The 57,671-nt window shown below is 63.9% G+C and carries 43 protein-coding genes and 2 tRNA genes (1 of these 45 running past the window's edge); 32 read left to right on the forward strand and 13 right to left on the reverse strand.

The window, feature by feature from the left end; genetic code table 11:
• Positions 1 to 379: 379 nt before the first annotated feature.
• Both M5G11_RS14475 and sstT read right to left on the reverse strand, forming a co-directional pair.
• A complete protein-coding gene (locus tag M5G11_RS14475) occupies positions 380 to 1,021 on the reverse strand; it encodes a YceH family protein (RefSeq protein ID WP_273910249.1) in 642 nt (213 codons plus the stop codon).
• Positions 1,022 to 1,119: 98 nt separating this feature from the next.
• Positions 1,120 to 2,331 carry a serine/threonine transporter SstT gene (gene sstT, locus M5G11_RS14480; RefSeq protein WP_273910251.1) on the reverse strand — a complete coding sequence of 404 codons (1,212 nt, stop codon included), beginning with the start codon at positions 2,329 to 2,331 and terminating at the stop codon, positions 1,120 to 1,122.
• A 225-nt stretch (positions 2,332 to 2,556) separates the two neighbouring features.
• On the opposite strand from sstT, the gene M5G11_RS14485 reads away from it, so the two are divergent.
• Complete coding sequence (locus M5G11_RS14485) at positions 2,557 to 3,705, forward strand: MFS transporter (protein WP_273910252.1); 1,149 nt, start codon at positions 2,557 to 2,559, stop codon at positions 3,703 to 3,705.
• On the opposite strand, the gene nhaR is transcribed toward M5G11_RS14485, so the two are convergent.
• Positions 3,692 to 4,591, reverse strand: coding sequence for a transcriptional activator NhaR (gene nhaR, locus M5G11_RS14490; protein ID WP_273910253.1), 900 nt, complete (start codon positions 4,589 to 4,591; stop codon positions 3,692 to 3,694). The two genes, M5G11_RS14485 and nhaR, sit on opposite strands and share 14 nt — an antisense overlap.
• Before the next feature lie 147 nt (positions 4,592 to 4,738).
• Between nhaR and M5G11_RS14495 the strand changes: the two genes are divergently transcribed.
• A complete protein-coding gene (locus M5G11_RS14495) occupies positions 4,739 to 4,993 on the forward strand; it encodes a hypothetical protein (protein WP_273910254.1) in 255 nt (84 codons plus the stop codon).
• A 35-nt stretch (positions 4,994 to 5,028) separates the two neighbouring features.
• Entirely contained in the window at positions 5,029 to 5,778 is a 750-nt protein-coding gene (locus M5G11_RS14500) for a TerC family protein (RefSeq protein WP_273910255.1), read from the forward strand.
• A gap of 133 nt (positions 5,779 to 5,911) precedes the next feature.
• Here M5G11_RS14500 and M5G11_RS14505 read toward each other — a convergent pair whose 3' ends face one another.
• Entirely contained in the window at positions 5,912 to 6,076 is a 165-nt protein-coding gene (locus M5G11_RS14505) for a hypothetical protein (protein WP_273910256.1), read from the reverse strand.
• Positions 6,077 to 6,232: 156 nt separating this feature from the next.
• On the opposite strand from M5G11_RS14505, the gene M5G11_RS14510 reads away from it, so the two are divergent.
• On the forward strand, positions 6,233 to 6,946 hold the full coding sequence (locus M5G11_RS14510; RefSeq protein ID WP_273910258.1) for a peptidase C39 family protein: 714 nt from the start codon (positions 6,233 to 6,235) through the stop codon (positions 6,944 to 6,946).
• 19 nt (positions 6,947 to 6,965) lie between these two features.
• On the opposite strand, the gene M5G11_RS14515 is transcribed toward M5G11_RS14510, so the two are convergent.
• Positions 6,966 to 8,249, reverse strand: a complete 1,284-nt coding sequence (locus M5G11_RS14515; protein ID WP_273910260.1) for an NAD(P)/FAD-dependent oxidoreductase — start codon at positions 8,247 to 8,249, stop codon at positions 6,966 to 6,968.
• 203 nt (positions 8,250 to 8,452) lie between these two features.
• Here M5G11_RS14515 and M5G11_RS14520 point away from each other — a divergent pair.
• Positions 8,453 to 8,529, forward strand: a tRNA-Val gene (locus M5G11_RS14520).
• Between the two features lie 169 nt (positions 8,530 to 8,698).
• Positions 8,699 to 8,775, forward strand: a tRNA-Val gene (locus tag M5G11_RS14525).
• Positions 8,776 to 8,883: 108 nt separating this feature from the next.
• Here the strand turns inward: M5G11_RS14525 and M5G11_RS14530 are convergent.
• Positions 8,884 to 9,102, reverse strand: a complete 219-nt coding sequence (locus M5G11_RS14530; protein ID WP_273910261.1) for a hypothetical protein — start codon at positions 9,100 to 9,102, stop codon at positions 8,884 to 8,886.
• A gap of 148 nt (positions 9,103 to 9,250) precedes the next feature.
• On the opposite strand from M5G11_RS14530, the gene M5G11_RS14535 reads away from it, so the two are divergent.
• The gene (locus M5G11_RS14535; RefSeq protein WP_273910262.1) at positions 9,251 to 9,805 is read left to right on the forward strand and encodes an NADPH-dependent FMN reductase; all 555 of its coding nucleotides are present in this window, start codon (positions 9,251 to 9,253) and stop codon (positions 9,803 to 9,805) included.
• Positions 9,806 to 9,906: 101 nt separating this feature from the next.
• Here the strand turns inward: M5G11_RS14535 and phnX are convergent, their stop codons facing one another.
• Both phnX and M5G11_RS14545 read right to left on the reverse strand, forming a co-directional pair.
• A complete protein-coding gene (phnX, locus tag M5G11_RS14540; protein ID WP_273910264.1) occupies positions 9,907 to 10,737 on the reverse strand; it encodes a phosphonoacetaldehyde hydrolase in 831 nt (276 codons plus the stop codon).
• A 36-nt stretch (positions 10,738 to 10,773) separates the two neighbouring features.
• Positions 10,774 to 11,880 (reverse strand): 2-aminoethylphosphonate--pyruvate transaminase, encoded by a 1,107-nt coding sequence (locus M5G11_RS14545; protein ID WP_273910266.1) that lies wholly within the window; start codon positions 11,878 to 11,880, stop codon positions 10,774 to 10,776.
• A gap of 112 nt (positions 11,881 to 11,992) precedes the next feature.
• Here M5G11_RS14545 and M5G11_RS14550 point away from each other — a divergent pair, with 112 nt between their 5' ends.
• The 17 genes from M5G11_RS14550 to M5G11_RS14630 all read left to right on the forward strand — a co-directional run bounded on the left by M5G11_RS14550 (position 11,993) and on the right by M5G11_RS14630 (position 45,150).
• Positions 11,993 to 12,856 carry a LysR substrate-binding domain-containing protein gene (locus M5G11_RS14550; protein WP_273910267.1) on the forward strand — a complete coding sequence of 288 codons (864 nt, stop codon included), beginning with the start codon at positions 11,993 to 11,995 and terminating at the stop codon, positions 12,854 to 12,856.
• A gap of 73 nt (positions 12,857 to 12,929) precedes the next feature.
• The gene (locus tag M5G11_RS14555; RefSeq protein WP_273910268.1) at positions 12,930 to 13,943 is read left to right on the forward strand and encodes an AraC family transcriptional regulator; all 1,014 of its coding nucleotides are present in this window, start codon (positions 12,930 to 12,932) and stop codon (positions 13,941 to 13,943) included.
• A gap of 73 nt (positions 13,944 to 14,016) precedes the next feature.
• A complete protein-coding gene (locus tag M5G11_RS14560) occupies positions 14,017 to 18,393 on the forward strand; it encodes an NEL-type E3 ubiquitin ligase domain-containing protein (RefSeq protein ID WP_273910270.1) in 4,377 nt (1,458 codons plus the stop codon).
• A 59-nt stretch (positions 18,394 to 18,452) separates the two neighbouring features.
• Positions 18,453 to 23,021, forward strand: a complete 4,569-nt coding sequence (locus tag M5G11_RS14565) for an NEL-type E3 ubiquitin ligase domain-containing protein (protein WP_273910271.1) — start codon at positions 18,453 to 18,455, stop codon at positions 23,019 to 23,021.
• 90 nt (positions 23,022 to 23,111) lie between these two features.
• Positions 23,112 to 27,644, forward strand: coding sequence for an NEL-type E3 ubiquitin ligase domain-containing protein (locus M5G11_RS14570; protein WP_273910272.1), 4,533 nt, complete (start codon positions 23,112 to 23,114; stop codon positions 27,642 to 27,644).
• Between the two features lie 128 nt (positions 27,645 to 27,772).
• Positions 27,773 to 29,428 (forward strand): AMP-binding protein, encoded by a 1,656-nt coding sequence (locus tag M5G11_RS14575; RefSeq protein ID WP_273910273.1) that lies wholly within the window; start codon positions 27,773 to 27,775, stop codon positions 29,426 to 29,428.
• Positions 29,429 to 29,438: 10 nt separating this feature from the next.
• Positions 29,439 to 30,206, forward strand: coding sequence for an SDR family NAD(P)-dependent oxidoreductase (locus M5G11_RS14580; protein ID WP_273910274.1), 768 nt, complete (start codon positions 29,439 to 29,441; stop codon positions 30,204 to 30,206).
• Positions 30,207 to 30,223: 17 nt separating this feature from the next.
• Entirely contained in the window at positions 30,224 to 31,417 is a 1,194-nt protein-coding gene (locus M5G11_RS14585) for an acetyl-CoA C-acyltransferase (RefSeq protein WP_273910275.1), read from the forward strand.
• Positions 31,418 to 31,425: 8 nt separating this feature from the next.
• Positions 31,426 to 32,553, forward strand: coding sequence for an acyl-CoA dehydrogenase (locus M5G11_RS14590; protein ID WP_273910277.1), 1,128 nt, complete (start codon positions 31,426 to 31,428; stop codon positions 32,551 to 32,553).
• 14 nt (positions 32,554 to 32,567) lie between these two features.
• Positions 32,568 to 33,341 (forward strand): enoyl-CoA hydratase, encoded by a 774-nt coding sequence (locus M5G11_RS14595; protein WP_273910279.1) that lies wholly within the window; start codon positions 32,568 to 32,570, stop codon positions 33,339 to 33,341.
• A gap of 76 nt (positions 33,342 to 33,417) precedes the next feature.
• Positions 33,418 to 38,019, forward strand: coding sequence for a hypothetical protein (locus tag M5G11_RS14600; RefSeq protein WP_273910280.1), 4,602 nt, complete (start codon positions 33,418 to 33,420; stop codon positions 38,017 to 38,019).
• A 247-nt stretch (positions 38,020 to 38,266) separates the two neighbouring features.
• Positions 38,267 to 39,787 carry an acetaldehyde dehydrogenase ExaC gene (gene exaC, locus M5G11_RS14605; protein WP_273910281.1) on the forward strand — a complete coding sequence of 507 codons (1,521 nt, stop codon included), beginning with the start codon at positions 38,267 to 38,269 and terminating at the stop codon, positions 39,785 to 39,787.
• Positions 39,788 to 39,874: 87 nt separating this feature from the next.
• Positions 39,875 to 39,946, forward strand: coding sequence for a pyrroloquinoline quinone precursor peptide PqqA (gene pqqA / locus M5G11_RS14610; RefSeq protein ID WP_273910392.1), 72 nt, complete (start codon positions 39,875 to 39,877; stop codon positions 39,944 to 39,946).
• Between the two features lie 140 nt (positions 39,947 to 40,086).
• Complete coding sequence (ercA, locus tag M5G11_RS14615) at positions 40,087 to 41,250, forward strand: alcohol dehydrogenase-like regulatory protein ErcA (protein WP_273910282.1); 1,164 nt, start codon at positions 40,087 to 40,089, stop codon at positions 41,248 to 41,250.
• Positions 41,234 to 42,922 (forward strand): PAS domain-containing hybrid sensor histidine kinase/response regulator, encoded by a 1,689-nt coding sequence (locus M5G11_RS14620; RefSeq protein ID WP_273910284.1) that lies wholly within the window; start codon positions 41,234 to 41,236, stop codon positions 42,920 to 42,922. Before ercA ends, M5G11_RS14620 begins: the two co-directional genes overlap by 17 nt.
• 75 nt (positions 42,923 to 42,997) lie before the next feature.
• Entirely contained in the window at positions 42,998 to 44,680 is a 1,683-nt protein-coding gene (locus tag M5G11_RS14625) for a nitrite/sulfite reductase (RefSeq protein ID WP_273910285.1), read from the forward strand.
• On the forward strand, positions 44,668 to 45,150 hold the full coding sequence (locus M5G11_RS14630) for a DUF934 domain-containing protein (RefSeq protein WP_273910286.1): 483 nt from the start codon (positions 44,668 to 44,670) through the stop codon (positions 45,148 to 45,150). The genes M5G11_RS14625 and M5G11_RS14630 overlap by 13 nt, the downstream gene beginning before the upstream one ends.
• A gap of 3 nt (positions 45,151 to 45,153) precedes the next feature.
• Here M5G11_RS14630 and M5G11_RS14635 read toward each other — a convergent pair whose 3' ends face one another.
• Entirely contained in the window at positions 45,154 to 45,465 is a 312-nt protein-coding gene (locus M5G11_RS14635) for a cupin domain-containing protein (RefSeq protein WP_273910287.1), read from the reverse strand.
• 156 nt (positions 45,466 to 45,621) lie between these two features.
• On the opposite strand from M5G11_RS14635, the gene M5G11_RS14640 reads away from it, so the two are divergent.
• The 5 genes from M5G11_RS14640 to M5G11_RS14660 all read left to right on the forward strand — a co-directional run bounded on the left by M5G11_RS14640 (position 45,622) and on the right by M5G11_RS14660 (position 49,542).
• A complete protein-coding gene (locus M5G11_RS14640) occupies positions 45,622 to 46,317 on the forward strand; it encodes a glutathione S-transferase N-terminal domain-containing protein (protein ID WP_273910288.1) in 696 nt (231 codons plus the stop codon).
• 96 nt (positions 46,318 to 46,413) lie between these two features.
• Positions 46,414 to 46,911, forward strand: a complete 498-nt coding sequence (locus M5G11_RS14645) for a PaaI family thioesterase (RefSeq protein ID WP_273910289.1) — start codon at positions 46,414 to 46,416, stop codon at positions 46,909 to 46,911.
• Positions 46,912 to 47,071: 160 nt separating this feature from the next.
• Complete coding sequence (locus M5G11_RS14650) at positions 47,072 to 48,295, forward strand: Bcr/CflA family efflux MFS transporter (RefSeq protein WP_273910290.1); 1,224 nt, start codon at positions 47,072 to 47,074, stop codon at positions 48,293 to 48,295.
• Positions 48,296 to 48,321: 26 nt separating this feature from the next.
• On the forward strand, positions 48,322 to 48,903 hold the full coding sequence (locus M5G11_RS14655) for a TetR/AcrR family transcriptional regulator (RefSeq protein ID WP_273910292.1): 582 nt from the start codon (positions 48,322 to 48,324) through the stop codon (positions 48,901 to 48,903).
• 234 nt (positions 48,904 to 49,137) lie between these two features.
• Positions 49,138 to 49,542: a TraR/DksA family transcriptional regulator gene (locus tag M5G11_RS14660; protein WP_273910293.1), complete on the forward strand. Its 405-nt coding sequence runs from the start codon at positions 49,138 to 49,140 to the stop codon at positions 49,540 to 49,542.
• Between the two features lie 101 nt (positions 49,543 to 49,643).
• Here M5G11_RS14660 and M5G11_RS14665 read toward each other — a convergent pair whose 3' ends face one another.
• Positions 49,644 to 50,252 (reverse strand): LuxR C-terminal-related transcriptional regulator, encoded by a 609-nt coding sequence (locus M5G11_RS14665; RefSeq protein WP_273910295.1) that lies wholly within the window; start codon positions 50,250 to 50,252, stop codon positions 49,644 to 49,646.
• Between the two features lie 113 nt (positions 50,253 to 50,365).
• Here M5G11_RS14665 and M5G11_RS14670 point away from each other — a divergent pair, with 113 nt between their 5' ends.
• Positions 50,366 to 52,003 carry an ATP-binding response regulator gene (locus tag M5G11_RS14670; RefSeq protein WP_273910297.1) on the forward strand — a complete coding sequence of 546 codons (1,638 nt, stop codon included), beginning with the start codon at positions 50,366 to 50,368 and terminating at the stop codon, positions 52,001 to 52,003.
• On the opposite strand, the gene M5G11_RS14675 is transcribed toward M5G11_RS14670, so the two are convergent.
• The 3 genes from M5G11_RS14675 to M5G11_RS14685 all read right to left on the reverse strand — a co-directional run bounded on the left by M5G11_RS14675 (position 51,993) and on the right by M5G11_RS14685 (position 55,190).
• Positions 51,993 to 52,319 carry a hypothetical protein gene (locus tag M5G11_RS14675; RefSeq protein ID WP_273910299.1) on the reverse strand — a complete coding sequence of 109 codons (327 nt, stop codon included), beginning with the start codon at positions 52,317 to 52,319 and terminating at the stop codon, positions 51,993 to 51,995. The genes M5G11_RS14670 and M5G11_RS14675 overlap by 11 nt on opposite strands.
• 320 nt (positions 52,320 to 52,639) lie before the next feature.
• On the reverse strand, positions 52,640 to 54,007 hold the full coding sequence (locus tag M5G11_RS14680; RefSeq protein ID WP_273910300.1) for an OprD family porin: 1,368 nt from the start codon (positions 54,005 to 54,007) through the stop codon (positions 52,640 to 52,642).
• 19 nt (positions 54,008 to 54,026) lie between these two features.
• Positions 54,027 to 55,190, reverse strand: a complete 1,164-nt coding sequence (locus M5G11_RS14685; RefSeq protein WP_273910301.1) for an acetyltransferase domain-containing protein — start codon at positions 55,188 to 55,190, stop codon at positions 54,027 to 54,029.
• A gap of 296 nt (positions 55,191 to 55,486) precedes the next feature.
• Between M5G11_RS14685 and M5G11_RS14690 the strand changes: the two genes are divergently transcribed.
• Together M5G11_RS14690 and M5G11_RS14695 are read left to right on the forward strand one after the other, a co-directional pair.
• Positions 55,487 to 57,637, forward strand: coding sequence for a type I secretion system permease/ATPase (locus tag M5G11_RS14690; RefSeq protein ID WP_273910302.1), 2,151 nt, complete (start codon positions 55,487 to 55,489; stop codon positions 57,635 to 57,637).
• A protein-coding gene (locus tag M5G11_RS14695; RefSeq protein ID WP_273910303.1) for an HlyD family type I secretion periplasmic adaptor subunit crosses the window boundary here: on the forward strand, positions 57,634 to 57,671 show its 5' end (the start). Its footprint extends 1,387 nt past the window's final position; the window shows 38 of its 1,425 coding nt (coding positions 1-38); the start codon lies at positions 57,634 to 57,636; its stop codon lies off the right edge, out of view. Before M5G11_RS14690 ends, M5G11_RS14695 begins: the two co-directional genes overlap by 4 nt.

Raw genomic sequence — 57,671 nt, forward strand, 5'->3', positions numbered from 1 at the left:
CTCTTAGACATTGCGAAAACTTGACCACGTGAGCCTAGGGTATTTCGTTTCAAGTCAAAAACAGATCAAGATCAACGGCACAATTCGCTTCGCTCTTGCTTTGCACTTCGTGCACGGCAGTGTGGAGCAATACCTTGCACTGTTCTCTGTGGGAGCCGGCCTTGCCGGCGACTGGCCGATAGCAGCTATCGCTGTCGAACGTATCCGCCTTTGGGAGCCCTCACGGGCTCCAGCGCAGCCTGTCGGCAGCGGCTACAAAAACAAAGAAAGACAGTTGCGGCCACAGTATGCAGAGCAAGAGCGAAGCGAATTGTGCCGTTGATCCTGATCTACCTGCCCCGTTACCAGAGGCTGAACGGAGGTGTCGTTAAAACAATCCCTATTCCAACAACGCCAACCGCTCCTCCAGCGCCGCAATCCTAGCTTCCAATGCCTCAATCCGCTCAGAAGAAACCCCCGCGGCCACCCGCTCAGGCCCCTGCTGCCGCGCTTCAAGAATCGCCTCCATATCCGCCGGGTCCCCCAGCGCATGGGTATAACGATCCTCCCGCTGCCCCACCTGACGAGGCAAATGCAACGCAAACCCCCGCGCAATCAAACGCTCCAGCTGATGCACCACCTGCTCATTGTCCTCAAACGCATGCATGCGATTGCTGCGCGTCAGCAGCTCATTCACCGTCTGCGGCCCACGCAGGAACATCAACCCCAGCAGAATCAGTTGCGCCGGCACCAGCTCCAGCCCTTTGTCCACCCGCTGCTCCCAGCGGTCCGCCCGGCTACCCATCTGCAACCGTGCCATGCCTTGGCCTTCAAGCGCCCGCAGCGCCTGCCCGACCTGGCCCTGGCTGAGGTTCATCACCGGCTCACGGCTGGTCTTCTGGTTGCAGGCCAGCACCAGTGCATTCAACGTAAGAGGGTAGGTTTCCGGATTGCTCGCCTGCTTTTCGATCAAGGCACCCATCACGCGGATTTCGGTGCTGTTGAACCGGGCAGTTTCGGGGGTATCGTGTTCGGCGGACATGGCCCTGTCTCTATTAAGAGGAAAGGCCCTAGCCTAGGTGCGCAACAGGGTAAAACACAAGCAGCGGCCGGCGCATTGCACGCCGGCCACCCAGATCATCAGCTCGCGCGACGCGCTTCGGCTTCGCAAGCCGCTGCGGTAAACAACACGTCAGTCGAGGAGTTCAGCGCGGTTTCCGCCGAATCCTGCAACACGCCAATGATGAAACCAACCGCCACCACCTGCATGGCGATCTCGCTCGGAATGCCGAACAGGCTGCACGCCAACGGAATCAGCAGCAACGAACCACCCGCCACACCCGAGGCGCCACAGGCACACACCGCCGCCACCAGGCTCAGGAGGATGGCCGTCGGCACGTCTACTGCAATACCCAGGGTATGCACGGCCGCCAGGGTCAGCACGGTAATGGTGATCGCCGCACCGGCCATGTTGATGGTCGCGCCCAGCGGGATCGATACCGAGTAGGTGTCTTCATGCAGGCCCAGCTTCTCGCTCAAGGCCATGTTGACCGGTATGTTGGCGGCCGAGCTGCGGGTGAAGAAGGCCGTGATGCCGCTCTCACGCAGGCACATCAGGGTCAGCGGGAACGGGTTGCGACGGATCTTCCAGAACACGATCAACGGGTTCATCACCAGCGCCACGAACAGCATGCAGCCAATCAGCACGAACAACAGGTGCAGGTAGCCGAGCAGGGCGCTCAGGCCCGACTGGGCCAGGGTCGAAGCAACCAGGCCAAAGATGCCCAGCGGTGCAAAGCGGATCACCACGCGCACGATCACGGTCACGCCGTTGGAGAGGTCTTCGAGCACGGTACGGGTGGTTGGGCCAGCATGGCGGATCGCTACGCCCAGGCCAATCGCCCAGGCCAGGATGCCGATGAAGTTGCCATTCATCAGGGCCTTGACCGGGTTGTCGACCACGCTCAGGGCCAGGCCCTGCAACACTTCGCCGATACCGCCCGGGGCGCTCATCGGGGCGTCGTGGGTAACCAGTACCAGCGTCGACGGGAACGCGATGCTCGCACCGACCGCCACAGCAGCGGCAGCAAAGGTACCGAACAGGTAGAGCACGAGGATCGGACGGATGTGGGTCTGCTGGCCGATCTTGTGGTTGGCAATCGACGCCATGACCAGGATGAACACCAGAATCGGTGCCACCGCCTTCAACGCGCTGACAAACAGCGTGCCGACAAAGCCAAGGCTGGCAGCGGCTTGAGGGGCGATCAGGGCCAGGGCAATACCGGCCACCAGGCCGATCAAAATTTGCAGTACCAGACTGGTACGGTTCAACAGGTTCAGAACAGGGGTCATGGCAGCTGTTTCTCTGTCTTGTTCAAGGGCCAGGGGCGTACCCCAGGCGGCGAAACGGTGACGATACGGGCAGAGCCGGTCGCGAAAGGGGCGCGACTTTATCACAGTGCACGCTCGCCGACCCCTGCCAGGCGCCTATCGGTAGGTGAGACGGGTTGTCGCTGGTAGTATGCGCGCCCTCTGATAAACGGCTGAGGCCGTGGGTTGTTTAACGCTGGAGTGTGGATGTTATTGCCGATTCTGTTGCTGGCTGCGGCCGGCTTCACCGTATTGACCACCGAGTTCGTGATTGTCGGGCTGCTGCCAGGGATCGCTCGCGATCTGGACGTGAGCATCCCGCAGGCGGGCCTGCTGGTGACCTTGTTTGCCTTTACCGTGGCCTGCTGCGGGCCGTTTCTCACCGCCTGGGCGGCACGTTTCGACCGCAAACGGCTGTTTGTCGGGATCCTGCTGCTGTTCGCCGCCTCCAATGCCGTGGCGGCCATGGCCTCGAACATCTATGTGATGGGCATCGCCCGGTTGATCCCGGCCCTGGGCCTGCCGGTGTTCTGGTCGCTGGCCAGCGAAACCGCAGTGGACATCGTCGGGCCGGCCTATGCCGGGCGGGCGATCTCCAAGATCAGCTTCGGCGTGGTTTGCGCCACGGTGTTCGGCATTCCGGTCGGCACCCTGGTCGGTGACGCGCTCGGCTGGCGCGCAGCGTTCTGGATGCTCGCCGCACTGGCGCTGGCCAAGGCGCTCCTGCTGGTGTGCTACCTGCCGCATACGCCCCGGCAAACCCAGGCGACCTCGCTGCTCGGGCAGTTCGGTATCCTGCGCAGCCGCCTGCTGCAAGGCCATGTGCTGCTCTCGGTACTGGTGTTCAGCGGTATGTTCACCGCTTATACCTACCTGGCCGACATGCTCGAACGCCTGGCCGGCTTTGATGGCGCCACGGTGGGCTGGTACCTGATGGGCTTCGGCGCGGTCGGGCTGATCGGCAACAGCCTCGGCGGCCGCGCGGTGGACCGCCACCCGCTGCTGGCGTCGGCAAGCTTCTGCGCGCTGATGGTCATCGGCCTGGTGGCGGTGGTGCCAAGCATGCAGTCGCCCATCGGCCTGCCGCTGGCGCTGGCGATCTGGGGTTCGACCCAGGCCGCGCTGTTCCTGGTCAGCCATGTCCGCCTGATCAAGGCCGCTCCGCAAGCACCGGCGTTTGCCGCGTCGCTGAACATCGCCGGGGCCAACCTGGGGATCGGCCTGGGGGCCGTGATTGGTGGGCGGGTGATTGACAACCTGGGCCTGGCCAACCTCGGTTATGCCGCAGGCCTGCTGATCGGCGCTTCGGTGCTGCTGGCCCTGTGGCTGACCAGCAAGCGCTTCACGGCCAGTTGAACAACTCCCGCCGCGCCCCCTCGGTAATCGCCACGATGCCGGGGTGCTTGACCTTGCGCTCCACCGAGATGGCATAGAACGACTCGGTGACCGCGTTGGTCTGGCCGATCAGGGTCACGCCGTATTGCCGGCAGATTTCTTCGGCAATCACGCTGGGGGCAATGAAAATGCCGCTGCCGGACTTGCCGAAGGCCTGCATCAAGGCACTGTCGTCGAACTCGCCGACAATCCGCGGCTGCAACTGCTGATCGGCAAACCAGCGCATCAGCCGGCTGCGCACCACGGTTTCCTGGCCGGGAATCAGCAAGGGCGCGTGTTGCAGGCCAAGCGGGAAGGGCGCCGAGTGCAGCGCGGCCAGCTCCGGGGTGGCGAGGAAGCTGATGCCGCATTCCCCCAGTTTCTGGCTGTAGCCCTTGATGTCGAGGTGGCTGGGCATGGGGCTGTCGGAAATCACCAGGTCCAGGCGCTGGATGGCCAGGTCGGCCAGCAGGCGCTCGAGCTTGTCTTCCCGGCAGCTGATGCGCAGCGGCTCGGCCAGCTCCATGGTCGGCGCAATCAGGCGATAGACAATCGATTTGGGCACCACGTCGGCCACGCCAACGCGGAACAGGATCTGTTGTTCGTCGGGCTGCGCGCGCAGCATGGCCTCCAGTTCGCCGCCGATCTGGAACATCTGCTCGGCAAAGGACAGCGCCTGGCGCCCGGTCTCGGTCAGCTCAAGTTGCCGCCCGACCCGCCGAAACAACTCAATGCCATAGGTCTGTTCAAGCAGGCTAAGCTGGCCACTGATGGTTTGCGGGGTGAGGTTCAGCTGCTCGCAGGCGCGCACGATGCTGCCGGTTTTCGCCACCACCCAGAAGTAGTGCAGTTGCCGATAGTTGAGCATGGGAGGGTCCAATCAGGTAACAGTTCGTAAAAACCGAAGTATAGCTGCAAAAAATACGAGTTTTCCTGATGTTTCAGCCTCACTAGAATGCCTCGCTATCACGTAGCCAGCTGTATTGAGACGCTGGACGTCTCGGGAGAGGAACCCATGCTTCAGATCAAATCCATTGGCACCCCGCTGGTCTTGCTGTTGGCGCTGTTCGCCATGAGCGGTTGCGACCAGGCGGAAAAATCCGCGCAGCAGATGCTCAACCAGGCTGCCACCACAGCCAAGGAAGCCATCGACAAGACCAATGATGCGGCGCAAGAAGCCTTGAGCGAGGCAACTGGCTCCAAGGCTGGCGAAAAGTCCGACGATAAAAAAGAAGAACCTGCTGGCGATAAAGCCACCAAGGAAATCTAACCTACACACTCTGCCCAGATTTTCAGGATTGAACCATGGAATACCTGTTGGAACTTGCTGCAAGCCCTACCGCCTGGGTCGCCCTGGCCACTTTGGTGGCCATGGAGATCGTCCTGGGTATCGACAACCTGATCTTCATCTCGATCCTGACCAACAAGCTGCCTGAGGAATTCCGTTCCAAGGCACGCCGTATCGGTATCAGCATGGCCCTGATCATGCGCCTGGGGCTGCTCAGCACCGTGGCCTGGATCGTCCAGTTGACCGAGCCGGTCATCGAGGTGTTCGGCCAGGTGTTCTCGTGGAAGGACATGATCCTGATTGCCGGTGGTCTGTTCCTGCTGTGGAAGGCGACGAGCGAGATCCATCACAGCGTCGATACCCGTTCCAAGGAAGAAGCCAAGGCATCCTCCACGGTCACCCTGGGCTTTGCCGCCGCCATCGGGCAGATCCTGGTGCTGGACATCGTCTTCTCGATCGACAGCATCATTACCGCCGTAGGCATGACCGAGCACTTGCCGATCATGATCATCGCGGTGGTGAGTGCGGTTATCGTGATGCTGGTAGCGGCTGACCCGCTGGCCAAGTTCATCAACGACAACCCGACCGTGGTCATGTTGGCCCTGGGCTTCCTGATCATGATCGGCATGACCCTGATCGCCGAAGGCTTTGGCGCCCACGTACCGAAAGGTTATGTGTATGCAGCGATGGCGTTCTCGACCGCGATTGAAGTGCTGAACATCATTGCCCGCAAGGCGCGGGAGAAGCGTGAGGCAGCTGAAGGCTGATCTGCGGATCTGCTGAATGGTTGAAGCACCTGTGGGGGCTGGCCTTGCCAGCGATTGACCGAGTATCGGTCGTTGGCTGCAATGGCCTCATCGCCGGCAATGCCGGCTCCCACAGGGTTGTGATTGAACAGGATCAGTGCGCGTGAGCGTGCTTGCGGGTGTTCTGTTCAACCACCTTCGCCTTGGGCTGATAATGCCCGTGATGGCGCCGCGCAATGCGCAACACCCCCCACAGCATGGCTGCCGCTACGCTCAGCCACATGCCGATCAACAGCAAGATTGCCAGTGCCAGAGTCATTGCTACCTCCTTCGTCCGGGCCAGCCCAAGGCTCGCCATTCGGACACACCCTCAGTCTAGCCCTTTGGATGTTGCAGGCTATTGACTAAAGGTCTAGCGCTTGGGCCAGTTCGTTCTAACCATGCGCAAGGCTATACCCGCAGGCCATGTCGTCCTATGATCGCCCTCAAGGTCCAGGCGTCATCTGCCTGGCGTCAGAACAAGCGAGCCTTCATGCCCCGTCGTCTGCTGTTAGCCTGCGTCATCGCCGCCACCCTGGCCGGCTGCGCCAGCCAGCCTTCCTCTGCACTCAAAAGCCTGCCGCAGCGCGTCGAGCTGGGCACCGTGCCGTTTTTTCGCGGCAACGCCAACCAGAGCGCGCCGATGGCGCTGGCGGCGATCCTCTCGGAGCAGGGCGTGCGCATTACCCCAGGCCTGCTGGAAAAAGACGCCCTGCACCTGCCGCAGGGCCTGGACAAGCTGCAGGACTCGATGCAGTCCGGTGCCCGCGAATACGGCATGGTGGTTTACCCGCTGGAGCAGAACCTTGCAGCACTGCTGACCCAGGTGGCCGCCGGTTACCCGGTGCTGCTGCGCTATCAGGAAGGTTCGGCGTTCTGGAGTGAGCCACGCTACGCCCTGCTGGTCGGTTACGACCGCTACAAGCAGCGGGTATTGCTGCGCTCCGGCTACAGCCGGCGGCTATTGATGGACTTCGACGATTTCGAATCGGCGTGGCACAAGGAGGGGAGTTGGGCGGTGCTGGTGCAGCAACCCGGGCAGTTGCCGGCACAGGTGGATCGCCAGCGCTGGCTCAAGGCGGCCAACGACCTGGCCCAGGCGGGCCAGGAACAGGCGGCGCGGCGCGCCGTCACTGCGCTGGGCAAGTGACGACAACGCCGGGCAGGGCTTAGACGCCCAGGCGATCGCGCAGGGTGTAGTACCAGGCGCCCAGGGCGCTGAACGGTACACGCAGCATCTGGCCACCCGGGAACGGGTAGTGCGGCAGCTCGGCGAAGGCGTCGAAACGCTCGGCCTGGCCACGCAGCGCTTCGGCCAGCACCTTGCCGGCCAGGTGGGTGTAGGTCACGCCGTGGCCGCTGCAACCTTGCGAGTAGTAGATGTTGTCGCCCAGACGACCGACCTGTGGCAGACGCGACAGGGTCAGCAGGAAGTTGCCGGTCCAGGCGTAGTCGATCTTCACGTCCTTGAGCTGTGGGAAGGCCTTGAGCATTTTCGGGCGGATGATCGCTTCGATGTTTGCCGGGTCACGTGCGCCATACACCACGCCACCGCCGAAGATCAGGCGCTTGTCGCCGGTCAGGCGGTAGTAGTCGAGCAGGTAGTTGCAGTCTTCGACGCAGTAGTCCTGCGGCAGCAGGGTGCGTGCCAGTTCGTCGCTCAGCGGCTCGGTGGTGATCACCTGGGTGCCGCACGGCATCGACTTGGACGCCAGCTCCGGTACCAGGTTGCCCAGGTAGGCGTTGCCCGCAACGATGATGAACTTGGCGCGGACCTTGCCCTGCGGGGTGTGCACGACAGGGTTGGCACCGCGCTCGATGCGGATGGCCGGGGACTGCTCATAGATGGTGCCGCCCAGCGACTCGACTGCTGCGGCTTCGCCCAGGGCCAGGTTCAGTGGGTGGATGTGGCCGCCGCTCATGTCGAGCATGCCGCCCAGGTAGTTGTCGCAGGCCACTACTTCACGGATGCGCTTCTGGTCCATCAGCTCCAGCTGGGTGTGGCCGTAGCGTTCCCACAGGCGTTGCTGGGATTCCAGGTGGCCCATCTGCTTGGTGGTCAGGGCAGCGAACACGCCACCGTCTTTCAGGTCGCACTGGATATTGTACTTGGCCACGCGCTCACGAATGATGCGCCCGCCTTCAAAGGCCATCTGGCCCAGCAGTTGGGCCTGTTTAGGGCCAACGGTGCGCTCGATCACGTCGATGTCGCGGCTGTAGCTGTTGACGATCTGGCCGCCGTTGCGGCCCGATGCGCCGAAACCGACCTTGGCCGCTTCCAGTACGGTGACCTTGAAGCCGTTCTCCAGCAGGAACAGGGCGCTCGACAGTCCGGTGTAGCCGGCGCCGATAACGCAGACGTCAGTCTGGATTTCTTCCTGCAGGCTTGGGCGCTCCGGAACAGGGTTGGCCGATGCGGCGTAATACGATTCTGGGTAGGGGGTGTTGGCCATGCTCGGGCACCTCTGATTTGTAGTTGTATGTTCTATATAATTTACGATTGCGCAGATCGTATCAACAATAATAAACACCCGCCAGCCGGACGGTACAAATCGTTGAAAACAGCTGTTCGTAAAATAATTTTGATATTCAGTGGCTTAGCGCGAAAAAAGGGGTTGACACCCTCTGCCAAATCCGTAGAATGCCGCCTCACAGCAGGCACATAGCTCAGTTGGTTAGAGCACCACCTTGACATGGTGGGGGTCGTTGGTTCGAATCCAATTGTGCCTACCAAACATTACCGCTCCTGTTGGCGGTTACGAAAAAGGCGATCCGCAAGGGTCGCCTTTTTTGTTTATGCAGTTTTTTCAACGCTTTCAAGGGTAAGCGCCGAAGCTGCTGATTTTTTTGAAAATTGCGCTTTACGCAGGGGTACAAACCTGAGTAGAATGCGCCCCGCAGCAGGCACATAGCTCAGTTGGTTAGAGCACCACCTTGACATGGTGGGGGTCGTTGGTTCGAATCCAATTGTGCCTACCAAACATACGAAAAAGGCGATCCGCAAGGATCGCCTTTTTTGTTTGCCTGAAATAAGTGCCCTTGAACAAAAACAGCGCGGCCTGAAGGTGCAGGCCGCGCTGTATCGCATCAGGGGATGCGCACAATCTCTACGCCGCTCTGCATCAGCTCGAAGCGGTCCTCGCCCAGGTGTTTGACCCGGTCACCGATCGCCAGGCGATAGGTGGTGATAGGCAAGGATGCGGCACTTCCATCGGCCTGCAGGGTGGCTTCCTGAAATTCATGCACGGGGTAGATGCGTCCTTCTGCGTCCCGCGCGTGAAATTGTCCGACCAGTACTGCTGTCATTTAACGTGTGACCTCTGAAAATGTGCTCTGTGGTGCATAGACCACTGTTTTGCCTGGGAAGTTTTGTTCCAGAGGAAAAAAACCTCGGGGCGCTGGCGCTTCATCTATAACTAACAATTCCCTTTGTTCAGTCAGGTTGGAATTCGTCATGAGCCAGGTTTACACCGTCGCCGTCGTGGTCGGCAGCTTGCGCAAGGACTCCATCAACCGCAAGGTGGCCAAGGCCCTTGCCGAACTGGCGCCTGCCAGTCTCAAACTGAGTATTGTCGAAATCGGCGATCTGGCGTTGTACAACGAAGACATTGATGTGGATCCACCGGCAGCCTACACGAGCTTCCGTGAAAAAGTCCGTATTAGCGACGCGGTGTTGTTCGTGACGCCGGAATATAACCGTTCGGTGCCGGGTGTGTTGAAAAATGCGATCGATGTCGGTTCGCGGCCCTATGGCAAGAGTGCCTGGAGCGGCAAGCCGGGGGCGGTGATCAGCGTGTCGCCGGGGGCGGTGGGCGGTTTTGGCGCCAACCATCATCTGCGCCAGTCGCTGGTGTTCCTCGATGTGCCGTGCATGCAGCAGCCGGAGGCGTATGTGGGCGGGGCGGGGACGTTGTTTGATGAGCACGGCAAATTGTCGGAGAAGACCCGGCCGTTTTTGCAGGGCTTTATTGATAGCTATGCGCAGTGGGTGGCACGGTTGGCGGGCTAGAGTTGCAGTGAAGCTATCGCCGGCAAGGCCGGCTCCCACAGGGCTGGCATTGTGTCTGCCATTGTGGGAGCCGGCCTTGCCGGCGATGAGGCCATTGAAAATCACACCGCCTGCGGCATCTCCCCGCGCGCCAGGCGACGGTTGATATCCGCCACCACTTCCGGCAATTCATTGATGGTGTCGATCAGGTAGTGCGGGCGCGAACCTTCGAACATTGCGTGAATGCGCGTGCGCTCACTGGCCAACTCATCCGAGCTCAGCGCGCGGTAGCCTTCGTAGGTCAACCCCAGGGCATTGCCAGAGCACACCAGCGCTACGGTCCACATCCCGGCACGCCGGCCTTCGAGAATCCCCGGCACGGTGTCGTCAACTTTTACGCACGCTGCCACATCGTCGATCCCCAGGGCGATCACGTTGGCCAGGGCCTGCGCCGGCCATGGGCGGCCATTCGGCGTTTCGTCGGTGGCCACCACGTGGTCGGCGACATAGCCGTTCTTCGCCGCCAGCTCCACCACCTTGTCCATCACCACTTTCGGGTAGCCAGAGCACGAGCCGATTTTCAGGCCCTCTTTGCGCAGCCCGGTGAGGGTGTCCAGCGCACCCGGAATCAACGCCGAGTGGGCGGCGATCTTCTCGATCTGCAGCGGCATGAAGCGGTTGTACAGGGCGGTCACGTCATCGTCGGTCGGCGTACGGCCAAAGACTTTTTTATAGCGCTCGGCAATCTGCGGCTCATCACACAGGGTGCGGATGTGGTCCCACTTGCCCATGCCCATCGGCCCACGGGCCTCTTCAATGGACACCTCGACATCAAACTCGGCAAAAGCCTCGACGAAGATCTGGGTCGGCGCAAAGGAGCCGAAGTCGACCACGGTGCCGGCCCAGTCAAGGATGGCGGCTTGCAGGTGTTTCGGGTTTTCGTAGTTGTTCATCAAGAAATTCCTGGGTAGTCGGGGGAGGTTGGCGGCTCAGATGTCCAGCACTTCCATTTCACGCAGCACTTCAGCTACTGCGTTGACCGCGGCACGCATGCCGTCCGGGCCGACGCAGCCGATGCAGCCGACGCGGAAGGTTTCGACCTGGGTCAACTTGCCCGGGTAGAGAATGAAACCCTTGGCCTTGACCCGTTCGTAGAAGTCCTTGAACTGGTAGCGGCTGTCACTCGGGGCGTGGAAGGTGACGATAATCGGTGCCTGGATGGCGGCCGGCAGGAAGCTGCGCAGGCCGATGGCCGCCATGCCGTCGAGCAGCGCCTTGCAGTTGTCCTGGTAGCGCTGGTGGCGGGCGGCCAGGCCGCCTTCCTCGTTGTATTGCAGCAAGGCCTCGTGCAGCGCCGCGACCACGTGGGTCGGCGGGGTGAAGCGCCATTGGCCGGTCTTGGCCATGTAGCTGAACTGGTCGTACAGGTCCATCGCCAGCGAGTGCGAGTTGCCTTCGGCAGCGGCCAGCGCGGCTTTGTTGGTGAACACGAAGCCCATCCCCGGTACGCCTTCCAGGCATTTGCCGGAGGCGGCGACCAGCGCGTCGAACGGCACCTGCGCGGCATCGATCGGCAGCGCCCCGAACGAGCTCATGGCGTCGATGATCAGGCGTTTGCCGTGGTTGGCCACGACCTGGGCGATTTCCGGCAAGGGGTTGAGAATGCCGGTGCTGGTTTCGCAGTGAATCAGCGCGACGTGGGTAATGCCGCTGTCGGCGCGCAGCAGGCGGTCGACGTCGGCCGCGGTAGTGGGTTCGTCTTCAGCGGTCTCGAAGGTGCTGTAGGCGCGGCCCAGCACTTTGCAGATCTTCGCCAGGCGCTGGCCGTAGGCGCCGTTGATCAGCACCAGGACCTTGCCATCACGCGGTACCAGGGTGCCGATGGCCGCTTCCACGGCGAAGGTGCCGCTGCCTTGCAGGGGTACGCAGTGGTGGCTGGCGTGGCCGTTGATGATGGTCAGCAGTTGCTGGCACAGGCTGGCGGTCAGTTCGTTGAAGCTCTGGTCCCACGAACCCCAGTCGACCAGCATCGCTTGTCGCGTACGCGCCGAGGTGGTCAGGGGGCCGGGGGTCAGCAGGATAGGGGCGTTACTCATTCCGGTGGTCCTCACAAGCGGTGGGCTGAATCTATGGCGTCTAAGTTGCAATTCTGTGCGTCATCAATCAAATTGTTTGTTGTTATGCCAGCCATAAGTCAGGCCGATAGATATGAACCTGTTCCAGTTGCGTGCCTTCGATGCCGTTGCCCGTGAGGGCAGCTTTACCCGCGCCGCTGCGCGCCTGTTCATCAGCCAGCCGGCCGTCACCGGGCATATCAAGGCGCTGGAGGAGCACTACCAGATCACCCTGTTGCGCCGCACCGCGCGTCGGGTCGAGCTGACCGAGGAGGGCACGCGCCTGGCGGCGATCACCCGGGCGATGTTCGGCCTGGCCGAAGAAGCCCAGGCCATGCTTGAGGCCAACCGCCAGTTGCTCACCGGGCGCCTGGAGGTGGCGGCAGACGGCCCGCACCGGGTCATGCCGATGCTCGCCCAGTTGCGCGCCCGCTACCCGGGCATCACGGTCAACCTGCGCCTGGGCAACGCGCAGGAGACCCTGGCCGCCTTGCTTTCGGAACATGCCGACGTGGCGGTGCTGACCGAGGTCGAACCGCGCAAGGGCCTGCACCTGCAAAGCCTGGAGCCGTCACGGATCTGCGCATTGCTGCCGGTCGGCCACCCCTGGGCGGGGGCCGACAGCGAACTGCCGCTGGCCGAGCTGGACCGGCAGATCATGGTGCTGCGCGAACCCAGCTCGATTACCCGGCGTACCTTCGACCAGGCCTGCACTGACGCCAAGGTGCAGCCACGGGTGCTGCTGGAGCTGGACAGCCGCGAGGCGGTGACCGAGGCGGTGGCCGCCGAGCTGGGCATCGGCATTGTCTCGTCGGCCGAAATTGCCCACGATCCACGGGTAGTCGCCCGGCCGATCAGCGGCCTGGGGCTGGTCAACCAGCACATGCTCGGCTGCCTGCAGCGGCGCCGTGAGTTGCGCCTGATCCAGGCGTTCCTCAGCCTGGCGCCGACGCCATGAAGCGGGGCTGGTGTTTTCCCGGCACGCCCCTAAGATGGCCCTCCAACAAGACCGCCAAGGTGACCCTGTACCGATGACCGAGAAAGACACCATCGCCATGCAACTGGTGCGTGAAGCACTGCTGCAAAGCTGCGCGCCCGGCACGGCGGTGAGCGAGGTACTGACGCGGGTCGGGATTGCCCCGGCAGACCTCGACCAGCCAGCGGCCCGCGTGCCGGCCAGTGCCTATGCGCAACTCTGGCGGCTGCTGGCGCGGCGCTGCAATGACGAGTTCTTCTGCATGGACCCACGCGGCTTGCGCAGCGGCAGCCTGGCGTTCATCTGTCGCACGGCCATGGCCCAGCCGACCCTGGGCGCGGCGCTGGAATCGGTGCTGGCGTTCCTCTCGTTGACCCTGGATCACCTGCAACCGGTGCTGGTACGCCAGCAAAGCCTGGCCGAGGTGGTCATCGGTGAATCGGAAGACCAGCCGCGCCGCCCCTTCACCTATTTCACCTTCTGGATGATCGTGCATGGCGTGGCCTGCTGGCTGGCGGGGCGGCGCATTCCGATCCTGGCCATCGAACTGCGCTGCACCGAGCCCGACTACTGTGACGACTACCGGGTGATGTTCTCGGAGAACCTGCAATTCGACCGCCCGCGCACGCGGATGATCTTCGCCGCCGAATGCCTGGACCTGCCGGTCAAGCGCAGCGCCGAAGAATTGCAGCGCTTTCTCGCCGAGGCGCCGGCGAACATCCTGGTCAAGTACCGCGACCCGATGAGCCTGGCGCGGCGCATCAAGCATGACCTGCGCAACCTGCCAGGCGCGGCTTGGCCTGAAACCGATGCCCTGGCGCAGCGCCTGTGCATTTCCGCCTCGACCCTGCGCCGCCGGCTGGCCGAGGAAGGGCAGACCTACCAGGGCCTGAAGGACAGCGTGCGCAAGGAGCTGGCGATTGCCTGGCTGGGCGACGCCGAGGTGAGCTTTGCGCAGATCTCCGAGCGCCTGGGCTTCGCCGATACCAGCTCCTTCTACAAGGCGTTTCGCAAGTGGTCCGGGTGCAACCCCGGGCACTACCGCAGCGTGGTGCTGGGCAGCGCCTGAGGCCGCGCTTCCTGCTGTTGGCGCTGCGCGCAGGTTTTTAGGCTGTGCTCGACCGGATCAACAGGATCGAGCCATGCCCTTTTCCATCCCCCCCGCAGTACCTGTACCCAGCAATGCCGTTGCCATCGACCACTACCTTGCCGAACAGGCCCCCGCCTGGTTGAAGGGGGCCGCGCTGGATCGGGTTGTCGCCTTGCGCCGTTGCCTGCAGGCCCACCAGCAACGCCAAGCGGATGTCCGGCGCCTGATGCAGGCCATCCAGCCCCTCGACGCCTTTGCCGCACCGCTGCTGACCCAGGCACTGCAAACGCAGTTGAACCTGTCGCTGGATATCACCCAGGCGCGTTGGCGCGAGGTCAAGTTGCGGGTGCAGCCGGCGCCCGTGCGCGTGCTGGATGTGCCAACCCCGGTATTTGAGACCTATCACACGGAGAGCGCCCTGCTGGAGCGGGCCTTGCAGAACTTCACCGAGAGCCAGGCCCGTGCCAATGCGCACTTCCATGGCACAGGCATTGTGCTGGCGGGGCTGGGGCTGTCGGTCGCCCCGGAACGGTTCGCGCATTTCTGTCGCACGCTGGACCTGGGTGGTCGTTACCAGCGCCATCTGGATGAAGTGTTCCAGACCTTTCGCGGGCGATCCGGGGAGTCGGTGGCGACCTTGCTGGCGGCAGACAAGCTTCACAGCTTCGAGTTGCAGGCCCACCTTGGCTACCTGAAGGGCACGCTGGATGAAGCGCTTTACCGGATGCTGCTGCAAGTGGTCGAGCACGAGCCGGGGGTTGCCCTGGATGGTCAGCCGGTACGCTACGCGACGCTCCAGGTACTCGACTGCACGGTGCAGGGCGCGGTGGTTTTCGAGGTGTTGGGCGATTGGATGCCGGGGGTGATCCGGGGCAGTTACCAGCGCCCGGTCAATCAGTTGGTGGTGTACCTGCCGAGCGATGCGCAGCAGCCGTTTCGCCAGTTTCGTTCATGGCGCGCACTGGGCATGGACCTGGGCCAGCGCCTGAAATCCGCGCCTTACCGGAGCGCGTTGCTGGCGCTGCTGGCACTGGATGAGCGCCCCGGCTTCATGGCGGCCTTGCTCCCGCTATTGCACAAACAACCGCTTGTATTGGGGGTGAGCGTCCAGCCCTTGATCGGCGTGCTGTTTGAACAATTGGCGCAGGCCCAGTTGGCCAGGATCAAGGCGGATGCAGCTGCGCTCGCCGTGCCGACTGCCGGCGTGGACCTGGCGGTCTACCGGGCGCGGGTGCAGGCCATGGCATCGCTCGGGCTGACGCTGCTGGGCGTGGCGGTGTCGTTTATCCCGGGGGTGGGCGAGGTCATGCTGGCCTCGATGGTGCTGGACCTGCTCGGGGAGGTGTACGAAGGCGTCGAGGATTGGTCGCATGGCGAGCGTGATGCGGCGCTCACCCATTTGCTGGGGGTGGTGGAGAACCTGGTGGCCGCCGTGGTGGTGGCGGCCGGTGGCCTGGCGGTAATGCGCTCGCTGCGGCGCAGCCCGTTTGTCGATGGGCTGATCCCGGTGGTTCGCGACGATGGCGCGACACGGCTATGGAGCACCGACCTGACCCACTATCAAGTAGCCGAGCCGCCACCGGTGCGGGTCCCCGCCGCCGATGGCTTGCTGCACGACGGCGCACAGCGCTGGCTGGCGCGGGGCGAGGCGCACTATGCAGTCGAGCACCAGGTGAACACCGGTTGTTGGCGGATCCAGCATCCGCGCCGGGCCCACGCCTACGCGCCGCGTCTAGAACACAACGATGAAGCGGCCTGGTTGCTGCCGGGTGAGCATCCGCTGCGCCTACAGGGTGTTGATACGCTGTTGCAGCGCCTGGCGCCACAGGCGCAAAGGTTGACGCGCAGCCAGCGCGAACAGGTCGCACGCATTGCCGATGTCGACGAAGCCCAACTGCGCGGTTTGCTCGTCGAGCATCGGCCGATGCCGGTCGGGCTGCGCGACACCCTTGAGCACTATACTGGGACCGATACACAGCCGCTGCCGCTCGACGACCCCGACGCCGCCCTGGTGCAGCGCGATTACCCCGGCTTGCCAGCGCGCTATGTCGAGGCGCTGCTGAACCGGCTGAACGCCGAGCAACGCGAGTACATGAGCACCCATGGCCGGGTGCCGTTGGCGGTGGCCGAGCAGGCGCGTGAGCTGCTGCGTGAAGCCCGGGTGATTCGCACGCTGCTTGGGTTGGGCTTGCGCGATGTGTTCAATGTCGACAGTGTCCGTTTGTGTTTTGCCTTGCTGCGCCGTCTGCGTGACTGGCCGGCGGGTCTGGGCCTGGAGCTGCGTGAAGGCTCGGCATTTGGACGTCTATTGGAGCGTCAGCTGGCCCAGGCAGAAACACGTGAAACGCGGATCTTCGTTCATGGGGTCGACGGGTTCATGGTGTATGACGCCAACGGATATGCGCTGGACGATGAGCTGCCCGGCCCGGCAGGGTTCTTCGAGGCGCTGGTGGCGTGCCTGAGCCCAGCCCAGCGCAACGCCCTGGGCTGGAGCGGGGCGGACCTGCCGGCGCAGTTGCGCGAAAGCCTGCTGGAAACTGCCCTGGGCCAGCGCGCGCACTGTGCCACCTTGCTCGGCATGACCCCGGCCCGGCCCCGACTCAACCGTGTGCAAAGGCTGCCCGACGGGCGCCTGGGCTACCCACTGAGTGGTCGAGGTGCCGGTACTGCGCAGACGATCACCGAGCGGGTACGCGCGCTGTTCCCTACCTTCAGCGACCTGCAAGTCGAGTCGTTCCTGGGGCATTTGCAGGTCACCGAGGGCAACGTGATGACCGGGTTGTCGAATTATGAGCAATCCCTGACGGCCCTCAACACCACGCTCGCGAACTGGCAACACTCGGTAAGCGGCCTGGCCCGCAGCCGCCGGCGCACGGTGGCCAACGCCCTGCGTCGCTGCTGGCGCTGCCAGGTCGACAGCGTGCAGAGCACCAGTGGCACGGTGTTGGGGTATCGGTTGCAATTGAGCGATGCCCACGTCAGTGACCTGCCGATCTTTCCCGAAGACGTCACCTTCACCCATGTGCTGGACCTGGACCTGGCGAGGACCGGCGTGTCGATGGCCGATAACGGCTTTCTGCGGGCCTTCAGCAGAATCCGCTGGCTGGACCTGAGCCGCTGCCGGCTGACCGATATACCGCCGGCCATCGGCAACATGTCCGGGCTCACTGAGCTGATACTCAACCGCAACCAGATCCACCTCAGCGAAGAAGGCGCGACGCGCCTCGCTTCCTTGAGCCAGCTGATGCACCTCGATCTGGAGCGCAACCCGATCGGCACCCTGCCAGACTTGCGCAACATGCCGCGCTTGCGCGAACTGCGCCTGCGCAACGCCGGCCTTGAGCAGATTCCCGCAGGCGTGCTGGAGCACCCCTTACTGATGTTGACTGACTTGCGCGAGAACAACCTGGTTGAACTGTCGGATGCCTATTTCGAGGCTCCCCGGCAGGTGCGTGACGGCATCATGTTGCAAGACAATCCACTGTCGCTGGGTACCCGGGTGCGTATCTTGTCCCTGGATCCGCATACACCCGCCCATGACCATGTCGCGCCGTCGGAGGGGCGCCGGCTCTGGCTCGAAACTGCACCGACGACCGAGTTGGATGGCCGCGTCGCGGCGTGGGATCGCCTGGAGGCAGAACAGCCCGCAACAGACTTCCTGCGGCTGCTTTCCGACCTGACCGAAACCGCCGAATTTCGCGGTGCGCGCAAGCAGCTCACGGCTCGGGTCTGGCAGATGCTCGACGCCATGCACGAGAACACCGTGCTGCGCGACGAACTGTTCGACCTGGCGGCCAGCCCGACCACCTGCGTGGACAGTGTGTCGTCGACCTTCAGCATGCTGGAGGTGCGTTTTTTGCTGTTCCAGGCCCGGACCAAGGCTACGGCAGGCACCGAGGGTGCGGCGCTGTTGAAATTTGCCCGGCAACTGTTTCGCCTGGAGCAGGTCGAGCGCCTGGCACGGGTGGAAATCGTCCGACGCCAGGCGTTGGGCCGCACAGTGGACGAGATCGAAGTCAGCCTGGCTTACCGCACCGGCCTGGTGCGCGAGCTGGATTTGCCGGGGCAGCCAAGCCTGATGCAGTTCTCTTCGGTTGCCGCCGTGTCGGCGCAAGCCTTGCAGAGCGCGGCACAGGCCGTGCGGGCGGCGGAGACGGTGGAACAGTTGGCCGCCTCGATCAGCAGTCGGGACTTCTGGATTGCCCATTTGCGCGCGGAGTACGCCTCGGTGTTTGACGCACAGGAGCAGGAGTTCTGGGAAAAGCTCGACCGTTTGAGCGGGCAACAGGGCAGTCTGCCCGAAGGTGAATATCTGCAGCAGATGAACAGCCTGGGCGCCGAGCGCGAGACGGCGCTTGGCGCACTGGCATTGGCCCTGACCGAGGATGCCTTGCGTGCCGCAGCCAATGCGGGAGTAGTTTCCAGCTGATGCCAGGGTGGCGACGACTCTAGCCTGCCGGGCCAAACCACTACCCTGGCAGGTTGCCCATGTCCCACTCGATTGCCCCCGTCAACTCGACCCTGCTGGCGCCCACCGCGCCAGCGGTCGATCATTTCATTGCCGCCCAGGCGCCGCCCTGGTTGACCGGCGCCACGGCCCAGCAACTGGCGATTTTGCGCAGCAGTCTGGAGATGCACCAGGCGTTGCAGGCAGACGTCCGGCGGCTGATGCAAGCGATTCGGCCGCTTGATGTGTTCGCCCGGTCCTTGCTGGACGAGGTGTTGAATGTGGAAGCGCAACTGTCGATCGATGTCGACAAGGCGCATTGGCGTGAGGTCAAGCTGCGCGTGGTGAACAAGCCGTTTCCGGTGGTGCCCCCGGAGCTGCCTGACTTTCAGTACTACAAGGAAGAAAGTTCACTGCTGACCAGGGCGCTGCAAAATTTCACCGAGCAGCAGGCTGGCCCGAGTGCCCATTTTTATGGCAGTGGCCTGGTGCTGTTCGACATGCACCTGTCGATGTTGCCAGAAACCTTTGCCGGGCTCTGCCGCAGACTTGATCTGGGTGGGCGCTACCAGCGCCACTTGCAGGAGGTGTTCGAGCAGGCTGGTGCTTCGCCCGCGCAGAGCCCTGTGCAACTGCTCAAGGCAGACATGCGCTGCCATTTCGAAGTGCAGGCACACCTGAGCCATATGAAGGAGGAGATCGATTTCGCGGCCTACGGGATGCTGATGCAGTTGGCGCACGGCAACGCGGAAGTCACCTACGCACGTTACACCGTGCGCACCGTGCAGTTGCAGGCCCTTGGCTGTCGTGTACATGACGTGCTGGTATTCGAGGTGTTGTCTGAGCTGATGATCAGTACCACGCGCGGCCTGACCCTGCAGCCAGTGCGGCAACTGGTGGTGTACCTGCCGGGTGCGCCGGAGCGGCCGTTTCGTCAATATGCGTCCTGGGCGACGCTGGCCAGCGAGCTGGAGCAGGCCTTGAAGTCGGCGGACTTCTACCGCTATTTCATGCGGTTGCTGGGGCCCGATGAGCAGGCACGCTTCACGACCGCATTTGCCCTGATGCTCAGCGAGCAGCGCCATGAACTAGAGCTGTTGGCCTTGCCCTTTCGCGGCCAGACGTTCATGCAGTTGGCGCACCAGCGTATCGAGCGGATCAAGGTTGACGCCGCCATATTGGCGGTGCCCACGGCCAGTGTGGATACCGCGGTCTACCGCCAGCGCGTACGCGCCTACGAGTCCGCCGGCTTGACGCTGCTCGGTGTGGTGGCTTCGTTCGTGCCGGTGCTGAGGGAGCTCATGCTGGCCTCGATGGTGGGGCACATGCTGGTGCAGGTTTATGAAGGGGTGGGTGACTGGGCGCACGGGCGTCGTCAGGCGGCGCTCGACCACTTGCTTGGCGTGGCCGAGGATGTCGCCGCCACCGCAGCCATTGCTGCAGGCGGGGCGGCGGCGGTGTCCATGTTCAAGCGCAGCGCCTTTGTCGACGGGCTGCAACCGGTGCTGCTCGAGGACGGCAGTGCGCGCCTGTGGCATGGCGATCTCGCCCCGTATCAGACTCTCGAACCGCTCCCGGCGGGGCAACTCGTCAGTGATGATGGCCTGGTGCACATTTCCGGTAAGCAGTTGCTGATCTATGGCGCCAGCCACTACCAGGTGGAGCGGCACCACGGCACCGGGCATTGGCGTATCCGCCACCCGCGCCGGCCCCAGGCGTTTGCCCCGCGCCTCGAATTCAATGACGACAGTGCCTGGCAGTTGCCCACCGACCAGGCGTTGCAGTGGCAGGGACTGGCGAACCTGCTGCAGCGCAGCAGCGTGATGTCCCAGGGGCTGTCCGCGTTGGATTGCGAACAGGTGGCGAGCATTGTCGATATCGACGAAGCGCAGATGCGCGGGCTGCTGGTGGAAAACCGCTGCTTGCCGCCGGGCCTTTACGATGCCCTGGAGCACGTCAACCTGGATATCCGCGTCAGCCGTTTTGTCGAGCAGTTGGGGGAGGGGGCGGCAGTCGCAGAGCTCGACCCGCAGCTGTACCGCCATGCCCTGGACTTGCTCGGTTCCGGCCCGGATGGTCTGAGCGACGAGGCGGGTGTGGTGCGCCAACGCACCTGGCCGGGCGCGCGGCTGGGCAACGCGCTGTTCGAACGGGCCCTGGCGCAGCGCCAGCCCAGCGTGGACGAACAGGCAGCCATCCTGCTGCGCGATTTTCCGGGGTTGCCGATACGCTACGCACAGGCGTTGATCGACCAGGCCGGCGACGCGCAAGGGCAGGCCATGCTGCACCAGGGACGGGTGCCCTTGGCCATGGCGGAAGCGGCGCGTGATGCCCTGCGCGAGGCGCGGCTGATTCGCGCCTTACTCGGCTTGAAACTGCGCAATTGCTACTACGTCGACAGTGTCAGGCTGGTCTTCGGCTTGCTGCGCTGGATGCGCAACTGGCCGGTAGGCCTGAGCCTGGAGTTGCGCGACGGCTCGGTGGTCGGGCGGGTGCTTGATCGCCAGCTGGCACAAGCGCAAACCAGCGATGTGCGCATCCTGCTGCGTCGCGAGGGGCGCTTTGACGTCTATTCGGCGGATGGCGTTGAGCTGAGCGAAGCACCCGCAGACCCAGCCGGCCTGTGCGAGGCGATCCTCGCCTGCTTGTCGGTGGCGCAGCGTGATGCGCTGGGCTGGGGAGGGCAGCAGGGGCCTGCGCACCTGCACGATGCTTTGCTTGGGTGGTCCCTGGCGGATCGCAAGCACGCAGCGACCCTGATCGGGCTGGCCCCAGCCAAACCCCGGCTGAAGCGCTGGCTGCGCATGCCCGACGGTCGCCTGGGCTACCCGCTGAGCGGTGGCGTGGGGCAGCTGCCGTCGTTTTCAGCCCGGGTCCGGGCGCTGTTTCCCGGTTTCGACGAGGCCCAGGTGGATGCTTTCCTGGCCCAGTTGCAGGGCACCGGGCACAACGTGATGGCGGGCCTGCTGCGTTATGAATACGCCTTCCGGCGCCTGGAAACCGTGCTGACCGACTGGACCCACGCAGTCACTGGGTCGACTGGCAACTGGCGCAACCGGGTGGCAGGCGAACTGCGCCGCTGCTGGCGCCGCCAGACCGACCGGGTGTATGCCAACGATGGCAGCGTGCTCGGCTATCGGCTGCGCCTGAACAGCCCCTTGATCTACGAATTTCCGCAATTGCCGACGCAGATCGACTTTTCCCATGTGGTTGACCTGAACCTCTCAGGCACGGGGTTGACGTTTGGTGTCGAGAGCTTTTTACAGGCCTTCACCGGGGTGCATTGGCTTGACCTGAGTGACTGCCAGCTCTACGACATTCCCCAGGCCATTTCGCACATGCCGGCGTTGACCGGGTTGTACCTGGAAAACAATGCCATACGGATTTCCAGCACCGGCACCAGCCGCCTGGCCGAGCTTGCGCGGTTGAGCGAGTTGAACCTGGAGGGCAATCCGCTGCGGCTATCGCTGGACCTCGGTGGGCTGACCCGATTGCACATCGTCAACCTGCGCAATACGCAATTGAGCAGCTTCCCAACCGCGCTTCTGAACAACCCCTCACTGGCTATCGCCGACCTGCGTGACAACCAGATCGGCGAACTGCCCGAGGCTTACTTCCAGGCCCCGGCGCAGGTGCGCTCGGCCATTACCCTGCATGACAACCCGCTGAGCGCACCGACCCAGGCGCGTTTGCTGGCGCTGACCGAGCCGGATGCAGCGGCGCTTGAATTTGACGGGCATGTTGGTGCCGAGGAAGGGCGTCGGCGCTGGCTGGCTGAATCGACTGCGGAGCAACTGGTGAGCCGTAACACCCTCTGGCAGGGCGTGCAGGGCGAGGCGCGTTCTGCGGACTTCTTCCGCCTGCTGGCCGATGTCACCGAGACTGCCGAATACCGTCAGGCCCGCGACTTGCTGGCGACGCGTACCTGGAAAATGCTGCAGGCGATGCACGACAACACTTCGCTGCGTGAGGACCTGTTCAGCCTGGCGAGTAGCCCGGCCACCTGTGGTGACAGCGTGATGTCGACCTTCAACATGCTTGAAGTGAGGTTCCAGTTGTTCCTCGCGCAGATGCGTGGCGCAGCGGGCAATCAGCGCCAGGCGCTGCTGTATTTTGCGCGGCAGCTGTTTCGCCTGGATGGGGTCGAGCACCTGGCGAGTGTTGAAATAGCCTCGCGGCGGGAGGCGGGGCGGGCGGTCGATGAGGTGGAGGTGAGCCTGGCCTACCGTACCGGCCTGGCGCGCGAACTCGACCTGCCGGGGCAGTCGACGCATATGCTGTTCGCCAATCTGGCCGAGGTCAGTGCACAAGACCTGAGCGCCGCCGCCGACACGGTCCGCGAAGCGGAGGCCAGTGACCACCTGGCCCATTACATCAGCAGCCGGGATTTCTGGCTCGAGTACCTGCACGAAGAACACAGCGCCGCCTTCGAGGCCAGGGAGGCGCCTTTTTGGGCGCGCCTGGATCAACTCACCGAGCAAGCCGACAGCATGCCGGAAGGGGAGTACCTGCAACAGATGCAACAGGTGCGCGAGGGGCGCGAGGACGCCGTCCACAGCGTGGCCTATGCGTACACGGTGGAGGCGTTGCGCGCCCAGGCCGAGGGCTGAGGTTGCGCACTTGGGTGGGGCTTCCACCTGCCCGAGGGGGTGATCGGGTTCTAGGCTGGCGGCTTGATCAGCCTACCTGGAACTCCCTGTATGCCTACCCCGATTCCGGCAGTCAGCTCGTCGCTGCCTGCCGACGCGAAAGCCATCGACCAATACCTGGCCACGCAGATGCCGCTGTGGCTGAGCCTTGCCACGGCGCAGCAACTGAAGATGCTGCGGCGCAGCGCTGCACTGCACCATGACCTGCAAACGCAGGTGCAGCTATTGATGCTTACCCTTCAGCCGCTGGATGCCTTTGCCAAACCATTGCTGGACGATGCATTGCGCGCGCATTTGTACCTGGCACTTGATGTCGGCAAGGCGCGCTGGCGCGACGTTCGCTTGAAGGGGCAGGCGATGATGGTTGGTGCCATGCTTCCACCCCCCACCACCTATACGCTTTTCAATGAAGATCAGGCGCTTCTGGCGCGGGCACTGCAGAACTTTACTGAACAGCAGATGAGCACAAGTGCCCATCTGCGCGGCAGCGGCATTCTGCTCGGGACCGCGCGGGTGGAACCCAGGCCGGAGGCCTTTGCCGCGCTGTGCCGCACGCTCGACCTGGGCGGGCAGTATCAGCAGCATTTGCAGCAGGTATTCAGTACCTTTCAGAGCCCTGTCGGGCAGTCGGCCGCGCACTTGCTGGCCGCTGACAAACGCTGCAGCCTTGAGTTGCAGGCGCACTTTAGTTACCTGAAGGGCGAGCTGAACGACAGCGCTTACCTCATGCTGTTGCAGGCTTGCAAAGATTCGCAGCAGAGTAGCTATGAAGGGTTCAAGGTCCGCCCCGTGCAGTTGCAGCTGCTGGGTTGCTGCATCCATGAGGCGATCGTGTTCGAGGTGCTCAGCCCGTACTCCGGCGGTGTGGGTTTCCCCCCCGGTGTGCAAGTCGTGATGCAACTGGTGGTGTATCTGCCCAATGCCCCAGGCAGGCCGCTGCGTCAGTTTCGCAGTTGGGCCGAACTGGACGCTGCGCTGCTGCAGGACCTGCAAGCACCGGCCTATCAGGCCTGGTGTCTGAAACCGATGAACCCGCCAGAGCGCCTGGCGTTTTCCACCGCCTATCAATTGATGCTCAGCGAGCAACGGCATGCGCTCGATGCCAAGGGGGTGGCGTTGTCCGAGCCACTGTTTACGGCGCTGGCCGAATTGCAACTGGCCCGCATCCTCAGCGATGCGGCGCAGTTGGCAGTACCAACGGCAGCGGTGGACCAGGCCGCATACCAGCAGCGCCTGAAGGCGATCGAGACGGCTGGGCTGACCCTGCTCGGGCTGGTGGCTTCGTTTGTACCGGTGTTGGGTGAGGTCATGCTGGCGTCGATGGTGGTGCAGATGCTTGGCGAAGTCTATGAAGGCGTCGAAGACTGGAGCCACGGACGTCGCCACGCTGCACTGGAGCACCTGCTGGGCCTTGCCGAAAACCTCACGGCCATGGCCGCCCTGGCGGCCGGCGGTGCGGCCGTGACGGCATTGCTCAAACGCAGCGTGTTCGTCGATCAACTGGCACCGGTGCTGCGTGACGATGGCTCCCAGCGGTTGTGGAATGCGGACCTCGAGCCGTATCGCTCGTATGAAGCCCCCGAGGGCAGCGAGGTCAACGAGCAAGGCCTGCTCAGCGAGGGTGGCCGGCAATGGTTGCCCCACGCGGATCATCATTTTGAGGTTCAGCGGCACGCGTCGACGGATCAATGGCGGATCCTTCATCCGCAACGCCCCGATGCCTACGCCCCCTGGCTGGAACACAACGGTGAAAGTGCCTGGCACCTGCCGGGAGAGCATCCTGTGCAATGGCAGGGCATTGCCCCGCTGTTGCAGCGCATCAGTCCCCTGGCGCGCAACATGGGTGCGTTGGAGTGCGAGCAGCTTGCCGGCATTGCCGGGGTGGACGAGGCGCTGTTGCGGGGCCTGTTGGTAGAGGGGCAGCGCATGCCTTATGGCTTACGCGACTGCCTGGCGCTGAACCAGCTCGATGCCCGGGTTTCAGCGTTTATCCAGCAGGTGCAGCGCGGGTCTCCTGCCAGTGAACTGGATGCCTCGTTGTACCGCTATGCCCAGGAACTTCTTGACCTGCCAACTGACCCGACGGGCTGGCCGGATCAGTTGCTGGTGTCACGTGCCCGCGAGCTGTTTGAGCACGCGCTGGTGCAGGAGCAGCCGATTGTCGACGCGCAGGCAGGGCTGTTGCTGCGGGACTTCTCCGGGTTGACCCCCCGCGCAGCGCAAGCACTGCTTGACCAGGCGCCACCGGAGCAACTGCAACGCCTGGTCAGCGAAGGTCGCGTGCCGCTGGAGCTGGCCGAAGCGGCGCGCCTGGCGCAGCGCGAATGCCGCCTGAGGCGTGCGCTGATCGGCCTGAAATTGCGCCAAGGCATGCACCCAAATAGCGCCCGCCTGGTTCTCGGGCTGCTGCGCCGGCGACCGGCATGGCCCGCCGGCCTGAGCCTGGAATTGCGCGAGGGATGGGCCGGCGGTCGCTTGATCGAGCGCCAGCTGGCGTTGGTGGATACTCGCAGCGTACGCGTGCTGGTCGAGACGGCGGGAGGCTTCGATCTGTATACCGAGCAGGGCTACGCGCTGGACGTCGAGTTGGCGCAACCTGCGGACCTGTTCGACGCCATCAGTGCCTGCCTTACCGCCAACCAGCGCAATGCGCTGGGCTGGTCCGGGCTGGACGGTGCGCAGCGCATGCGCAGCGATCTGCTGGCCGAAGCATTGGGCGAACGCCGACGCTGCGCGACGGTTCTGGGCCTGCCACCGGCAAGGGCCTTGAATCACCCCTTGCAACGCTCGCCCGAAGGGCACCTGGGCTACCCGCTCAGTGGGCGCAACAGCGGACTGCCGTCCTTTGCCGGGATCGTGCGGTCGTTGTTCCCCGGCTTGGATGACGCTCAGGTAGAAGCGTTTCTACAGCAGTTGCAGGGCTTTGGCAGCAACACGCTGGCGACCTTGATGCGCTATCAGTCGGCCTTTCGCCAGCTCGACGCGACCCTGACAGCCTGGCAGGGCGCCGCCAGTCGCTTGACCCGTATCAGTCGCACACGGATTGCCGAGGCGTTGCGCCGTTGCTGGCGCCGTCAGGCCGACAGGGTCTATGCCCCGGATGGCAGCGTGATGGGCTACCGCCTGTGCATCAATGATATTTCCCTGGCAGATCTGCCGGAGCTGCCGCCGCTGGTAGATTTCGCCCATGTGGTGGACCTGAACCTGGCCGGGACCGACCTGGCAACTCGCGCCGAGCGCTTCCTGCGAGCCTTCACCCAGGTGTGCTGGCTTGACCTCAGCCGCTGCAGCCTGAGCGAATTGCCGGCCAACCTTGGCGCGCTGCGCACTCTGGAGACCTTGTCACTGGAGGGCAATGTCATCCAGTTCAGCCCCGCCGGTGTCGAGCAACTGCTGGCCCTGAGCCGTCTGCGTATCCTCAACCTCAATGGCAACCCGCTCGGCAGGCTGCCGGACCTGCGCACGCTGCCTGAACTGAGGCTGCTGCGCCTGCGCGCTACGCAGTTGCAGGCCGTGCCTGAGCAATTGCTGGGAAACCCGAGGCTGGAAAGCGTCGACCTGCGCGACAACCTGATCCATGAGCTGCCCGAGGCCTTGTTTGCGGCACCGGCCTCGGTACGTGAAGTGTTCATTCTGCACGACAACCCGTTGTCGCTTGGGGCCCGCGAGCGCCTGCTCGCGTTGCAGAATGTAGTGGTCGAGGTGGCTGAGCATGTACCGTTTGAGAGCGCCCGACGGTTGTGGCTAGACGCCGCGCCCGCGTCGTTGCGCACGGCGCGCGCCGGCCTCTGGCAAGACCTGCAGGCGGAGCGGGGCGCGCAGGACTTTCTGCGCTTGATGGCTGACCTCACCGCGACGGCAGAGTATCGCCAGGCACGTGAGTACCTTGCCGAGCGGGTCTGGAAGATGCTCGAAGGCATGGCCGAGTCGACTGACATACGCTTGGAGCTGTTCGACCTGGCGAGCAGCCCGACGACTTGTGTCGACAGTGTCAGCTCGACCTTCAGCATGCTCGAAGTACGTTTTCTGCTGCTGCGCGCACAGGCGCATGACAGCACCGGCAATCGGCGTTGGGCACTGCTGCGGTTTGCCAGGCAGTTGTTCCGCCTCGATTGGGTGGAGCACCTGGCCCGTGTGCAGATCACCCAACGGCTGGCCAATGCACAACTGGTCGACGAGGTGGAAGTGAGCCTGGCCTACCGCACCGGGCTGTCGCGCGAGCTCGAGTTGCCGGGGCAGCCTAGCCACATGCTGTTCAGGGATATTGCCAACGTCACCCCGGGCGACCTTGAGCGCGCCGCGCAGGCAGTACGAGCGGCCGAGGCCAGCGATCAGCTGGCGCACTACATCAGCACACGCGATTTCTGGCTGGATTACCTGCACGATGAGCACCCCACCCAGTTTGCCGAGCTGGAACAGCCGTTCTGGGACCAGCTCGATGTGCTGACGGAAAACCCGCACGGCCTGCCTGAGGGCGAATACCTGCAGCGTATCAATGCCTTGCGTAGCCAGCGCGAAACGGCGGTGGAAACCTTGGCACATCGCCTGACCCTGGAGGCACTCAGCGCCGAGGCCGATGCTTGAGCGTTCAGGGCACTGGCGAAACCAGTCATCCAGTTTGACAGCTTTGACCATTGTCCCGCCCGGCGTCTGGCGCGACTATCGTCAGACCATTCGTTTTATTCCAACAATAAGAAACGAGGAATCTGGTGATGCGCGACTACAGCGCTGCTGCGAGCAGCTTCAATTATCGGCAGGCGGCCGACGCCGCGCTGGCGGGCAGCCTTGAGGCGCTCAATGCCTGTGTCGAGTGTTGCGACCGGCATACCGGTGACGGGCGCGTTGCGCTGGTCTGGGAGGGGCGTGATGGCGCCAGTGCACAGTACAGCTTTGATGAGCTGCAAGCGCGTGCGGCGCGCCTGGCCAATGTCCTCAAAGGGCAGGGCGTCGGCAGCGGCGACCGGGTTGCCGGGCTGCTGCCGCGCACCGTCGAGCTGCTGGTTAGCGTACTCGCCACCTGGCGCCTGGGGGCGGTCTACCAACCCCTGTTTACCGCCTTCGGGCCGACCGCCATCGAGCACCGCCTGCACAGCTCGGGTGCCAAGGTGGTGGTCACCGACCGTCAGAATCGCTTCAAGCTGGACGATGTCTCGGCCTGCCCGCGCATCATCACGGTCGACGCCGATGCGGCGAGCAGCGACCTGGACTTCCACAGCGCCCTGAACAACGCCGCCGCCGAATGCACACCAGTGTTGCTGGCGGCGGATGCGCCGTTCCTGCTGATGTTCACCTCCGGCACCACCGGCCCGGCCAAGCCGCTGGAAGTACCGCTGCGGGCCATCGTCGCCTTCCAGGGCTACATGCGCGATGCCATCGACCTGCGCCCCGAGGACCGTTTTTGGAACCTGGCCGATCCGGGTTGGGCCTACGGCCTCTATTACGCCGTCACCGGTCCGCTGGCGCTGGGCCATGCGACCACCTTCTTCGATGGCCCGTTCAGTGTCGACAGCACCTGCCGGGTGATCGACAAGTACCGCATCACCAACCTGGCTGGCTCGCCCACTGCCTACCGCATGCTGATCGCCGCCGGCGAGGCCTTCTCGGCACCGATCAAAGGCCGCCTGCGCGCGGTGTCCAGCGCTGGCGAACCGCTCAACCCGGAAGTCATCCGCTGGTTTCGCGAAAACCTCGACGTGACCATCCACGACCACTATGGCCAGACCGAACTGGGCATGGTGCTGTGCAACCACCACGGCCTTGAGCACCCGGTACACCTGGGTTCGGCAGGCTTTGCCATCCCCGGCCACCGCATCGTGGTGCTCGACGAGCAGCAGCGCGAGCTGCCACCCGGCCAACCAGGCATTCTCGCCGTGGACCGCGAGCAATCGCCGCTGTGCTGGTTCGGTGGTTACCACGGTTTGCCGACCTCATCCTTCATTGGCCAGTACTACCTCAGTGGCGACACGGTCGAGCTGAACAGCGATGGCAGCATCAGCTTTGTCGGGCGCAGTGACGACGTGATCACCACTTCCGGCTACCGCGTCGGCCCGTTCGATGTGGAAAGTGCCTTGATCGAGCACCCGGCGGTGATCGAGGCCGCCGTGGTCGGCAAGCCAGACCCTGAGCGTACCGAGCTGATCAAGGCTTTCGTGGTGCTGGGCCAGGGCGTCGAGGCCAGCGCGGAGCTGGCCGAAGCGTTGCGCCAGCATGTTCGCCAGCGCCTCTACGCGCATGCCTACCCCCGTGAAATCGAATTCGTCGGCGAACTGCCGAAAACCCCGAGCGGCAAGCTCCAGCGTTTCATCCTGCGCAACCAGGAAATTGCCAAACAACAAGAAGCTGCGCTGGCCAACACCGCCAGCGCCTGAGGACCCCGTCATGCAGATTGCCAACAAGAACTTCATCGTCAGCGGCGCCGCCTCCGGGCTGGGCGCGGCAACGGCTGAAATGCTCATCGCCGCCGGCGCCCAGGTCATGTTGGTCGACCTCAATGCCGAGGCGGTCGCCGCCAAAGCCGCAGCACTGGGCGACAAGGCCCGCTTCGCGGTGGCCGACATCAGCCAGGAAGCCGCCGCCAAGGCCGCCGTCGACGCTGCCGTGGCCGCGTTCGGCAGCCTGCACGGGCTGGTCAACTGCGCCGGTATCGTCGGCGCGGAAAAAGTATTGGGCCGAAACGGCCCGCATGGCCTGGACAGCTTCAGCCGGGTCATCAACGTCAACCTGATCGGCAGCTTCAACCTGCTGCGCCTGGTGGCTGCGGCCATGGCCGAGGGCCCGGTGGGCGAGGACGGTGAGCGCGGGGTGATCATCAATACCGCGTCCATCGCCGCCTACGACGGCCAGATTGGCCAGGCCGCCTATGCCGCTTCCAAGGGCGCGATTGCCAGCCTGACCCTGCCGGCCGCCCGTGAGCTGGCGCGCTTCGGCATCCGCGTGATGACCATCGCCCCGGGCATTTTCGAAACCCCGATGATGGCCGGCATGACCGAGGAAGTTCGTGCCTCGCTGTCCGCCGGCGTGCCGTTCCCGCCACGCCTGGGCCGCCCGCAGGAATACGCCGCGCTGGCCCGCCATATCATCGAGAACAGCATGCTCAATGGCGAGGTGATCCGTCTCGACGGCGCCTTGCGCATGGCAGCCAAGTAATCCTGGAGGAATGACCCATGACCCTCGCCAATGATCCAATCGTAATCGTCAGCGCCGTGCGCACCCCGATGGGCGGGCTGCAAGGCGACCTGAAATCCCTCACCGCGCCACAGCTTGGCGCCGCCGCCATCCGCGCCGCCGTCGAGCGTGCCGGGGTGGACGCCAACAGTGTCGAGCAGGTGCTGTTCGGCTGCGTCCTGCCTGCCGGCCTCGGCCAGGCACCGGCACGCCAGGCGGCGCTCGGCGCCGGGCTGAACAAGGGCACCACCTGCACCACCCTGAACAAGATGTGCGGCTCGGGCATGCAGGCGGCAATCATGGCCCATGACCTGCTGCTGGCCGGCACCGCCGAGGTGGTGGTGGCTGGGGGCATGGAGAGCATGTCCAACGCGCCGTACCTGCTCGACAAGGCGCGCAGCGGCTACCGCATGGGCCATGGCAGGATCATCGACCACATGTTCCTCGATGGCCTGGAAGACGCTTACGACAAGGGCCGCCTGATGGGCACCTTTGCCGAGGACTGCGCCGAAGCCAACAGCTTCAGCCGCAAGGCCCAGGACGATTTCGCCATTGCCTCGCTGACCCGTGCCCAGCAAGCGATCAAGGACGGCAGCTTTGCCGCCGAAATCGTTCCGGTGCAGGTTACCGAAGGCAAGGAACAGCGCCTGGTCAGCGACGATGAGCAGCCACCCAAGGCACGCCTGGACAAGATCCCGCAGCTCAAGCCGGCCTTCCGTGAAGGCGGCACGGTGACCGCCGCCAACTCCAGCTCCATCTCCGACGGTGCTGCCGCGCTGGTGCTGATGCGCCGCTCCGAGGCCGAGAAACGTGGCCTCACACCCCTGGCGGTGATCCATGGCCACGCGGCCTTCGCCGATGCCCCGGCACTGTTCCCGACGGCGCCGATCGGTGCCATCGACAAGCTGCTCAAGCGCACCGGCTGGAGCCTGGGCGAAGTCGACTTGTTTGAAATCAACGAAGCGTTCGCCGTGGTTACCCTGGCGGCGATGAAACACCTGGACCTGCCCCACGACAAGGTCAACGTGCACGGCGGTGCCTGCGCCCTGGGCCACCCGATTGGCGCATCGGGCGCGCGGATCCTGGTCACGCTGCTCTCGGCCTTGCGCCAGAAAGGCCTGAAACGCGGCATCGCCGCCATCTGCATTGGTGGCGGTGAAGCCACCGCCATGGCCGTCGAGTGCCTGTACTGAGGTGTCCCATGCTGGTCAATGACGAACAACAACAGATTGCCGATGCCGCCCGTGATTTCGCCCAGGAGCGCCTGCGCCCCTTTGCCGAACAGTGGAGCCGCGAACACCGCTTCCCCAAGGAAGCCATCGCTGAAATGGGCGAACTGGGTTTCTTCGGCATGCTGGTGCCGGAAGAATGGGGCGGTTGCAACACGGGCTACCTGGCCTATGCCATGGCCCTGGAAGAAGTGGCCGCCGGCGACGGTGCCTGCTCGACCATCATGAGCGTGCACAACTCGGTGGGCTGCGTGCCGATCCTCAAGTTCGGCACCGAGTTGCAAAAAGCCAAATTTCTCACCCCGCTGGCCAGTGGCGAGATGCTCGGGGCGTTTGCCCTCACCGAGCCTCAGGCCGGCTCTGATGCCAGCAGCCTGAAGACCCGTGCGCGCCTTGAGGGCGACCACTACGTGCTGAACGGCTGCAAGCAGTTCATCACCTCCGGGCAGAACGCCGGGGTGGTGATCGTCTTTGCGGTGACCGACCCTGCGGCCGGCAAGCGCGGTATCAGCGCCTTTATCGTGCCGACCGACTCACCGGGCTATCAGGTCGCGCGGGTCGAGGACAAGCTCGGCCAGCACGCTTCGGACACCTGCCAGATCGTCTTTGAAAACGTGCGCGTGCCGGTCGAGAACCGCCTGGGCGAGGAGGGCGCAGGCTACAAGATCGCCCTGGCCAACCTGGAAGGCGGGCGCATTGGTATTGCCGCGCAGTCAGTGGGCATGGCCCGGGCGGCGTTCGAGGTGGCCCGCGACTATGCCCGCGAGCGCGAAAGCTTCGGCAAGCCGCTGATCGAGCACCAGGCCGTGGCCTTCCGCCTGGCCGACATGGCCACCCGCGTCGCCGTGGCCCGGCAGATGGTGCATCATGCCGCTGCCCTGCGTGACGCCGGGCGCCCAGCGCTTGTAGAAGCCTCGATGGCCAAGCTGTTTGCCTCGGAAATGGCCGAAAAGGTCTGCTCCGATGCCTTGCAGACGCTGGGCGGTTATGGCTATCTGAGCGACTTCCCGCTGGAGCGGATCTACCGCGACGTGCGGGTTTGCCAGATCTACGAAGGCACCAGTGACATTCAGCGCATGGTCATCGCGCGCAATCTTTGAAGGGAGCAGTTTGCATGGCATTTGAAACCATCCTGTTGGACATCAAGGGCAAGGTCGGCCTGATCACCCTGAACCGGCCGCAGGCGCTCAACGCGCTCAACGCGCAGATCGTCCGCGAGATCAACCAGGCCCTGGACCAGCTTGAGGCCGACCGCAACATCGGTTGCATCGTCCTGACCGGCTCGGCGAAAGCCTTTGCCGCCGGCGCCGACATCAAGGAAATGGCCGAGCTGACTTACCCGCAGATCTACCTGGACGACCTGTTCAGCGACAGCGACCGCATCGCCAATCGACGCAAGCCGATCATCGCGGCGGTATCGGGCTTTGCCTTGGGCGGCGGCTGTGAGCTGGCGCTGATGTGCGACTTCATCCTGGCTGCCGACAACGCGAAATTCGGCCAGCCGGAAATCAACCTCGGCGTGCTGCCAGGCATGGGCGGCACCCAGCGCCTGACCCGTGCGGTGGGCAAGGCCAAGGCCATGGAACTGTGCCTGAGCGGTCGCCTGATGGGCGCCGAGGAAGCCGAGCGGGCCGGTGTGGTAGCGCGCATCGTGCCGCAGGCCGAGTTGCTCGATGAAGCGATGAAAGTGGCGGCAGTGATCGCCAGCAAGTCGGTGCCGGTGGCCATGATGGTCAAGGAAACCGTCAACCGCGCCTTTGAAGTGAGCCTGTCGGAAGGCGTGCGTTTCGAGCGCCGGGTGTTCCACGCAGCCTTCGCCACGCACGACCAGAAAGAAGGCATGGCGGCGTTCATCGACAAGCGCGAGGCGCAGTTCAAGGACTGCTGAACCCGCAATATGTACTGCCTGTACGGGCGGATGAACACGTGTAATCGGGCTTCCTCAACGCTAAGGAAGTCTCATCATGAGTTCAGCCGATTCACCGTATGGGCAGCTCGCGCAGGGTGCCTCGCTGTGCACCCCGGTCGGTCCGAAGTTCGCTATCCGGCCGACCTTGCGCGGGGTCGCCGCCAGGATCATTCAGGAGCAATGGAGCGCCCGCCGCCTGGGCGGTGCCATGGTGCCCGGGGTGGTGCTGGTCAGAACCCAGACGCTGCAGCGCTTTCGTTACGACAACCTGGCCGACGTGCTGATCGAGCGCTACCGTCGGCAACAGGCACTGAACCTCGACAGTGACCTTGACTACCTGGCCATTCTTCCCGAAACCGGACACCTTCAGGTGCACGCCGTAGAGGCGGATCTGCATGGCCTGGAAGTGCTGATCAACGAGTGCGGGCCCTTGCTGCTCGACGAGTACAAGCGGGCGCTGAGCGAATTCTGGTTCAACCCCACTGAGCAGGGCTCGGCCCCCTGGCAGTGGCTGACGGATTATCTGCAAGCGCAGTTTCGCCGTGCCGCCGAGGCCGGGCGCGATGCTGGCGATCTGGATGGGCTGGAGGTGGGCACGGCGATGGCGGTGGCCTGGTTCCCGGCGGCTGCGCATCGCGCGCCGATGGCCAACCTGGCGCAGACCCAGGTGCGTCTGTTGAGCCTGGATGTCAGCCAGGAGCTGCACCTGAACCCCGAACTGGCCAGTGCCGTGATCATCGAGCGCAGCGTGCCCGAGCGTGGCCGCACGGTGGTGCTGCTGTACACCCTGGCAGGCAAACTCTACCGTTTTGATGCCCGCCAAGGTTTGGCGCAAGCCTTGTTGCGAGGTGGCGAGAGCAACGCGACAGGGCCCTTCACCTTGCACCTGTGCCAGACCGAGCTGTCGGTGTTCGAGGCCCAGGCGCGCTTGCTGCTTGAGCAGCAGTTGGCGTTGATCGACCTGCTGGCGCAGCACCCGGCCGCAGCAGATGAAGACCCGGTCGAGGCACTGGTCAGCCGGATCGATGAAGCCACCTCACTGATCGAGATCAGCCTGCGCAACCGCAAGGACCTCGACCAATTGTTCCAGCAAGCGCTGCCGGCCTGGATGCGCGACGCCGGCGCCGCCGACACCCGCCAGTACATCGACGGCTTGATCCGCCTGGCCAATGTGCAGTTGCGTACGGCAGGGCGCTCCTACCTGCACGGCGTGTTGCCGATCAATGAATTCGCCCGCAACGCCATGCACCTGGCCATCAGGGCTGACCATGCCGCTGCCGGGGTGCTGGACCTGGACAAGGTCGAGGTGGTCAACCGCCAGGTGACTGCTGCCAGCTCCGCCAGCGGCGGCAATCCGGTGGTCTCGGGGGCAGTGAAAGAAGTGGCGCTGAATCTGGAGCAGTTCGCCCTGGCCAATGTCGCGGCGCTCAGGCCCGGCAGCGTTTCCGTGCGCTGGATCGATGGCAGGGCGGCGCCGGCCTGGTTGACGGTGGACTACCTCAAGGGCCTGGTCAGCCGGCTGGACTGCGGCGCCGCCTACCCGGCGTTGCTGCAAGCCAAGCTGCTGGATGACCCGGTCGAGAGTGCCGGTCGCGAGCATCTGTTCATCGAGCAATTGCGCGAACAGTTGCCGTTGCTTGCCATGGAACAGTACTTGAGCAAGACCGGCGGCATCAGCGCCGTCAGTGTGAAACGCATTGGCGCCTTGACCCGCCCGGGTCTCAACAGCGAGGACATCGTGCGCCTGCGCCCGCTGTCGTTTATTCGCAAGCCGGGAGCGGCTGCGGATGTGGCGCTCAATGCGTTTCTGATCGAAGGCGTGGGCAACCAGAGCGAGCCGGTGCTGCTGTATCGCCCTTTGCATCGGCAATCGTTGCTCGAATTCGAATCACGCCAGGCCTTGTTCGAACAGATCTGTGAAGACGCTGCGCTGCAGGCCGACATCCTCATGCGCCTGGATGAGACGGTCCAGGCGGTCTATGCCAAGGGCGGTTTCGAGGAGCCGCATATCGCCAGGTTCTTCCTTGGCGACGAGTTTTCCCCACCCGAAGTGCCGGCACCTGCGCAACTGGGCATGCTGGCGATTGCCGAGCAAACCCTTGAGCACCTGTACCGCAGCACGGTCGCCGAACTGATCGCCCGGGCCCGCGCCCAATCGGTGTCCACCAGCGAGAGCCGCTGGCAGGGTTATCAGGAACTCGGCTGGCTGATGTTCAACACCGTGTTGCCGTTGCTCAGCGGGCCGGTGGCCACGGCGACCTGGATGGTGCAGTTCCTGGCCACGCTGCAGACCGCGTTGCAGCGCCCGAGCGAAGTGGGCAACCAGCAGGGGCTGGCGGACCTGCTGTTCAACCTGGCGTTGATGTTGTACGCCTACAGGACTCACCGCAGCGGCGGCGCGCTGTCGCCAGCATCGGAAGTGTCGACAGTGCCGATGCGAGTGGTCGAGGTACAGGACGGGGCGCTGGAGCAGGCGCGCACTTCACCTTCCGGCGCTGCGCTGGCCCGGCTTGATTTCGGCTGGGCAACGGCGGGGCAACGGTTGAGCGCCGAGCAGGCGACCCAGTTGCGCACCTTCCGCAGTGACCTGAGCGTGGCGCAACTGGGGCTGCCCATCCCCCATGGCCAATGGAAAGGCCTTTATCTGGTTCAGGAGCAGTTCTGGGCGCTGATTGATGGCGGCATCTATGCCTTGTCGATCAATGCCGATGAAGTGCGCATCACCGACAGTGCCGGGCGCGGCGGGCCGTGGCTGCGTCAGGACGGCGAGCAGCGCTGGCAGTTTGACGTGCGCCCACGGCTGCGCGGCGGCATGCCGCTGAAGGGGCGGGTCGAGCAGTTGCGTGAAGCCAATCGGCTGCGGGTGCTCGCCCTGGAGCAGGCGGATGCAGCATTCAATGCGCGCCGGGTGGAGCAGGAGCGCCAGTTGCATCAGGACCTTGAGCAGATCGCCGCCCAGGAGATACCGGACGCCGAGCTGCTGAAGCAGTACAAGACGCACCTGCTGGCGTTTTCCAACGACCTGAAACAGGCGCACGAGAACTTCCTGGCGCTGAACCAGTTGAAGGCGCAGAAGGACTTCAGTCGTACCCATGCGATCTACCTGTTCAACCTGGGCAAATACCAGACGCTCGAAGTACTCGCGCTGCGTCATCAGTTTGCCGACAGCGCCACGCAGATGCGTGCCCTGGGTGAAGTGCAGGGCACGCTCAACCTGATCCCCTTGCTGAGCGATCCGCGTACGGCGGCCTACCAGCGTCTGGTGGTGCTGCTCAAGCAGAGTGCGGCGCTGGCCGATGAGATCGTCGAATGCTACCAGGCGATCGCGGCGCTCAAGGCCAAGCTGGCGGCGACACCGCCGTTGGGCGGAGGGTTCGTAGGGCGCCTGGAGGCCCTGGCGAAGAACGAGTCGGGCATCAAGGCCTGGCGCTCGACGCAGATCCGCATGATGTGCGCATTGACCCTCGAATCGGATCGCACGGTAGGGGCTGGGCACCTGCTGCTCAATTCATTGCAATCGGCGCGCCTGGCCTTGCAGACGCAGATCGAACTGGACCGGGCAAGCGACTTCACCCATCAGCAGCGTATTGACCTGCTCAACAGCAGCGCGCGCTTGTATGCCGGAGCCCGGGAAAGCCTGCGCAGTTTTGCCGAAGGGGTCAGCAGTGACGATCAGCGCAGCCGCTTGAGCGCTTATGAGAACACCCTGGTCAGCTTGCAGCAGGATGCCGAGAGCGAACTGGCCGCGTCGATTCGCGAGCTGCCAGAGCAACGCGAGCCACCAGGGCCGGTCTTGAACCCCAAGCGGGAAATCATCCGCACGCGCAACAAAGGTTATGTGGTCGGCCAGCGGCGTGCAGGCAAAGGCGGCAAGCCGGACATGGTGGTGGTCACCGAGGCGATTGAGAACACTGACCTGGCGCGCTACACCCACAATGTGCAGGCCGATATCTGGGAACCGGTGCTGCCGCCGGCCAAGGCGCCGCAGGTGACGGCCAACCTCAAGGCACTGTTGGCGGAATCAGCGCGCTTGCTGCTGGAGGCGCCGCGTCACCTGCAGCGCGCCAGGGCGCAGGCGCGTACCGCCAGCGTGCCGGTGGAGATGGAGGAAATCCTCACCCAGCGGGCCCGCCCGCTGGACGCCCTGAGCTTGCAGATCGAGCAGGCGCTGACCCGCAGCAACGCCACCGACAGCCTTTCCGGTGGCCAGGATGCCGCCGTCCAGGCCAAGGCCTTGAGCGACATGGCCCGACAGATGCGCGAGGCGGGGCGCACCTTGCGTATCGAGATGATCAAGGCCCAGCCGCCGACTGTCGGGCGGGTGGCCTACCTCAAGGCCCAGGGGCAGGTGAGCATCGCGCGGCTGGAGGCGCGCAAGGCCAGCCGGCCGCGCAAGGGGTATTCGGTGGATTACCTGCAGGAATATGTGGTGCGTGACCAGGCCATGCAGCCCCTGTGGTATGCACACTTTCACTACGCCAGCCTGCAGGCGGCCGACACTGACTTTGTGGTCGCGCACCTGAAAACCCGGGAGCAGCGTTTTGATGCCGGGCAGTATCGGCTCAGTGGCGAGAAGGACAACCAGAAGGTGATCGAGGTGTACCGCAGCCGGATCGACAAGGCGAGCGCCGCGAAACTGTTCCTCGACCTGGTGTAGCCGCTGCCGGCAGGCTGCGCTCGCCTGCAACGCGGGCGCCGCCCTTTTGGGGAGCCCTTGCGGACTCCAGCGCAGCCTGTCGGCAGCGGCTACAGCGCAGCCTGTTGGCAGCGGCCACAGCGCACAGGCCTACTACCAAAAGACAAGGCACTGCCTGCCAATGGACCATTCGTCCTCTGCTCCGGCCTGATTAAGCTCGCTGCATCGCCTGTCGTTACGTCAGGCCCGGACCAGCAGAGGCCCCATCATGATCTATGCAGCTCCCGGTTCGCCGGACGCCCTTGTCAGTTTCAAACCGCGCTATGGCAACTACATTGGCGGTGAATTCGTCGCCCCGCTGGGCGGCGAATACTTCAGCAACAGCTCCCCGGTCAACGGCCAACTGATTGCCGAATTCCCGCGCTCCAGCGCCGCCGACATCGAGCGTGCACTGGACGCCGCGCATGCCGCCGCCGGCGCCTGGGGGCGTACCTCGGTGCAGGAGCGTTCGCGCATCCTGCTGAAGATCGCCGACCGCATCGAAGCCCACCTGGAAACCCTGGCCATCAGCGAAACCTGGGACAACGGCAAGGCCATTCGCGAAACCCTGAATGCCGACGTGCCATTGGCCGCCGACCACTTCCGCTACTTTGCCGGGTGCATCCGGGCCCAGGAAGGCAGCGCCGCCGAGATCGACGGCAACACTGCGGCTTACCATTTCCATGAGCCTCTGGGTGTGGTCGGGCAGATCATCCCGTGGAACTTCCCGCTGTTGATGGCCGCGTGGAAACTGGCCCCGGCGCTGGCCGCCGGCAACTGCGTGGTACTCAAGCCGGCCGAGCAGACGCCGTTGTCGATCACGGTGTTCGCCGAGCTGGTGGGCGACCTGCTGCCGCCGGGCGTGCTGAACATCGTGCAAGGCTTTGGCCGCGAAGCGGGCGAGGCCCTGGCGACCAGCAAGCGTATCGCCAAGATCGCCTTCACCGGCTCGACCCCGGTGGGTTCGCACATCATGAAGTGCGCGGCCGAGAACATCATTCCGTCGACCGTGGAGCTGGGCGGCAAGTCGCCGAACATCTTCTTCGAAGACATCATGCAGGCCGAGCCCGAGTTCATCGAGAAGGCCGCCGAAGGCCTGGTGCTGGCGTTCTTCAACCAAGGCGAGGTGTGCACCTGCCCCTCGCGCGCCCTGGTACAGGAATCGATCTACGAGCCGTTCATGGCGGCAGTGATCCGCAAGATCGGCCAGATCAAGCGTGGCGACCCGCTGGACACCGAGACCATGGTCGGGGCCCAGGCTTCCGAGCAGCAGTACGAGAAGATCCTTTCCTACCTGCAGATCGCCCGCGAGGAGGGTGCCCAGGTGCTCACCGGTGGGGCCAGCGAGCGCCTGGCAGGCGATTTGTCCGGCGGCTATTACATCCAGCCGACCCTGCTCAAGGGGCACAACGGCATGCGTGTGTTCCAGGAGGAGATCTTTGGCCCGGTGGTCGGTGTGACCACCTTCAAGGACGAGGCTGAAGCGCTGGCGATTGCCAACGACACCGAGTTCGGCCTGGGCGCCGGGGTGTGGACCCGCGACATCAATCGCGCCTACCGCATGGGCCGTGGCATCCAGGCGGGACGGGTGTGGACCAACTGTTATCACCTGTACCCGGCGCATGCGGCGTTTGGTGGCTACAAGAAGTCGGGGGTCGGCCGTGAAACCCACAAGATGATGCTCAACCATTACCAGCAGACCAAGAACTTGCTGGTGAGCTACGACATTCATCCGCTGGGCTTCTTCTGAGTGGTTCCAAAGTAGCATTCGACCTGTGTCGCCAACGGTGTATTAATAGGGCACCGCAATCCTGTGGTGCCAGAAGAGGATGGACCTATGTGGCAAAAACCTGCGTTCACTGACCTGCGTATTGGCTTTGAAGTAACGATGTACTTCGCCAACCGCTGATCCCTCTGCTTGAAAAGGCATCGCTCGACCTGCACTGCGCCCTTCCTGTGGGAGCGGGCTGGTCCCGCGATGCCTTTAGGCATTTGTGAGGCAATGCATTAGTCTGGCCGCACCCCTAAAAAGAACAAGAAGACCCGCCCATGAGCCCGAACCTCAGCCAGTTGCGCAAGTTCGTCTCCCCGGAAATCATCTTCGGCGCCGGTTGCCGGCACCATGTTGCCAACTACGCGAGAACTTTCGGCGCGCGCAAGGTGCTGCTGGTCAGCGACCCCGGGGTGATCGCCGCTGGCTGGGTGGCCGACATCGAAGCCAGCCTGCAAGGGCAGGGCATCGACTACTGCCTGTACAGCGACGTCTCACCCAACCCCCGCGTCGAAGAAGTGATGTCTGGCGCCGAGCGCTACCGCAGCGAGCAGTGCGACGTGATCGTCGCAGTCGGCGGCGGCAGCCCGATGGACTGCGCCAAAGGCATCGGCATCGTGGTCGCCCATGGCCGGCACATTCTCGAGTTCGAAGGCGTCGACACCATCCGCGTGCCCAGCCCGCCGCTGATCCTGATCCCGACCACCGCCGGCACCTCGGCGGACGTCTCGCAGTTCGTGATCATCTCCAACCAGCAGGAGCGCATGAAGTTCTCCATCGTCAGCAAGGCGGTGGTGCCCGATGTGTCGTTGATTGATCCAGAAACCACGCTGAGCATGGACCCGTTCCTCTCGGCTTGTACCGGCATTGACGCGCTGGTGCACGCCATCGAGGCGTTCGTTTCCACCGGCCATGGCCCGCTGACCGACCCGCATGCGCTGGAAGCCATGCGCCTGATCAACGGCAACCTGGTGCAGATGATCACCAACCCTGGCGATATCGCCCTGCGCGAAAGCATCATGCTCGGCAGCATGCAGGCGGGGCTGGCGTTTTCCAATGCGATCCTCGGTGCGGTGCATGCGATGTCGCACAGCCTGGGCGGCTTTCTCGACTTGCCGCATGGGTTGTGCAACGCGGTGCTGGTCGAGCATGTGGTGGCGTTCAACTACAGCGCTGCACCGGATCGCTTCAAGGTGATCGCGCAAACCCTGGGCATTGATTGCCGTGGCCTGAACCACAACCAGATCCGCCAACGCCTGGTGGAACACCTGATCGCCCTCAAGCAGGCCGTGGGCTTCCATGAAACCCTCGGCCTGCACGGTGTGAACAGCAGCGACATTCCCTTCCTGTCGCAGCACGCGATGGGCGACCCGTGCATCCTCACCAACCCGCGCACCTCCAACCAGCGTGATGTCGAGGTGGTCTATGGCGAGGCCCTCTGAGCCGGCAGCCGACGCGCTGGCCGGGTTGCTGGGGCTGAGCAACCACACCGTACGCAAGAGCCACTACCCGGAACTGGCGGTCCGCCTGGACGAGCTGGAAACCGAACGCAAACGCTACACCTGGCTGTTCGAACACGCGGTCCACGGCATTCTCCAGGCCAGCCTGGAAGATGGCCTGCGTGGCGCCAACCCGGCGCTGGCGCGGATGCTGGGCTACAGCGATCCGCAGGCATTGCTGCTGGCGCGAGGCGACCTTGCCGAGCACCTGTTCGTCGGTGGCCCGGCTGAGCTGCGCGATATCATCCAGGCCTTGCAGCGCGAGCAGTCTTTGCTCGGCTACGAGACGCAGCTGCGCCGCCGTGATGGCACCTGCATCGACGTGTTGATGAACCTGCTGCTGCGCCCGGATGAAGAGGGCGTGGTCGAAGGTTTTGTCGCCGACATCACCGAGCGCAAGCTGGCCCAGGAGCGCCTGCTGCAACTCAATGACGACCTGGAGCGTCGCGTCACCGAGCGCACCAATCAATTGATCGAGGCCCGCGATGCCGCCGAGGCCGCCAACCGCAGCAAGGACAAATACCTGGCCGCCGCCAGTCATGACCTGCTGCAACCGCTCAACGCCGCGCGCCTGCTGATTTCGACCCTGCGCGAGCGGCAGATCGCCGCGCCGGAGCAACTGCTGGTGGAGCGTGCGCACCAGGCGCTGGAAGGCGCCGAAGACCTGCTCACCGACCTGCTGGACATCTCCCGCCTCGACCAGGCCGCGATCAAGCCGGACCTGGACCTGTATCGCCTGGAGGAGCTGCTGGCGCCGCTGGCCTCGGAGTTCCAGCCGGTGGCCGAAGCGGCGGGCCTTGGCCTGCAGGTGCGCGGCGGGGCGCAGACCATTCGCACCGACCTGCGCCTGCTGACGCGCATCCTGCGCAACTTCCTCAGCAATGCCTGCCGCTACACCGAGCAGGGCCGCGTGTTGCTGGGCGCGCGACGACGCGGCCAGCACCTGCGCCTGGAAGTCTGGGACACTGGGCGCGGCATTGCGCCAGAACGCATCGAGGCGATCTTTCTGGAGTTCAACCAGCTGGACGTCGGCCGCGCCGCCGACCGCAAGGGCGTGGGCCTTGGGCTGGCGATCGTCGAACGGATCGCGCGGATCCTCGATTGCCGGGTGACGGTGCGTTCCTGGCCGGGACGGGGCTCGGTGTTCAGCATCGATGTGCCGCTGTCGGCCGAGCAGATCAGCCCACCGGCACACGTTGGCGTGGCGCAACCGGGCATTGGCGACCCATTGCCGGGCCGGCGCCTGCTGGTGCTCGACAACGAGCTGAGTATCCTGCAAAGCATGGCCGCGTTGCTCACCCAGTGGGGCTGCGAGGTGCTCACCGCGACCGACCGCGAGACGGCCTTGCAGGTGCTGCAAGGGCAGGCGCCGGAGCTGATCCTGGCCGATTTCCACCTCGATCATGGGGTTACCGGTTGCGAGGTAGTGCGCGACCTGCGCAAGCATTTCGCCACGCGCATTCCGGTGGTGATGATCACCGCCGACCGCAGCGATCAGAGCCTGCGAGCCATGCAGCGCCTGGGCGCGCCACTGCTCAACAAACCGGTAAAGCCGGGCAAGTTGCGCGCTGTACTGAGCCAGCTACTGGGGGCTGGCGGGGCTTCTGATACGTAGTAATCCCGCCAACCTGAATCTGTAACCCAGTACACCCGAACGCCATAGTAGCGGCCTTGATGATGAGGTCCGACCATGTATCAGTATGACGAGTACGACCGTGCGCTGGTGTTTGAGCGCGTGGCGCAGTTCCGCGACCAGGTGGAACGTTTTCAAGCAGGTGAGCTGAGCGAAGAGGAGTTTTTGCCGCTACGCCTGCAAAACGGCCTGTACATGCAAAAGCATGCCTACATGCTGCGCGTGGCGATTCCCTACGGCACCCTCGGTGCCCGGCAGATGCGCACCCTGGCGCGTATCGCCCGCGACTACGACCGAGGCTACGGCCATTTCACCACCCGGCAGAACATCCAGTTCAACTGGATCGAGCTGGAGCAGGTGCCGGACATCCTCCAGCACCTGGCCGAGGTGGACATGCATGCCATCCAGACCTCCGGCAACTGCGTGCGCAACATCACCACCGAAGCCTTTGCCGGGGTTGCCGCCGATGAGCTGATCGACCCACGGCCGCTGGCCGAGATCCTGCGCCAGTGGTCGACGATCAACCCGGAGTTCCTGTTCCTGCCGCGCAAGTTCAAGATCGCCATCTGCTCGGCCCGCGAGGACCGCGCGGCGATCATGATGCATGACATCGGCCTGTACCTGTACCGCGATGGCTACGGCCAGATGTGCCTGCGGGTGATGGTCGGCGGCGGGCTGGGGCGCACGCCGATTCTTGGCCAGATGATCCGCCAGGGGCTGCCCTGGCAGCACCTGTTGTCGTATGTCGAGGCGATCCTGCGGGTTTACAACCGCCACGGGCGACGCGACAACAAGTACAAGGCGCGAATCAAGATCCTGGTCAAGGCGTTGGGCATCGAGGCCTTCGCCCGCGAAGTGGAACAGGAATGGCAGCACATCAAGGATGGCCCGGCGCAACTGACCGAAGACGAGTTCCGCCGCGTCGCCGAAGGCTTCGAGCCGCCGGCGTACCAGGGGCAGGGCGACGATGAGCTGGAGTACGGCAGCCACCTGACCATGGACCGCGCCTTCGCCCGCTGGGCTTCGCGCAACGTGCACCCGCACAAGGTGCCGGGCTACGCCAGCGCGATCCTGTCGACCAAGCCCGGCCCGTCGGCGCCGCCGGGTGACCTGACTGCCGAGCAGATGGAGGCGGTGGCGGACTGGTCCGAGCAGTTCGGCTTTGGCGAGATTCGCATCGCCCACGAACAGAACCTGATCCTCCCCGACGTGCGCAAGCGCGACCTGCATGCGCTATGGCGGCTGGCCTGCGAGCAGGACCTGGGCAATGCCAACATCGGCTTGCTGACCGATATCATCGCCTGCCCGGGGGGCGACTTCTGCGCGCTGGCCAATGCCAAGTCGATCCCGATCACCCATGCCATCCAGCAGCGCTTCGAGGACCTGGACTTCATCCACGACCTGGGCGAGCTGAGCCTGAATATTTCCGGCTGCATCAATGCTTGCGGTCATCACCATATCGGCAACATCGGCATCCTGGGCGTGGATAAGAACGGCAGCGAGTGGTACCAGGTGACCCTGGGCGGTTCGCAGGGCAAGAACAGTGCCCTGGGCAAGGTGATCGGGCCGTCGTTCAGTGCCGAGGAAATACCCCGTGTGATCGAGCAGATCGTCGCCACCTACTGCGCCTACCGGGAACTGGACGAGCCGTTCGTGCAGACCGTGCAGCGGGTCGGGCTGGAGCCGTTCAAGGAGCGGGTGTATGCCCGCGCCCCGGAGGTGGAACCATGCGCAATATGATCGGGTTGCACCAAGGCCAGGCGCGGCTGCTGGAGAGTGACGGTTGGCAACTGGTGCGTGAGGTGCAGGCAGACCTGCCGGCACGCTTGCAGGTGTTACCTCTGGCGCAGTGGCTGGCGCAACCCGGCGCGAGCAATGGGGTATGGCTGGGGCCGGACGACGATGTCGAGTCGCTGCAGCCGTGGTTGGGCGTGCTGGCGCTGATCGCCATCGACTTTCCCAGCTTTCGCGATGGGCGTGGATACAGCCAGGCCTATCTGCTGCGTACCCGACTCGGCTGGCAGGGTGAGCTGCGGGCGATTGGCGATGTATTGCGCGACCAGCTCAGCCATATGCGCCAGTGTGGCTTCGACAGTTTTGCGGTGCGTGAGGACAAGTCGGCGGCTGATGCGCTCAAGGGGCTCAGCGGCATGAGCGTGGTGTATGGGCGTTCGGTGATCGAGCCGCGCCCGTTGTTTCGGCGCCGCTAGGGGTCAGACGCTGCCTTCGGTCTCGATCACCAGTACCCGCGCGGCGCCGCGTGGGTGGGCAACGTGTTCGGTGCCGACCTCGGCATGGAAGATGTCGCCCACCTGCAACAGCGTCGACTGCTCGACGCCGTTTTCGCGATAGTGCATGTCCACCTCGCCATCGAGCACCACGAATACTTCCTGGCCATCGTTGATGTGCCATTTGTACGGCTGGTCGGTCCAGTGCAGGCGGGTGGTGATGCCATTCATGTTGGCGATGTCCAGGGCGCCCCAGGCGCGCTCGGCGGTGAAGCTGGCACTGCGAATGATCTTCATCGGGCGGTCGGCATCCTGCGAAAGTGACCGCTAACATAACGGTTCGTCGCGGGCGGCGCCATGCACCTGCACGCCAGCATTGCCTATGGACGGGGTGCTGGTGCGTGGCGAAAAGCGCTAGAGTAACGGCTCCGTGACTAGCCAAGAAGCCCGTTCATGACCGACCTTTCCGCGTTCCCGATTACCCGCAAATGGCCTGCGCAGCACCCTGAGCGGTTGCAGTTGTATTCGTTGCCGACGCCGAACGGGGTCAAGGTGTCGATCATGCTTGAAGAGATCGGCCTGCCGTATGAAGTGCACAAGGTGGATTTCGCCGCGCAGGAGCAACTGACGCCTGAGTTCATCTCGCTGAGCGCGAACAACAAGATCCCGGCGATCCTCGACCCGAACGGGCCGGGTGGCAAGCCGCTGGCGTTGTTCGAGTCGGGGGCGATCCTGTTGTACCTGGCGGAGAAAAGCGGGCAGTTGCTCGCCAAGGACCCGGCCGCGCGCTACGAGACGATCCAGTGGCTGATGTTCCAGATGGGCGGCATCGGGCCTATGTTCGGGCAGGTGGGCTTTTTCCACAAGTTCGCCGGCAAGGAATATGCAGACAAGCGACCGTTGCAGCGTTATGTAGACGAGTCGCGGCGCTTGCTCACGGTGCTGGACACGCGCCTGGCAGGACGTAAGTGGATCATGGACGAGTACGGCATTGCCGATATCGCGACCTTCCCGTGGGTGCGCAACCTGGCCGGGTTCTATGAGGCCGGGGAGTTGGTGGGGCTCAAGGATTTTGCCAATGTGCAGCGGGTGCTGGCAGTGTTTCTGGCGCGCCCGGCGGTTGAGCGCGGGTTGAAGATTCCCGGTTGATCTGGTGGGCCCTATCGCCGGCAAGGCCGGCTCCCACCAAGGTCGGTGTGATATTGAAGTTCAACACAGTACCCATAAGAAAAAATAAGGATATCTATGAGCTGCGAATCGCTTTCTCTCCAGGACCTCGCCGCGCCGCAAGGCGTCTGCTACGGCTGCGGCACGGCCCACCCAAACGGCCTGCACCTGAAAAGCCACTGGGATGACGACGGCATCCACGTGGTGTGCAAACACGAGCCCGGCGGCGAATTCATCGGTTGGCCCGGGCTGGTCTACGGCGGCCTGTTGGCCATGCTGGTGGACTGCCATTCCAACTGGACCGCGATGGCCTACCACTACCGCGCCGAAGGCCGCGAGCCGGGCAGCCTGCCACGTATCGACTGCGTCACCGGGCAACTTGGCCTGACCTACCTCAAGCCCACCCCGATGGGTGTCGAGCTGGTGCTCAAGGCACGCGTCGAAGGCGAGGTCGGGCGCAAGAGCCGGGTGATCTGCGAAGTCTGGGCCGGTGATGTCCTGACCGTCACCGCCGACTCGGTGTTCGTGCGCGTCGACACCGAACGCCTCAAGCAACAGGCCCACGCCAACGCCTGATGCCTCTGCGGGGCGCGACACCCGTCGTGCCCCCGATTCCTTCGCATACTTGACCCTGCGCAATGCGCCGGTTAGTCTCGCTCGGCCTGGGAGCCTACCGGTCGGTAGGCGAATAATTGCACAGCTTTCCAGGTGCTGAGCCTTTTCCGGATGCGAGACCATGAACACCCCGTCAGCAACACCTGCACCGCCGCTGAAATTCGCCATTGCCCTGGCCCTGATCGGTGCCCTGGGCCCCTCGGCCATCGACATGTACCTGGCCAGCATGCCGAGCATTGCGCTGGAGTACGGCACCTCGTATGCCGGGGTACAACTGACCCTGACGGTGTTCCTGCTGGCGCTTGGGGCAGGGCAGTTGCTGTTCGGCCCGGTGGTGGATGTGTTGGGCCGACGGCGGCCATTGCTCGTCGGTTTGCTGGTGTTCGTGCTGAGTTCGCTGCTGGCCGCCCGCGCCGACAGCCTCGATGCCTTGCTGATTGCGCGCTTTATCCAGGGCCTGGGCAGTGCACTGACCCTCGTGGTGATCATGAGCATGGTCCGCGACGTCGCCGAAGGCGCCCGCGCGGCGCAGATATTCGCCTTGCTGATGACGATCATCGGCCTGTCGCCGGTGATTGCGCCGGCGTTGGGCGGCATTATCGGTGCCGGGTATGGCTGGCGCGCGATCATGCTGACCCTGGCCGCACTCGGTGCCCTGGTGCTACTTAATGCCACCTGGGTGCTCAAGGAGACCCTGCCTGCAGACAAGCGTCTGGCCTGGTCGCAGGTCAATGTATTGAGCACTTACCTGCGCATTGCCCGCGACGCCAACTTCCTGCGTCCGGCGCTGGCCCTGTCGGCGGTGTTCTTCTTCCTGTTCGCCTACATTGCCGGCGCGGCGTACGTTTACCAAAGCCACTTCGGCCTGTCGGTAAAGGCCTTCGGCCTGCTCTTCGGCGCCACGGGCGTGGCCGTGCTGCTCGGTGCGTTCAGCGCTGGCCGCCTGGTTGCACGCAAGGGCCTGGCACGCCTGGCGCAGTGGGGCGCTGGCTGCATGGTGCTGGGGGCGTTGCTGGTGCTGCTCGGCGCGCTGACCTCGGCAGGGTTGGCCGGCATTGTCGCCGGCATGTTCGTGGCAATGTTCGGCCTGGGCATTGCGGAGGCGGCCCTGATGGCGCTGGTGATGGGCTCGCAGAGCCGCGCGCTGGGTTCGACGGCGGCCCTGCTGGGGGCCTTGCAGATGAGCATTTCGTCGCTCGCCACGCCGTTGTCGGGCATCATTGCGCCGTTGGGCAGTGGCTACTGGGCCATCTTGCTGGCGCTGTCTGCCATGGTGGTGGCCGTGCTGGTACGGGCGAGCACTCGCGGCCTGCCGATTGAATTGAACAGCCTGGCCGATCACTGATCGAGCCGGCCCGTGGAGACTGCTGCATGAGAACCCTGTCGCCCTCGGCAGAAAAAATCTGCGCGATTGCGGTCGAGCAATTTGCCGCGTCCGGCTATGACGCCGCGTCGCTCAACGATATCGCCGTGGCGGCGGGGCTGCGCAAGCCGTCGCTGTATGCCCATTTCAGCAGTAAGGACGATTTGTTCGAGGCTGTCTTCGAGCGCGCCGTCGCGGCCGAACGGTTGTACGTCGAGCAGTGTTTTGCCCAGGCCCCGGCAGGCGTGCCGGGTGCCTGTTACAGCCACAGCCTGGGTGAGCGCTACCAGGGCTCGGCGCACCTGCGCTTTTTGCTGCGCTCGGCGTTCTTTCCGCCAGCGCCCTTGCGACCGATGATTTCGGCCGGCTTCGAGGGGTATCTGGCGCGCCTTGGCGCATTGTTCAATCAGGCGCTGGACGGGCGCAGCATCGACAGCGCCCGGCGCGACCTTTATGTAGATGCCTACCTGGGCATCGTCGACAGCCTGAGCGTCGAGCTGATTTACGCCGGCAACGAGGCCTACACACGACGCCTGCAGGCCCTGTGGTGGATGTTCGAACAGGCCTTGGCTGACCCGCAAAACCCTTGAAAATCAGTGGCGAGTTGCCAGTTGGCAGGGGTTTTTACCTGGATTGTCCCGGGCAAAAGGGCTTTTTCGGACAAAACCCCTGTCATTTCTGTTGCCCAGTGCGAATCTCGGCCGTAGACTGCCGCCCCCTGTAAATAGAGTGCCAACTGGTGCTTGAAGAATTCCGCGAGCGGTGAAGTATTCACCGGTTGCACCCGATTCGCCCAAATGCACGTATTTTTTATAGAGAAATCAATGACAAAGGAAAAGTTGCTGGCCATGCCGGCCGATGACTACATGAACGCCGAGCAGCTGGCCTTCTTCACCGCGCTGTTGCAGGCGATGAAGATCGAGACCCAGGAGCGTATCGAGCAAAGCCGTGTAGCCATCGAGAGCCTGGACACGCCTGCCGATCCTGCCGATGCCGCCTCGGTTGAAGAAGAGCGCCACTGGCTGGTGAACGTGATCGATCGCGATCAGCGTCTGCTGCCTCAGTTGGAAATGGCTCTGGGCCGTATCTCTGATGACAGCTTCGGCTGGTGCGATGACAGTGGTGAGCCGATTGGCCTGAAGCGCCTGCTGATCAGCCCGACCACCAAGTACTGCATCGAAGCGCAGGAGCGTCACGAGCAGATCGACAAGCACCAGCGTCAAGTCTGACCTTCGCTGGTAGTCGAAAGAGCCCTGGGGATCAAACCCCGGGGCTTTTGCGTTATCTGTCTTCTGGCGATGGAGGCAGGCCCGTGGGCGCTGTTGCGGCCTTACAGTGCTGCGGAGTACTTCACCGCCGCTGCGGTGCGGGAAGGCACGTTCAGTGCGCGCAGCAGTGAACTCACATGAATGCGCACGGTAAACGGCGAGATATCCAGCGCGCGGGCGATTTCCTTGTTGGATTTGCCCTGGGCAATCAGGCGCAGTACTTCCAGCTGACGGGTAGTCAGGGCTGCCGGCAGCGGGTCGAGCGGTAGCAGCCCGGAGGGCTCGTAGCGCACCAGCACTTCACCTTCGCGGATAGCCAGGATCGCCTGGCCAATTTCCTCGGGGGCGATGTTCTTGCCGATAAAGCCATCGAAGCCTGCGGCCATCACCTGGCTGATCAGCTCCGGGTCATCGACCATCGACACCACGATCAAGGTGGTGCGCGGCAGGCGCTCGCGCAAGGCGACCAATTGGCTCATGCCGGTCAGGCCGGGAAAGCGCAGGTCGAGGATCAGCGTGTCCGGCACCTCGTGGCCTTCAAGCAGGGCGAGTACCGAGTCCAGGTCACCGGCTTCCTCGATATGGGCAGCGGGCAGCAACCGCTGCACATTGCGCAGCAGGCCTTCGCGGAACAACGGGTGGTCGTCGGCTATGATGATCCGGCATGCCATGGTTTGACCCTCCATGGGTCATGACGTGTAAGACAGGCCACTGTACCAAGCGGGCCCAGTGGCTGCCTGTTGCGTGTGCTGGATATGACGATTACCGCACAAGGATGTTCCCCATGAAGTTCGAGAAAAACACCGAGCTGGCCCAGGCCAACCTGCGCATCATCGTCGCCGCGATTGCCCTGGGCTATGTCTCGCTGGTCGGCTTGCTGCCGGGGCGTTCGGTCGATGTCTACTTGCCGGTCATCGTCTATATCAGCCTGTTCTTGTTGGCGTCGATCCTGCTGCGCCTGGCGATTGTGCGCTGGCCCGGGCATTACCCGCTGCGGCGAGTGTTCAGTATGGTCCATGACTACACCGGCACCTCGTTCGGCCTGGTGATGGGCGGCGAGGCTGCGTTGCCGCTGTATGCGGTGATGGTCTGGGTCAACCTGGGCAACGGCATGCGCTACGGCTCGCGCTACCTGGCCGTGGCCACGCTGCTGGCGCTGGTGGCGTTGGCCATCGTCTATCAACTGACGCCTTACTGGCAGGCGCAGCCCTTCATGGTGCTGATGCTGATGATCACCAGCACGGTCATCCCGCTGTACGCGCACCTGCTGCTGGAGCGCACGCGCAAGGCGTCGGAGCAGGCGATAGCTGCCAACCAGGAGAAGTCGCGGTTTCTCGCCCAAGCCAGCCATGACCTGCGCCAGCCGATCCACTCCATCGGCCTGTTCACCGCCTGTCTGCGTGAGTCGCGCCTGGGCGAGGAGGAGCGGCGACTGGTCGACAATATCGACCGTTCGCTGCTCAACGTCTCGCAGCTGTTCCGCTCGATCCTCGACCTGTACACCCTCGACAACGGCCGGCTGCTGCCCAGGCCGCAGCCTTTGCACCTGGGCAACTGGTTGCAGGAGCTGGCCCGGCAGAACAGCGAAGCGGCGCGCTGGGCGGGTGTCGAGCTACGGGTCCGGCCTTGCGCGCAGTGGGTCAGCGTTGACCCGGCGCTGTTGACCACCATGGTGCAGAACGTGCTGTCCAATTGCTTCAAGTACGCGGCGCAACGACCGGTTCTGATCGGCGTGCGCAGGCGTGGCGAGGGGCTGGCAATCGTGATTTGTGATCGAGGACGCGGCATTGCTGCGCAGCATCTGCCCAAGGTGTTCGAGGAGTTCTACCGGGTGCGCGAGGTGCGAGACAAGGATGTCGAGGGGGTCGGTCTTGGCCTGTCGATCGTGCGCCGCCTGGGCCAGTTGATCGACATGCCGGTGAGCCTGCGCTCGCGGCCTGGGCATGGCACCAGCGTGGAGTTGGCGGGGCTGGTGCGGGTGGCCGCGCAAGTGCCGTCTGCCCGGCATGACCCGGTCCAGGCCGGGCTGCTGACGGGGCTGAAAGTGTGCCTGGTGGAGGATGATCGCAACGTATTGCTGGCGACCTCGGCGCTGCTTGAGCGTTGGGGATGTGAGGTGCAGGCCGAATGGTCGGCGCAAGGGCTGAGCAGCGATTGCGAGATCATCGTCGCCGACTACGACCTGGGCACGGATGCCACCGGCATCGAGTGCATTGATGCGCTGCGCGAGCAGCGTGGCTGGGCGGTGCCGGCGTTGATCCTGACCGGGCACGATGTCGAGAAAATCCAGGCGGCCTTGCACGACCGCAATATTGCCATCCTGTCCAAGCCGGTACGCCCGACGGAGCTGCGCGCGACCTTGCGTGCCCTGCGCCAGTCAGCCGTGCTGGCGCAGGTGGCTGGGGTGAGTCCTAGCGCTTGAAGGGCAGCATGGACGGGGAGCCTTTGCCTTTCTCCGAGCAGAATGCGCCGGGGTCGATGATGCCCATGGAGGCGAAGGCGAACATCGGGCCGCTGGGCGACTCGCACGAGTACTCGCCGGAGGCGGCGGAGGCGGTGAAGTAGGTGGTGGAGTTGTCACTGCGGACGTTGGAGACCCGCGAGATCGGCTCGCCCAGGGTGATTTCGGCGCGGTTCTTCAGTGAGGCTTCGTTGGGTTTGTTGGTCTGGCAGCCGGCGAGAGTGGCGGCGAGCAGGGTGAAAAGGGCAATGTTCCTGAAGGGGGTTTGCAATTCCATGGCACTGGTTCCCGGTGGTGTTCTGGTTTTTTCGGCACAGCCGTTCCCGACGCTGCAAAAAGGCGGCGCTGGATGACGTGAGGTGCTTGCCAAGGACTATATCGTCGAGTGGGCGCAGGGTCGATTAGCACAGATGTACTAGCTGGGCGGGCCGTGGCTGTCTGAAATGATGCTGAACACTACCTTCTGGTTTTGCTGCCGCTTCGCGCCAGATCGCGGGACAAGGCCCGCTCCCACAATGGTCTCGGCAAGCCTTCCGAAATGAAGCCGGGGACAATCACAGAGATACAGCCCACTGCCGCAGGGCATGCCCTGGATGGTCAAAACCGCCCTGTAAGCGGGTACTCCACCGCCAGGCGCAACTGATCGGCATCCAGTTCAGCCTGCGCGGCATTGCCCCGATGCACATTGTGCCGCAGCGAAACCGCCATGCCCTTGGCCGCACCGCTTTGCACCACGTAGCGAGCTTCCAGGTCGCGCTCCCAGTGTTTGCCACCCTTGCCATAGCCCAGATAGGCATAGCCACCGCGCGGGTCGACATGCCTGCCATCAATCTGGCTGCCGCGCACATACGCAGCACTCAATGCCAACCCCGGCACCCCCCATTGCGCCAGGTCCAGGTCATAGCGGGCCTGCCAGGAGCGCTCGTTCGGCGCGTTGAAATCAGACAGCTGCACAGCGTTGCTTATGAAGATCGCGCCACGTGTCACATAGTCGAACGGCGTGTCGCCATCCACGTGCTGGTAGCCAAGGCTGAAACTGTGTGCACCCTGGGTGTAGGTCGACAGCAGGCTCCAGGTGGTGTTGTCGATGCGCCCGGACAAAGCCTTGCCCTGATCGGTGGTGCGGTACAGGTTGAGGTTCAGGCTCAGCGCGCGATGGGCATCGATCGGTTGCCTGAACGTCGCCCCCAGGTAATGTTGCTGCCAGGTGTCCTCGTAGCGGGAGGTGTAGAGGCTGGCCGTGAAGTTCGGCAGGCCGCTGAAGACCACCCCGGCAAGGTCGAAACTGTCACCCTTGCTGGCATTGGAATAGTTGACCACGAAGCCCTGGTCATGGCTGCTGGCGTTGCGGTCGGTGCTCTCGGTGAAATGCCCGCCCACCCACTTCAAACCCGCGAACTCCTGGCTGGTGAGAAACCAACCGGTGGCCGTCTCTGGCAGCAGCCGGCTGTCAGAGGAACTGAACACCGGGGTCTTGACCCGTTGCTCACCATAGGACAGCACCGTCGAGGACAGGCGCAGCTTGAGCGCCGCGCCACCCCGGCTGTACTCATCTTTCGGGTGGCCGTCATTATCCACGCCGAGCAGGCGGGCCTTGCCAGCCCGACCGCCGCCGCTGTCCAGCTTCACCCCGAGGTAGGCATGCGCATCGACGCCGACACCGATCAGCCCCTGGGTAAAACCTGACTGCAGGCTGCCCATCAGGCCATACCCCCATTCCTCGGCATAGCCATTGCGCTCGGCCCGTGGTTTGCCGGCGTTGCGCGCGCCGTTGCTGCGCGCCCCGTGGCGGTACTCGCGGTTGTCGTAGACGGTGCGGTTGAGCACGCTCCAACTGCTGTCTTCGATAAAACCCTTGGCCGACGCCTGGTCGGAACCAGCGAGCGCCAGGGAAGCGGGGCTCGCCAGTGCCAGCAGCAGGGCAGAGCGGGTGGGTGAAATCCGGTGGGCGGCAAGGCGTTTCATCAGAGCTTCCAAGGCGATCTTAAAAGTATTTCAGCCAGGCGATATCCCGACGTCGGGCCTTGAGCTCAGCGAACCAGCGCACCGGCAGGTAGAGCGCCAGCGACAGCAGAACCGCCACCAGCCACACCGCCCAGATGCCATCGAAGCCGAAGTACTTGCCCTGGTTCAGGCCGAAGGCGGCCACCGCGATCAGGTAGAACACCTTGAGCACATACAGGTGCAGCAGGTAGAAGAACATCGGTGCCGAGCCAAACACGCTGAGGGCAACGATCCAGCGGCTGTGCTGCACCCGTTCAAAGGCGCGCAGCAACAACAGGCCGGCACCCAGGGTGGAGGCGAGGAACAGCAGCGACGGTGGGTATTTGGTGATGTTGAAGAAGCTCATCAGGGTCTGCGTGGTGGTTTCACCGATCACCCAATGGGCTTCGCCGTAGCCATTGAGCAAGCGCAGCACCAGGAAGCCGGTCAAGGCGGCCAGGCCGGCGATCAGCAGGTGGCGTTGGCGTATGGCGGCATCGGCGCTGCGCGCGAACCACGGGCCGAGGGCGTAACCCAGGGCAATCACGCCAATCCACGGCAACAGCGGGTAGGAGGTGCGCAGGCGCAATTGCTCGGAGAACTCGATCCAGCCGCGGTCATGCAACACCGCCCAGGGAATGTGCATGGCCGAGCCGACCGGGAAGTGCAGGCCGTCGAGCAGGTTGTGCCCACCGATGATCACCACGCCAAGCACCAGCAGCAGAGGGCGCGGCAACCACACCAGCGCCGACAGCGCGATCATGCTCAGGCCGATCACCCAGATCACCTGCAGGTAGATCACCGAGGGCGGGAGCTGGAAGGTCCAGGCGAAATTCACCAGGGTGAACTCCAGCAGCACCAGGACCAGGCCGCGCTTGAACAGGAAGGCCGAGACATCACGCTTGCCTGCGTACTTCTCGCCATACAAATAGGCCGAAAGGCCAGTCAGCAGCACGAACACCGGGGCACACAAGTGCGCCAGGGTGCGGCTGACGAACAGCGCCGGCTCCGTTGCGCTGACGTCCATCGGGTCGCCGACCTGGCGATGCAGGAAGAAGGTTTCGCGCACGTGGTCAAGCAGCATGAACAGGATGACCAGGCCCCGCAGGGCGTCGATGCTGAGCAGGCGTTGCACGGTGGAAGGAGGGGCGGAGGTCAAGGACATGGGCGGGTCTTAGTGAATTGATTCGTTATACTATAACGTTAAATCGCCAGCAAAAAGAATCCCTTTTTACTGCAGCTTGCCAGCAGATTGTTTTTTGCTTGATGGCGCCTTGACATTGTCCAGGTGGCAACCTTAGCTCTGAATGAGCTTCACCATCACCAAGGCAACACTGGGCAAGGGACTGCCATATTCAACATGTCCTCTCCCCCCTGTTCAGTCTGCTCACGGTGCCTTTGACGCTGAAGTCCCGGGCGATCTATCGCCATCCCAGTGAGCCGTTGTGGTGGAGACAGGTCATGCAAGCACAAGAGCAGCAGGCGGGCGTGCAAGACGTCAGGGACACCGGGCTCATGTGCCTGGTGATGCTGGCGCGCTTTCACAACATCGCGGCGTCAGCGGAGCAGTTGACCCACACCTTTGCCGAAGAGGGGCGCCCGCTCGACCAGGCGCAATTGCTGTTGGCAGCGCAACTACTGGGGCTCAAGGCCCGCTACGCGCGCAGCACAGCGACGCGCTTGGTGCACACGCCGTTGCCGGCAATCGCCTTTGGCGTCGATGGCAGCTTCTTCATCATCGCGCGGGTGGACCAGGGCAAGGTGCTGATCCACAACCCGCAGGTATTGCGGCAGGAAGTGCTGGAGCTGGAGGCCCTGCCGGCCCGCTGGACGGGTGAGCTGATCCTGATCCGCTCGCAAGCCTCGCTGGCCGGTGAACTGTCGCGTTTCGATTTCACCTGGTTTATCCCTGCCGTGGTGAAGTACCGCAAGTTGCTCGGTGAAGTGCTGGTGGTGTCCTTCGTGCTGCAGATTTTCGCGTTGCTGACCCCGCTGTTTTTCCAGGTGGTGATGGACAAGGTGCTGGTCCATCGCGGGCTGTCTACCCTGGATGTGATTGCCGTCGGCCTGCTCGGCATCATGGTGTTTGAAAGCCTGTTGAGCGGCTTGCGCACCTACGTGTTTGCCCACACGGCGAGCCGCATCGACGTCGAACTGGGCTCGCGGCTGTTTCGCCACCTGATCAGCCTGCCCTTGGCGTATTTCCAGGCCCGCAGGGTCGGCGACTCGGTGGCCCGGGTGCGTGAGCTGGAGCATATCCGCAGCTTCCTGACGGGCAACGCAATCACCCTGTTGCTGGATGTGTTGTTCTCGGTGGTGTTCATTGCCGTGATGTTTGCCTACAGCGGCTGGCTGACGCTGGTGGTGGTGTTGTCGCTGCCGCTGTATTTCCTGATTTCGCTGTTGATCACGCCGGCCCTGCGAGCACGCCTGAACGAGAGCTTTACGCGCGGGGCAGAGAACCAGGCCTTTCTGGTCGAGACGGTCAACGGGGTGGATACCCTGAAGTCCATGGCAGTCGAGCCGCAGGTCACGCGCAAATGGGACAACCAGTTGGCCGGCTACGTGGCGGCGGGCTTCCGGACCCAGAACCTGTCGTCGCTGGCCAACGAATCGGTGGCGCTGGTCGGCAAGCTGGTTACGGTGGCCACGCTGTGGCTGGGGGCGCGGCTGGTGATCGAAGGGCAGCTCACGGTCGGGCAGTTGATCGCGTTCAACATGCTGGCAGGCCGGGTCTCGCAACCGATCATGCGTCTGGCCCAGCTGTGGAGCAACTTCCAGCAGACGGGGGTTTCGGTACAGCGCCTGGGCGATATCCTCAACGCGCGCACCGAGGTGTCGTCGAGCACCCAGAGCAGCTTGCCACCGCTACAGGGCCGGATCGAATTCGATCAGGTCCAGTTCCGCTATCGTCCTGACGGTGCCGAGGTATTGCGGGGAGTCAGCCTGCTGATTGCCCCGGGCGAGGTGATCGGCATCGTCGGGCGCTCGGGCTCGGGGAAAAGCACCCTGACCCGGCTGCTGCAGCGCCTGTTTACCCCCGAGCGTGGCCGGGTGCTGGTGGACGGCATGGACCTGGCGCTGGCCGATGTCTCGTCGTTGCGCCGGCAAATCGGCGTGGTGCTGCAGGACAACATGCTGTTCCACCGCAGTATTCGCGAAAACATTGCCCTGGCGGACCCGGGGCAACCGATCGAGGCGGTCATCGAGGCCGCCAAGATGGCTGGCGCGCATGAGTTCATCCTCGAGTTGCCCGAGGGTTACGACACCCTCGTCGGCGAACATGGCGCCTCGTTGTCGGGGGGCCAGCGCCAGCGCATCGCTATTGCCCGGGCGCTGATCGGCAACCCGCGCATCCTGATCTTCGACGAGGCGACCAGCGCCCTGGACTATGAGTCCGAGCGGGTTATCCAGAACAACATGCAGGCCATCGCCTCGGGGCGCACGGTGATCATCATCGCCCATCGGTTGTCGGCCGTGCGTGATGCCAATCGCATCGTGGTGATGGACCGCGGGCAAATTGTCGAGCAGGGTAGCCACCTTGAATTGCTGGCCCACCAGGCGGGGCACTACTCACGCTTGCACCGCTTGCAACAAGGCGGTGCCGCATGAGCGGGACAGGCGCAGGCCGGGAACTGCTCAGCCG

This window comes from Pseudomonas fontis (genome assembly GCF_028656955.1).
Taxonomy (GTDB): Bacteria; Pseudomonadota; Gammaproteobacteria; order Pseudomonadales; family Pseudomonadaceae; genus Aquipseudomonas; species Aquipseudomonas fontis.

Coding starts and splice junctions, on each gene's coding strand:
- M5G11_RS14475 (WP_273910249.1), bottom strand. CDS start 1,021: ATGTCCGCCGAACACGATACCCCCGAAACTGCCCGGTTCAACAGCACC.
- sstT (WP_273910251.1), bottom strand. CDS start 2,331: ATGACCCCTGTTCTGAACCTGTTGAACCGTACCAGTCTGGTACTGCAA.
- M5G11_RS14485 (WP_273910252.1), top strand. CDS start 2,557: ATGTTATTGCCGATTCTGTTGCTGGCTGCGGCCGGCTTCACCGTATTG.
- nhaR (WP_273910253.1), bottom strand. CDS start 4,591: ATGCTCAACTATCGGCAACTGCACTACTTCTGGGTGGTGGCGAAAACC.
- M5G11_RS14495 (WP_273910254.1), top strand. CDS start 4,739: ATGCTTCAGATCAAATCCATTGGCACCCCGCTGGTCTTGCTGTTGGCG.
- M5G11_RS14500 (WP_273910255.1), top strand. CDS start 5,029: ATGGAATACCTGTTGGAACTTGCTGCAAGCCCTACCGCCTGGGTCGCC.
- M5G11_RS14505 (WP_273910256.1), bottom strand. CDS start 6,076: ATGACTCTGGCACTGGCAATCTTGCTGTTGATCGGCATGTGGCTGAGC.
- M5G11_RS14510 (WP_273910258.1), top strand. CDS start 6,233: ATGATCGCCCTCAAGGTCCAGGCGTCATCTGCCTGGCGTCAGAACAAG.
- M5G11_RS14515 (WP_273910260.1), bottom strand. CDS start 8,249: ATGGCCAACACCCCCTACCCAGAATCGTATTACGCCGCATCGGCCAAC.
- M5G11_RS14530 (WP_273910261.1), bottom strand. CDS start 9,102: ATGACAGCAGTACTGGTCGGACAATTTCACGCGCGGGACGCAGAAGGA.
- M5G11_RS14535 (WP_273910262.1), top strand. CDS start 9,251: ATGAGCCAGGTTTACACCGTCGCCGTCGTGGTCGGCAGCTTGCGCAAG.
- phnX (WP_273910264.1), bottom strand. CDS start 10,737: ATGAACAACTACGAAAACCCGAAACACCTGCAAGCCGCCATCCTTGAC.
- M5G11_RS14545 (WP_273910266.1), bottom strand. CDS start 11,880: ATGAGTAACGCCCCTATCCTGCTGACCCCCGGCCCCCTGACCACCTCG.
- M5G11_RS14550 (WP_273910267.1), top strand. CDS start 11,993: ATGAACCTGTTCCAGTTGCGTGCCTTCGATGCCGTTGCCCGTGAGGGC.
- M5G11_RS14555 (WP_273910268.1), top strand. CDS start 12,930: ATGACCGAGAAAGACACCATCGCCATGCAACTGGTGCGTGAAGCACTG.
- M5G11_RS14560 (WP_273910270.1), top strand. CDS start 14,017: ATGCCCTTTTCCATCCCCCCCGCAGTACCTGTACCCAGCAATGCCGTT.
- M5G11_RS14565 (WP_273910271.1), top strand. CDS start 18,453: ATGTCCCACTCGATTGCCCCCGTCAACTCGACCCTGCTGGCGCCCACC.
- M5G11_RS14570 (WP_273910272.1), top strand. CDS start 23,112: ATGCCTACCCCGATTCCGGCAGTCAGCTCGTCGCTGCCTGCCGACGCG.
- M5G11_RS14575 (WP_273910273.1), top strand. CDS start 27,773: ATGCGCGACTACAGCGCTGCTGCGAGCAGCTTCAATTATCGGCAGGCG.
- M5G11_RS14580 (WP_273910274.1), top strand. CDS start 29,439: ATGCAGATTGCCAACAAGAACTTCATCGTCAGCGGCGCCGCCTCCGGG.
- M5G11_RS14585 (WP_273910275.1), top strand. CDS start 30,224: ATGACCCTCGCCAATGATCCAATCGTAATCGTCAGCGCCGTGCGCACC.
- M5G11_RS14590 (WP_273910277.1), top strand. CDS start 31,426: ATGCTGGTCAATGACGAACAACAACAGATTGCCGATGCCGCCCGTGAT.
- M5G11_RS14595 (WP_273910279.1), top strand. CDS start 32,568: ATGGCATTTGAAACCATCCTGTTGGACATCAAGGGCAAGGTCGGCCTG.
- M5G11_RS14600 (WP_273910280.1), top strand. CDS start 33,418: ATGAGTTCAGCCGATTCACCGTATGGGCAGCTCGCGCAGGGTGCCTCG.
- exaC (WP_273910281.1), top strand. CDS start 38,267: ATGATCTATGCAGCTCCCGGTTCGCCGGACGCCCTTGTCAGTTTCAAA.
- ercA (WP_273910282.1), top strand. CDS start 40,087: ATGAGCCCGAACCTCAGCCAGTTGCGCAAGTTCGTCTCCCCGGAAATC.
- M5G11_RS14620 (WP_273910284.1), top strand. CDS start 41,234: ATGGCGAGGCCCTCTGAGCCGGCAGCCGACGCGCTGGCCGGGTTGCTG.
- M5G11_RS14625 (WP_273910285.1), top strand. CDS start 42,998: ATGTATCAGTATGACGAGTACGACCGTGCGCTGGTGTTTGAGCGCGTG.
- M5G11_RS14630 (WP_273910286.1), top strand. CDS start 44,668: ATGCGCAATATGATCGGGTTGCACCAAGGCCAGGCGCGGCTGCTGGAG.
- M5G11_RS14635 (WP_273910287.1), bottom strand. CDS start 45,465: ATGAAGATCATTCGCAGTGCCAGCTTCACCGCCGAGCGCGCCTGGGGC.
- M5G11_RS14640 (WP_273910288.1), top strand. CDS start 45,622: ATGACCGACCTTTCCGCGTTCCCGATTACCCGCAAATGGCCTGCGCAG.
- M5G11_RS14645 (WP_273910289.1), top strand. CDS start 46,414: ATGAGCTGCGAATCGCTTTCTCTCCAGGACCTCGCCGCGCCGCAAGGC.
- M5G11_RS14650 (WP_273910290.1), top strand. CDS start 47,072: ATGAACACCCCGTCAGCAACACCTGCACCGCCGCTGAAATTCGCCATT.
- M5G11_RS14655 (WP_273910292.1), top strand. CDS start 48,322: ATGAGAACCCTGTCGCCCTCGGCAGAAAAAATCTGCGCGATTGCGGTC.
- M5G11_RS14660 (WP_273910293.1), top strand. CDS start 49,138: ATGACAAAGGAAAAGTTGCTGGCCATGCCGGCCGATGACTACATGAAC.
- M5G11_RS14665 (WP_273910295.1), bottom strand. CDS start 50,252: ATGGCATGCCGGATCATCATAGCCGACGACCACCCGTTGTTCCGCGAA.
- M5G11_RS14670 (WP_273910297.1), top strand. CDS start 50,366: ATGAAGTTCGAGAAAAACACCGAGCTGGCCCAGGCCAACCTGCGCATC.
- M5G11_RS14675 (WP_273910299.1), bottom strand. CDS start 52,319: ATGGAATTGCAAACCCCCTTCAGGAACATTGCCCTTTTCACCCTGCTC.
- M5G11_RS14680 (WP_273910300.1), bottom strand. CDS start 54,007: ATGAAACGCCTTGCCGCCCACCGGATTTCACCCACCCGCTCTGCCCTG.
- M5G11_RS14685 (WP_273910301.1), bottom strand. CDS start 55,190: ATGTCCTTGACCTCCGCCCCTCCTTCCACCGTGCAACGCCTGCTCAGC.
- M5G11_RS14690 (WP_273910302.1), top strand. CDS start 55,487: ATGCAAGCACAAGAGCAGCAGGCGGGCGTGCAAGACGTCAGGGACACC.